The sequence below is a fragment of the Nocardia sp. NPDC058114 genome (assembly GCF_042884695.1).
In the GTDB taxonomy this organism is placed as follows: domain Bacteria; phylum Actinomycetota; class Actinomycetes; order Mycobacteriales; family Mycobacteriaceae; genus Nocardia.
In genome coordinates, this window is sequence record NZ_JBHVTK010000014.1 from 1 (window position 1) to 56,541 (window position 56,541).

The 56,541-nt window shown below is 67.2% G+C and carries 50 protein-coding genes and 2 pseudogenes (1 of these 52 only partly in view); 27 read left to right on the top strand and 25 right to left on the bottom strand.

From position 1 onward, the window contains the following. Window positions 1-435 precede the first annotated feature (435 nt). Both ACFVVI_RS32280 and ACFVVI_RS32285 read left to right on the top strand, forming a co-directional pair. Window positions 436-1,260 carry a DUF1684 domain-containing protein gene (locus tag ACFVVI_RS32280; protein WP_387448216.1) on the top strand — a complete coding sequence of 275 codons (825 nt, stop codon included), beginning with the start codon at window positions 436-438 and terminating at the stop codon, window positions 1,258-1,260. Further along, complete coding sequence (locus ACFVVI_RS32285) at window positions 1,257-2,300, top strand: LLM class flavin-dependent oxidoreductase (protein ID WP_387448218.1); 1,044 nt, start codon at window positions 1,257-1,259, stop codon at window positions 2,298-2,300. Before ACFVVI_RS32280 ends, ACFVVI_RS32285 begins: the two co-directional genes overlap by 4 nt. Before the next feature lie 185 nt (window positions 2,301-2,485). Here ACFVVI_RS32285 and ACFVVI_RS32290 read toward each other — a convergent pair whose 3' ends face one another. The 10 genes and pseudogenes from ACFVVI_RS32290 to ACFVVI_RS32335 form a co-directional block, all read right to left on the bottom strand. After that, window positions 2,486-3,523: an aldo/keto reductase gene (locus ACFVVI_RS32290; protein ID WP_387448220.1), complete on the bottom strand. Its 1,038-nt coding sequence runs from the start codon at window positions 3,521-3,523 to the stop codon at window positions 2,486-2,488. Continuing rightward, a complete protein-coding gene (locus ACFVVI_RS32295) occupies window positions 3,520-4,563 on the bottom strand; it encodes an aldo/keto reductase (RefSeq protein ID WP_387448222.1) in 1,044 nt (347 codons plus the stop codon). The genes ACFVVI_RS32290 and ACFVVI_RS32295 overlap by 4 nt, the downstream gene beginning before the upstream one ends. Window positions 4,564-4,580: 17 nt before the next feature. Continuing rightward, window positions 4,581-5,918: an NtaA/DmoA family FMN-dependent monooxygenase gene (locus tag ACFVVI_RS32300; RefSeq protein ID WP_378990311.1), complete on the bottom strand. Its 1,338-nt coding sequence runs from the start codon at window positions 5,916-5,918 to the stop codon at window positions 4,581-4,583. After that, window positions 5,918-7,257: pseudogene (locus tag ACFVVI_RS32305) on the bottom strand (LLM class flavin-dependent oxidoreductase). Before ACFVVI_RS32305 ends, ACFVVI_RS32300 begins: the two are co-directional and overlap by 1 nt. Next, window positions 7,254-8,444 (bottom strand): acyl-CoA dehydrogenase family protein, encoded by a 1,191-nt coding sequence (locus ACFVVI_RS32310; RefSeq protein WP_387448224.1) that lies wholly within the window; start codon window positions 8,442-8,444, stop codon window positions 7,254-7,256. Before ACFVVI_RS32310 ends, ACFVVI_RS32305 begins: the two are co-directional and overlap by 4 nt. Window positions 8,445-8,737: 293 nt before the next feature. Next, entirely contained in the window at window positions 8,738-9,643 is a 906-nt protein-coding gene (locus tag ACFVVI_RS32315) for a LysR family transcriptional regulator (RefSeq protein ID WP_387448226.1), read from the bottom strand. A gap of 110 nt (window positions 9,644-9,753) precedes the next feature. Then, window positions 9,754-11,532: a dipeptide ABC transporter ATP-binding protein gene (locus ACFVVI_RS32320; RefSeq protein WP_387448228.1), complete on the bottom strand. Its 1,779-nt coding sequence runs from the start codon at window positions 11,530-11,532 to the stop codon at window positions 9,754-9,756. Beyond that, window positions 11,529-12,392 (bottom strand): ABC transporter permease, encoded by an 864-nt coding sequence (locus ACFVVI_RS32325; protein WP_387448230.1) that lies wholly within the window; start codon window positions 12,390-12,392, stop codon window positions 11,529-11,531. Before ACFVVI_RS32325 ends, ACFVVI_RS32320 begins: the two co-directional genes overlap by 4 nt. Next, window positions 12,389-13,342 (bottom strand): annotated as a pseudogene (locus ACFVVI_RS32330) (ABC transporter permease). Before ACFVVI_RS32330 ends, ACFVVI_RS32325 begins: the two are co-directional and overlap by 4 nt. 3 nt (window positions 13,343-13,345) lie before the next feature. Beyond that, window positions 13,346-15,001 (bottom strand): ABC transporter substrate-binding protein, encoded by a 1,656-nt coding sequence (locus tag ACFVVI_RS32335; protein ID WP_387448232.1) that lies wholly within the window; start codon window positions 14,999-15,001, stop codon window positions 13,346-13,348. Window positions 15,002-15,220: 219 nt separating this feature from the next. Between ACFVVI_RS32335 and ACFVVI_RS32340 the strand changes: the two genes are divergently transcribed. The 8 genes from ACFVVI_RS32340 to ACFVVI_RS32375 all read left to right on the top strand — a co-directional run bounded on the left by ACFVVI_RS32340 (window position 15,221) and on the right by ACFVVI_RS32375 (window position 25,590). After that, window positions 15,221-16,855, top strand: a complete 1,635-nt coding sequence (locus ACFVVI_RS32340) for an ABC transporter substrate-binding protein (RefSeq protein WP_387448234.1) — start codon at window positions 15,221-15,223, stop codon at window positions 16,853-16,855. A gap of 9 nt (window positions 16,856-16,864) precedes the next feature. Further along, window positions 16,865-17,908: an ABC transporter permease gene (locus ACFVVI_RS32345; RefSeq protein ID WP_387448235.1), complete on the top strand. Its 1,044-nt coding sequence runs from the start codon at window positions 16,865-16,867 to the stop codon at window positions 17,906-17,908. Beyond that, window positions 17,905-18,789, top strand: coding sequence for an ABC transporter permease (locus tag ACFVVI_RS32350; RefSeq protein WP_387448237.1), 885 nt, complete (start codon window positions 17,905-17,907; stop codon window positions 18,787-18,789). Before ACFVVI_RS32345 ends, ACFVVI_RS32350 begins: the two co-directional genes overlap by 4 nt. Next, window positions 18,786-20,438 carry a dipeptide ABC transporter ATP-binding protein gene (locus ACFVVI_RS32355; RefSeq protein WP_387448239.1) on the top strand — a complete coding sequence of 551 codons (1,653 nt, stop codon included), beginning with the start codon at window positions 18,786-18,788 and terminating at the stop codon, window positions 20,436-20,438. The genes ACFVVI_RS32350 and ACFVVI_RS32355 overlap by 4 nt, the downstream gene beginning before the upstream one ends. Then, a complete protein-coding gene (locus ACFVVI_RS32360) occupies window positions 20,435-21,736 on the top strand; it encodes an acyl-CoA dehydrogenase family protein (protein ID WP_387448241.1) in 1,302 nt (433 codons plus the stop codon). The genes ACFVVI_RS32355 and ACFVVI_RS32360 overlap by 4 nt, the downstream gene beginning before the upstream one ends. Beyond that, window positions 21,733-23,109 carry an acyl-CoA dehydrogenase family protein gene (locus ACFVVI_RS32365; protein WP_387448243.1) on the top strand — a complete coding sequence of 459 codons (1,377 nt, stop codon included), beginning with the start codon at window positions 21,733-21,735 and terminating at the stop codon, window positions 23,107-23,109. The genes ACFVVI_RS32360 and ACFVVI_RS32365 overlap by 4 nt, the downstream gene beginning before the upstream one ends. 22 nt (window positions 23,110-23,131) lie before the next feature. Then, the gene (locus ACFVVI_RS32370; protein WP_387448245.1) at window positions 23,132-24,163 is read left to right on the top strand and encodes an aldo/keto reductase; all 1,032 of its coding nucleotides are present in this window, start codon (window positions 23,132-23,134) and stop codon (window positions 24,161-24,163) included. A 92-nt stretch (window positions 24,164-24,255) separates the two neighbouring features. Beyond that, entirely contained in the window at window positions 24,256-25,590 is a 1,335-nt protein-coding gene (locus ACFVVI_RS32375) for an NtaA/DmoA family FMN-dependent monooxygenase (RefSeq protein WP_387448247.1), read from the top strand. 64 nt (window positions 25,591-25,654) lie between these two features. Here ACFVVI_RS32375 and ACFVVI_RS32380 read toward each other — a convergent pair whose 3' ends face one another. Genes ACFVVI_RS32380 through ACFVVI_RS32390 form a run of 3 tightly spaced genes read right to left on the bottom strand, consistent with a single transcriptional unit; the run spans window position 25,655 to window position 29,065 of the window. Continuing rightward, window positions 25,655-26,911: an MFS transporter gene (locus tag ACFVVI_RS32380; protein ID WP_387448249.1), complete on the bottom strand. Its 1,257-nt coding sequence runs from the start codon at window positions 26,909-26,911 to the stop codon at window positions 25,655-25,657. Continuing rightward, window positions 26,908-27,969: an LLM class flavin-dependent oxidoreductase gene (locus ACFVVI_RS32385; protein ID WP_387448251.1), complete on the bottom strand. Its 1,062-nt coding sequence runs from the start codon at window positions 27,967-27,969 to the stop codon at window positions 26,908-26,910. The genes ACFVVI_RS32380 and ACFVVI_RS32385 overlap by 4 nt, the downstream gene beginning before the upstream one ends. A 25-nt stretch (window positions 27,970-27,994) precedes the next feature. Further along, window positions 27,995-29,065 carry an acyl-CoA dehydrogenase family protein gene (locus ACFVVI_RS32390; protein WP_387448253.1) on the bottom strand — a complete coding sequence of 357 codons (1,071 nt, stop codon included), beginning with the start codon at window positions 29,063-29,065 and terminating at the stop codon, window positions 27,995-27,997. 455 nt (window positions 29,066-29,520) lie between these two features. Here ACFVVI_RS32390 and ACFVVI_RS32395 point away from each other — a divergent pair, with 455 nt between their 5' ends. Both ACFVVI_RS32395 and ACFVVI_RS32400 read left to right on the top strand, forming a co-directional pair. Continuing rightward, window positions 29,521-30,729 carry an LLM class flavin-dependent oxidoreductase gene (locus ACFVVI_RS32395; RefSeq protein ID WP_378990332.1) on the top strand — a complete coding sequence of 403 codons (1,209 nt, stop codon included), beginning with the start codon at window positions 29,521-29,523 and terminating at the stop codon, window positions 30,727-30,729. A 10-nt stretch (window positions 30,730-30,739) separates the two neighbouring features. Then, window positions 30,740-32,104, top strand: a complete 1,365-nt coding sequence (locus tag ACFVVI_RS32400; RefSeq protein WP_378990333.1) for an NtaA/DmoA family FMN-dependent monooxygenase — start codon at window positions 30,740-30,742, stop codon at window positions 32,102-32,104. A gap of 84 nt (window positions 32,105-32,188) precedes the next feature. Here ACFVVI_RS32400 and ACFVVI_RS32405 read toward each other — a convergent pair whose 3' ends face one another. From ACFVVI_RS32405 to ACFVVI_RS32425, 5 genes are all read right to left on the bottom strand, one after another. Beyond that, on the bottom strand, window positions 32,189-33,331 hold the full coding sequence (locus ACFVVI_RS32405) for a serine hydrolase domain-containing protein (RefSeq protein ID WP_387448256.1): 1,143 nt from the start codon (window positions 33,329-33,331) through the stop codon (window positions 32,189-32,191). A gap of 83 nt (window positions 33,332-33,414) precedes the next feature. Continuing rightward, window positions 33,415-34,248 (bottom strand): DUF1707 domain-containing protein, encoded by an 834-nt coding sequence (locus ACFVVI_RS32410; protein WP_387448258.1) that lies wholly within the window; start codon window positions 34,246-34,248, stop codon window positions 33,415-33,417. A 98-nt stretch (window positions 34,249-34,346) separates the two neighbouring features. Beyond that, the gene (locus ACFVVI_RS32415; protein WP_387448260.1) at window positions 34,347-35,021 is read right to left on the bottom strand and encodes an NPCBM/NEW2 domain-containing protein; all 675 of its coding nucleotides are present in this window, start codon (window positions 35,019-35,021) and stop codon (window positions 34,347-34,349) included. A 171-nt stretch (window positions 35,022-35,192) separates the two neighbouring features. Then, entirely contained in the window at window positions 35,193-35,729 is a 537-nt protein-coding gene (locus tag ACFVVI_RS32420) for a hypothetical protein (RefSeq protein WP_378990338.1), read from the bottom strand. Window positions 35,730-35,777: 48 nt separating this feature from the next. Next, entirely contained in the window at window positions 35,778-38,150 is a 2,373-nt protein-coding gene (locus ACFVVI_RS32425; protein ID WP_387448262.1) for an NB-ARC domain-containing protein, read from the bottom strand. 122 nt (window positions 38,151-38,272) lie between these two features. Here ACFVVI_RS32425 and ACFVVI_RS32430 point away from each other — a divergent pair, with 122 nt between their 5' ends. The 8 genes from ACFVVI_RS32430 to ACFVVI_RS32465 all read left to right on the top strand — a co-directional run bounded on the left by ACFVVI_RS32430 (window position 38,273) and on the right by ACFVVI_RS32465 (window position 44,065). Continuing rightward, window positions 38,273-38,542: a hypothetical protein gene (locus ACFVVI_RS32430; RefSeq protein ID WP_378990341.1), complete on the top strand. Its 270-nt coding sequence runs from the start codon at window positions 38,273-38,275 to the stop codon at window positions 38,540-38,542. Beyond that, window positions 38,539-39,369, top strand: coding sequence for a Mov34/MPN/PAD-1 family protein (locus ACFVVI_RS32435; RefSeq protein ID WP_387448264.1), 831 nt, complete (start codon window positions 38,539-38,541; stop codon window positions 39,367-39,369). Before ACFVVI_RS32430 ends, ACFVVI_RS32435 begins: the two co-directional genes overlap by 4 nt. Window positions 39,370-39,576: 207 nt before the next feature. Beyond that, a complete protein-coding gene (locus ACFVVI_RS32440; RefSeq protein ID WP_387448267.1) occupies window positions 39,577-40,632 on the top strand; it encodes an SEFIR domain-containing protein in 1,056 nt (351 codons plus the stop codon). 202 nt (window positions 40,633-40,834) lie between these two features. After that, window positions 40,835-41,062 (top strand): hypothetical protein, encoded by a 228-nt coding sequence (locus ACFVVI_RS32445; RefSeq protein ID WP_378653145.1) that lies wholly within the window; start codon window positions 40,835-40,837, stop codon window positions 41,060-41,062. A gap of 17 nt (window positions 41,063-41,079) precedes the next feature. Next, on the top strand, window positions 41,080-41,403 hold the full coding sequence (locus tag ACFVVI_RS32450; RefSeq protein WP_387448270.1) for a hypothetical protein: 324 nt from the start codon (window positions 41,080-41,082) through the stop codon (window positions 41,401-41,403). 58 nt (window positions 41,404-41,461) lie between these two features. After that, window positions 41,462-42,295 carry a hypothetical protein gene (locus tag ACFVVI_RS32455; RefSeq protein WP_387448273.1) on the top strand — a complete coding sequence of 278 codons (834 nt, stop codon included), beginning with the start codon at window positions 41,462-41,464 and terminating at the stop codon, window positions 42,293-42,295. Between the two features lie 38 nt (window positions 42,296-42,333). Further along, window positions 42,334-43,278: an LD-carboxypeptidase gene (locus ACFVVI_RS32460; protein WP_387448276.1), complete on the top strand. Its 945-nt coding sequence runs from the start codon at window positions 42,334-42,336 to the stop codon at window positions 43,276-43,278. A 217-nt stretch (window positions 43,279-43,495) separates the two neighbouring features. Further along, on the top strand, window positions 43,496-44,065 hold the full coding sequence (locus ACFVVI_RS32465) for a GNAT family N-acetyltransferase (RefSeq protein ID WP_387448279.1): 570 nt from the start codon (window positions 43,496-43,498) through the stop codon (window positions 44,063-44,065). A gap of 46 nt (window positions 44,066-44,111) precedes the next feature. Here ACFVVI_RS32465 and ACFVVI_RS32470 read toward each other — a convergent pair whose 3' ends face one another. The 3 genes from ACFVVI_RS32470 to ACFVVI_RS32480 form a co-directional block, all read right to left on the bottom strand. After that, window positions 44,112-44,486 carry a VOC family protein gene (locus ACFVVI_RS32470; RefSeq protein ID WP_387448282.1) on the bottom strand — a complete coding sequence of 125 codons (375 nt, stop codon included), beginning with the start codon at window positions 44,484-44,486 and terminating at the stop codon, window positions 44,112-44,114. A 137-nt stretch (window positions 44,487-44,623) separates the two neighbouring features. Further along, window positions 44,624-44,989, bottom strand: a complete 366-nt coding sequence (locus ACFVVI_RS32475) for a VOC family protein (protein ID WP_378990351.1) — start codon at window positions 44,987-44,989, stop codon at window positions 44,624-44,626. 249 nt (window positions 44,990-45,238) lie between these two features. Further along, the gene (locus ACFVVI_RS32480) at window positions 45,239-46,036 is read right to left on the bottom strand and encodes a TetR/AcrR family transcriptional regulator (RefSeq protein WP_387448286.1); all 798 of its coding nucleotides are present in this window, start codon (window positions 46,034-46,036) and stop codon (window positions 45,239-45,241) included. 133 nt (window positions 46,037-46,169) lie between these two features. Between ACFVVI_RS32480 and ACFVVI_RS32485 the strand changes: the two genes are divergently transcribed. The 4 genes from ACFVVI_RS32485 to ACFVVI_RS32500 all read left to right on the top strand — a co-directional run bounded on the left by ACFVVI_RS32485 (window position 46,170) and on the right by ACFVVI_RS32500 (window position 49,963). Next, window positions 46,170-47,627, top strand: a complete 1,458-nt coding sequence (locus tag ACFVVI_RS32485) for an MFS transporter (RefSeq protein WP_387448288.1) — start codon at window positions 46,170-46,172, stop codon at window positions 47,625-47,627. Between the two features lie 396 nt (window positions 47,628-48,023). Continuing rightward, complete coding sequence (locus ACFVVI_RS32490) at window positions 48,024-48,452, top strand: acetyltransferase (protein ID WP_378990354.1); 429 nt, start codon at window positions 48,024-48,026, stop codon at window positions 48,450-48,452. 65 nt (window positions 48,453-48,517) lie between these two features. Continuing rightward, on the top strand, window positions 48,518-49,675 hold the full coding sequence (locus tag ACFVVI_RS32495) for a glutamate--cysteine ligase (protein WP_387448291.1): 1,158 nt from the start codon (window positions 48,518-48,520) through the stop codon (window positions 49,673-49,675). A 36-nt stretch (window positions 49,676-49,711) separates the two neighbouring features. Further along, entirely contained in the window at window positions 49,712-49,963 is a 252-nt protein-coding gene (locus tag ACFVVI_RS32500; protein ID WP_387448294.1) for a three-helix bundle dimerization domain-containing protein, read from the top strand. 29 nt (window positions 49,964-49,992) lie between these two features. Here ACFVVI_RS32500 and ACFVVI_RS32505 read toward each other — a convergent pair whose 3' ends face one another. Next, window positions 49,993-50,814, bottom strand: coding sequence for a class II glutamine amidotransferase (locus tag ACFVVI_RS32505; RefSeq protein WP_378990429.1), 822 nt, complete (start codon window positions 50,812-50,814; stop codon window positions 49,993-49,995). Between the two features lie 365 nt (window positions 50,815-51,179). Here ACFVVI_RS32505 and ACFVVI_RS32510 point away from each other — a divergent pair, with 365 nt between their 5' ends. Continuing rightward, window positions 51,180-51,896, top strand: coding sequence for a phosphodiesterase (locus ACFVVI_RS32510; RefSeq protein ID WP_387448297.1), 717 nt, complete (start codon window positions 51,180-51,182; stop codon window positions 51,894-51,896). A gap of 29 nt (window positions 51,897-51,925) precedes the next feature. Here the strand turns inward: ACFVVI_RS32510 and ACFVVI_RS32515 are convergent, their stop codons facing one another. Then, the gene (locus ACFVVI_RS32515; RefSeq protein ID WP_387448300.1) at window positions 51,926-52,222 is read right to left on the bottom strand and encodes a hypothetical protein; all 297 of its coding nucleotides are present in this window, start codon (window positions 52,220-52,222) and stop codon (window positions 51,926-51,928) included. Window positions 52,223-52,713: 491 nt separating this feature from the next. Here ACFVVI_RS32515 and ACFVVI_RS32520 point away from each other — a divergent pair, with 491 nt between their 5' ends. Continuing rightward, window positions 52,714-53,337, top strand: a complete 624-nt coding sequence (locus tag ACFVVI_RS32520) for a carbonic anhydrase (protein WP_378990360.1) — start codon at window positions 52,714-52,716, stop codon at window positions 53,335-53,337. Between the two features lie 110 nt (window positions 53,338-53,447). Here ACFVVI_RS32520 and ACFVVI_RS32525 read toward each other — a convergent pair whose 3' ends face one another. Next, on the bottom strand, window positions 53,448-54,329 hold the full coding sequence (locus ACFVVI_RS32525; protein WP_387448303.1) for a hypothetical protein: 882 nt from the start codon (window positions 54,327-54,329) through the stop codon (window positions 53,448-53,450). Between the two features lie 297 nt (window positions 54,330-54,626). On the opposite strand from ACFVVI_RS32525, the gene ACFVVI_RS32530 reads away from it, so the two are divergent. Next, entirely contained in the window at window positions 54,627-56,276 is a 1,650-nt protein-coding gene (locus ACFVVI_RS32530; protein ID WP_387448306.1) for an FAD-dependent monooxygenase, read from the top strand. 149 nt (window positions 56,277-56,425) lie between these two features. On the opposite strand, the gene ACFVVI_RS32535 is transcribed toward ACFVVI_RS32530, so the two are convergent. After that, window positions 56,426-56,541: the 3' end of a TetR/AcrR family transcriptional regulator gene (locus tag ACFVVI_RS32535; protein WP_378628561.1), read on the bottom strand. 520 nt of this gene lie beyond the right edge of the window; 116 of the gene's 636 nt are visible here — the last part of the coding sequence; its start codon lies beyond the right edge, outside the window; its stop codon occupies window positions 56,426-56,428.

The following is a 56,541-nucleotide window of genomic DNA, read 5'->3' on the forward strand; positions in this document are numbered from 1 at the left end:
GACACACCTGCAGCGAGGTTGATCCGAACTTCCCGAAGAGCCTCCGACACTACCGCCGCAAGCCCTCCCACACTCCGAATTTCCTTACGCTGGGCAATGATTCGCGTGAGTCGTGACCTCTTCGCCTCCCGCGTGCCGACGGGCACCAGGCACGACCACAGACGGATACCGCTGGGCGGCTGATCAGGCACCCACCCACCGCCACGGGCAGCAGCTCCACCCGCCGCCCCCCGTTCCCATCGCAGTTGTGTTTCTACGATTTGCACGCCGGTTTACACGGGTATCTACGGGAAGCGCCCGCTAGCTTCGGGACATACAGCTAGCCATCTACCTGCGCGAACAGAGGGAGAATGGGACGAGTCGAGCAATGGTGACTTCTGTTCGGGTTGAGCGCAATTCTGTTCGTGGGCGGTGATGTCGGGTTGTATCGATGCCATGGCAACACAGGAAACCCCGGTCGCCGAGGTAGACAGTTTCACCGCCGAATGGCAGCAATGGCACCGCCAGCAGGAGGCGCGACTGGCTGACCGGCACGGATTCCTGGCCATCACGAACCTGCACTGGCTCACCGAAACCCCGGAGCGGTTCACCGACGCGCCCGGCACCTGGTCCACCGGTGCCGACGGTGTGGTCGTGGTTCTCGATGAGGGCGAGGAATTGGTCGTCGAGGGGACACCGGTGCACGGCCGTTACGAGTTCGGCGCGATCGCCGAGCGCGACGGGGTGAACGCGGTGTGGGGTGACGCGGTGATCGAGGTCGCGCGCCGTGGTGGCAACGACATCGTCCGCCCTCGGCACCCGAACAACCAGTTGCGCACCGCGTTTCGGGGCACACCCGCGTTCGCGCCGGACCCGAAATGGGTGGTGACGGGTCGCTACGTTCGGTTCGAGCAGCCGCGACCGACCACCGTCGGCGCCTCGGTCGAAGGGCTCGAACATGTCTACGACGCACCGGGACAGGTCGAGTTCGACATCGACGGTCAACCGCTGCGGCTGACCGCGTTCCCCGGCCGGAATCCCGGCGACCTGTCGGTGCTGTTCACCGATACCACTTCTGGAGTCACCACCTACGCCGCGAATCGCATTGTGCAGGTGTCGACTCCGGCGCCCGACGGCACTGTCGTGCTCGATTTCAATCGGGCGGTCAACCTGCCGTGCGCCTACACCGATCTCGCGACCTGCCCGCTGCCGCCCGCCGAGAACAGGCTCCCGATCGCGGTCGAGGCGGGGGAAAAGATCCCCTACGAGCGCCAGGGATGAGCGCACCGCAGATCAGCACGCTGGCGTTCCTGACGCCGGGCAACTACCTCGACGACGATCCGTACACCGGGCTCGAGGACACGCTGCAGCTGTTCGAATACGGCGAGCGCCTCGGCTTCGACGGTGCGTGGATCCGGCAGCGTCATCTCGAGCACGGCGTGGGTTCGGCGGCGGTCTTCCTGGCCGCCGCCGCCCAGCGCACCAGCCGAGTAGAGCTGGGCGCCGCGGTCATTCCGATCGGCTACGAGAGCCCGTTCCGGCTGGCCGAGGACCTGTCGCTGGCCGATGTGCTGTCACAGGGCCGACTACAGCCCGGTTTCAGCGCGGGCACCCCGCCGCACGCCGACCTCATCGGTGATCTGGTCTTCGATGGCGACTGGCGCAGCTTCGACCTGTCCTACGGCCGCGTGGCCCGTCTGCTCGAGAACCTGCGTGGCGACTATCTCGGCGACGCCGACACCGTCATCCACTCGCCGGGCAACACTCAGCGTCCCCGTCTGCAGCCGCACAGCCCCGGCCTCGCCGATCGTGTGTGGTATGGCGGCGGGAGCATCCGATCCGTGCACTGGACCGCGGAGAACGGACTGAACCTGCTCAGCGGCAACATCGTTTTCGGTGACACCAGTGACGATTTCACCACCTCCCAGCTGACCCTGATCGCGGACTACCGCCGCCTGATCGACCCGGCTCGACCCGCCCGCGTGGCGGTCGGACGTGTGATCGTGCCGTTCGACAGCGCCGACCCTGCGACCCGCGAGCGCTACCGTGCCTACGCCGCGAGCCGCCACGACCGCACTCTCGGCCCACAGGGTGAACGCCGAATTCTGTTCGCGCCGGACATCGTCGGCACCGCCGAGCAGATCCTGGAACAGCTGCGAGCCGACCCGGTGCTCGCACAGACCGCTGAGCTGCGCCTGGAATTGCCTTACGAATTCCACCGTGAGGATTACGAGCAGATCCTGCACGACACCGTGCACCTGATCGCTCCCGAACTGGGCTGGAAACCGACGTTCACGAACGCGGCGAGTACGTCGGCGTGACCAGCCGCTCGGTGCATCGCCGAACGTAGGAGCGAGCACAACACCGGCACGGCCTCGATCCGCGCCGACGGATCGCGACGGTGATCCCGTGTGCCGGGCGGCGAACAATCAACCGAAGTCGCTGCCGCCACCCGGAAATCGCTGAGGAAGAGGGATTACGTCTCCCTCAGCGATCACCGGATGGGTTAGGCGGCGCGTCTACGCAGGGCGGGGTCGGCCAGCGCGTCGGGGATCTTGCCGGTGTCACGGTCGGCGAAGATCGTGCCGGGTGGGACTATCTCGTCGATGCGGTCGAGGATCTCCTCGCTCAGGACGACATCGACCGCACCAAGATAGGCATCGAGGTGTTCGCCGGTACGCGGGCCGATGATGGCGGCGGTGACATCGGGGTGGGCGAGCACGAAACCGATCGCGAGCTGGATGAGCGTGAGTCCGGATTCCTCCGCGAGGACGGCGAGCGCGTCGGCGGCGGCGAGTTTGGCCGCGTTGGCCGGTGCGTCGATGTCGAATCGGCCCGGGATCAGTTCGGCCCGATGCGAACTCGGTTGAGGTGCGCCGAGGCGGTACTCACCGGAGAGCCACCCCGCGGCGAGCGGGCCGTAGGTGATGACGCCGAGTCCGTACTTGCGGGCGATCGGCAGGGTCTCGCGTTCGATGCCGCGAATCAGCGGAGAATACGGAACCTGTTCGGCAGCAGAGCGATTGGCCTTGGTCCGGTCGGCGATCCACTGGGCTTCGACCAGTTCGCCGGGCGAGAAGACCGAGGTGCCGTAGTAGCGGATCTTGCCCGCGCGGACGAGGTCGTCGAGAGCGGCGACGGTGTCCTCGAGTGCGGTCACCGATTCGGGGCGGTGCACCTGGTACAGGTCGAGGTGGTCGGTGTCGAGGCGACGCAGCGAGTCCTCGACGGCACGGACGATCCAGCGCCGGGAGTTGCCTCGGTGGGTGGGGTCGTCGTCGACGGCGTTGTGGAACTTGCTGGCCAGGATCACCTCGTCGCGACGGTCGCGCAGCGCCTTTCCGACGATGATCTCGGATTCGCCCCGCGAATAGGTGTCGGCGGTGTCGATGATGTTGATTCCGGCGTCCAGCGCCCGATGGATCAGCGCGATCGATTCTTCGTGGGTGGTGCCGCCACGGGAACCGAAGTTCATGGTGCCGAGCACATACGGGCTCACCCGGACTCCGGTACGGCCGAGCAAGCGCAGGTCGGACAGGCTCATCGGGTGGCTCCGATCGTGGTGCGGCGGCGCACGGCCGCGTCGGTGAGCGAGGGCGGCAGGTAGCCCTCGTCGGCGGGGCTTAGTGTGGTTCCGGGCGCGACGATCTCGTCGATGCGGTCGAGCACCTCGGTGCTCAGCCGCACATCGACGGCGCCGAGATGGGTCTCGAGATGGGCCAGGGTGCGCGGCCCGATGATGACGGTGCTCACCGCCGGATGCTGGAGCACGAACGCCAGCGACAGATGCACCAGCGAAATGCCCGCTTCGTCGGCGAGTTTCGCCAATTCCTCGGCGGCGGCGCGCTTGCGCTGGTTGGCGACCAGTTCGGGGTCGTGCCGGTGCGGCTGCCGGGCGAGCCTGCTCGACTCGGGCGCGGTCTCCCCCGCCCGGTAGCGGCCGGAAAGCCAGCCGCCCGCGAGCGGACTCCAGGTGAGTACGCCGAGGCCGTGCCGTTCGGCGATCGGCAGGGTGGCGCGTTCGGCGCCACGAGCCAGGATCGAGTACGGCGGCTGCTCGGTGACCGGGCGCGCCAGGTTGCGGTCCTGAGCCACCCATTGCGCCTCGACCAGCTGATACGGTTCGAACGTCGTGGTGCCGTAGTAGCGGATCTTGCCCGCGCGCACCAGATCGTCCAGCGCGCGCAGTGTCTCCTCCAGCGGGACGTCCGGGTCGGGGCGGTGCACCTGGTAGAGGTCGAGGTGGTCGGTGCCGAGACGGCGCAGCGAGTCCTCGACGGCGCGGATGATCCAGCGCCGGGAGTTGCCGCGACTGTTCGGGTCGGTGCCGATCTGGCCGTGGAACTTGCTGGCGAGGACCACCTCGTCGCGGCGCCCACGCAGGGCCTTCCCGACGATCTGTTCGTTCTCCCCCTGGGAGTACACGTCGGCGGTGTCGACGACGTTGATGCCCGCGTCCAGGGCGCGGTGGATGATCGTCGCCGCGTCGTCGTGGTCGGGGTTGGCCCAGGCGCCGAAGTTCATGGCGCCCAACGTGAGTGGGCTCACCAGTACGCCGGTGCGGCCGAGGTGTCGCAGTGTCATGGAGTGGGTTGTCACTTTCAGGTTGTGGAAACGGTTTCGCGGGCAAAGGAGTTCGCGGGTTCGGACAGGCCGAGGTGGCCGCGCAGGGTGGTGTGTTCGTATTCGCGACGGAAGAGCCTGCGCTTGCGCAGTTCGGGCACGACCTGGTCGACGAAGTCGGTGAGGTAGCCGGGCAGGACGGCCGGGATGATGGTGAAGCCGTCGATGCCCGCGTTGCGGTGCCACAGCTCGATGTGGTCGGCGACCGTCTGAGGTGTCCCGATCACCACTCGGTGCCCGCCCAGGAACTCGGTGAGCAATTGCCGCACGGTGTGGCCGGTTTCGAGCGCGTAGCCGGTGAGGGAGGCGAAGAAGCCCTGCGGGCCGATCCGGTCGGCGGGCAGCGTGGTGAGCTGGTGCGGCAGCGGGGAGTCGAGGTCGAGTTCGACGTCGGGATAGCCGAGCCAGCGGGCGAACTGACGCACCGGAGCGCTGTCGGGATGCAGCCGCCCCTGCAACTCGTCGAACTGTGCGCGGGCCTCGGCTTCGGTGGACCCGATCACCGGGACCAGGCCGGGAAGGATCCGGATCGCGTCGCCATCGCGGCCGGAAGCCACCGCTGCCGAGCGGATCTCGGCCGAGAAGCTACGCGCGGCAGACAGGCTGAGCTGGGTCGTGTAGATCGCCTCGGCATGGGCGGCCGCGAAGGCCCGGCCCTGCGGGGAGGCTCCGGCCTGCACGAGAACCGGGCGGCCCTGCGGGGAGCGCAGCACATTCAGCGGCCCGGCGACGGAGTAGAACTCGCCCCGGTGATCCACCGCGTGTACCCGATCCGGATCGGCGAAGACACCGGCTTCCTGGTCGCCGATCAGCGCATCGGATTCCCAACTGTCCCACAGCTTCTCGGTCAGCGAAACGTACTCGGCGGCACGCCGGTACCGTTCGTCGCGCTCGGGCAGCTCGGCGATGCCGAAGTTGCGGGCGGCGTTCGGTTCGAACGTGGTGACCACATTCCAGCCCGCTCGGCCTCCGCTCACGTGGTCGAGCGAGAGGATCCGCCGGGCCAGGTTGTAGGGCAGGTTCAGCGAGGTGGTCGCGGTGGGGATCAGCCCGATGCGCTCGGTCGTCACGGCCAGCGCCGAGCTGAGCAGGATCGGGTCGAGCGTGGCGGCGGGCGCTCGGGCGATGCCGGGCTGCTGCACCGGGATATCGGGGAACAGCAGGCCGTCGAGTCCGCCGCGTTCGGCCTCGGCCGCGACCCGCTGGTAGTGCGAGAGCTGGATGAAGGCGTCGGCGGGCAGGGTCGGTTCGAGCCAGGCGGCCGGGTGGTAGCCGGCGCTGCCGACGTTGACGAGGAAGTGCAGTCTGCGTGCCATCAGGCAGCCCCTTCTGCGATGGTGCCCGGGTAGGTGGGGACGGGCAGGCCGAGGTGACCGCGCAGGGTGGTCGCCTCGTAGTCGGTGCGGAACACGCCGCGCTCGCGCAGGATCGGCACGACGCCGTCGACGAAGTCGTCGAAGCCGCCGGGCAGGACATCGGGCATCAGGTTGAAGCCGTCGGCGATGCCCGCCTCGACCCAGTCGATGATCGCGTCGGCGACCTGTTCCGGTGTGCCGGTGACGATGCGGTGGCCCGCGCCGCCGCCGAGGCGTCGCAGCAGCTGGCGCACCGTCAGGTTCTCGCGCCGGGCGAGGCCGAGGGCGATCTTGTAGAAGGTCTGTGACCCGCCCGCCTCGTCGGGGTCGGCCAGCAGGTGCCACGGGAGCGGGCCGTCGAGGGTGAGAGCGTCGCGGTCGACGCCGAGCTGGGTGGCGAGCCGATCGAGCGCGTAGTCCGGTGGCACGAGCTCGGCCAGCAGTTCACGGCGCTGGGCGGCCTCGGCTTCGGTGGAACCGAGCACGGTGGACAGGCCGGGCAGGATCAGGACGTCCTCGGCCCTGCGCCCGTAGCCGACCGCACGCGCCTTCACGTCGCGGTAGTACTCCCCCGCCTCGTCCGCGGTCTGGGCGGCGGTGAAGATCACCTCGCCGACCCGGGCGGCCAGTGCCGGCCGTCTTTCGACGCACCGGCCTGCACGACCACCGGTTCGCCCTGCGGCGAGCGCGGAACATTCAGCGGACCGGCCACGTCGAAGTGCGGGCCGTGGTGATCGACGGCGTGGATGCGGGTGTAGTCGGCGAAGCGGTGGGTGGCCTTGTCGCCGATCAGCGCGTCGGGCTCCCAGCTGTTCCAGAGCGCGCGCACCACCTCGACGAATTCGGCGGCGCGTTCGTAGCGGGCGGCGTGGGCCGGTTCGGCGTCGAAGCCGAAGTTGCGCGCCGCGTCGACACCGGCGGTGGTGACCACGTTCCAGCCGGTGCGACCGCCGCTGAGCAGGTCGAGCGAGGCGAAGCGGCGGGCGACGTCGTAGGGGTCGTTGTAGCTCGACGACAGGGTGGCGATGAGGCCGACGCGCTCGGTGGCCGCGGCGACGGCGGCCAGGATCACGGTCGGTTCGAGGCTGTTGAACGGCCGGTACCGGATGTCCTCGCGGATGGCGGGCCCGTCGGCGAGGAAGATCGCGTCGAACTTGGCTTCCTCGGCGCGCTGGGCGATGCGCACGTAGTGGTCGAGGGTGAAACTCGCGGCGGGGTCGGTGCCGGGGAAGCGCCACGAGCCGCCGAACACGCCGGCGTTGAGAATGTTGACGTTGAGGTGCACCTGTCGTCGGGTCACGGCTGTTCCTCCTTGGCACGGCCCGCCGCCAGCGCGGCGCGACCGAGATCGGCGAGCACGAAATCGCTCTGCGGGAAGTGGATTCGCCCGACCATGGCATCGCGATGGTGGCGTTCGAGCGGATGACGGCGGTCGAGGCCGGGGTTGCCGGTCAGGTCGAGCGCGGATTCGGTAACCCGGATGGCGGTGGAGGTGGCCACGTGTTTGGCCAGTGCGGGCAGACGGCCGTGCTCGTCGTCAGCCAGGCTCGCCACGCCCTGGCGCACCAGTGCGCGGCTGGTCTGGATCCAGGCTTCGATCTCACCCACACGGTCGTGGAAACGCGGCACGGTGGCCAGCGAATCACCCAGTGCGGTGGGCACTCTGGTGTGCAGGTAGCGCACCAGCCAGTCCCGCGCCGCGATCGCGACGCCGTTGTAGTTCGCGGCCAACAGCAGGGGCAGCGATTGGCGCCCGGCTCGGCGAATCTTGGCGGAGCCGCCGTGGGGGTCACGCAGGTCGACGAGCCTGGCTTCTGCGACGACCGTGCCGTCGAAGACCACCGACTGAGTGTCGGAAGCGCGCAGGCCCAGGTGATTCCAGGTCGGTTCGACGTGCCAGTCGGTGGCGGTGCGGTCGAGCAGGAAGGTCGCCACACGCGGGCTCGGTTCGGCGGTGCTGGTGGTGACGGTGAACCAGTTCAGCCCGGAAATGCCGGTGGCGTAGGCCTTCTCACCGTCGATGCGCCAGTCCCCCGAGGGCAGGCGGGTGGCGGTGGTGGCCGGGATGCCGCCGCGGGAGAGGCTGCCCAGTTCGCGTTCGACGGCGAGCCCGTTGATCAGCGCGCCGTCCGTCGCGGCCGAGCGCAGCACCAGTTCCTTCAGTTCGGCGGGCCACGGGCTGTCGTCGCGGAGCAGGCTCAGATGGTTGGTGTAGTTCCACTGCAGGATCAGTCCCACCGACGGGTCGGCGGCGCCGACGCGTTCGATCACCTCGACCGCCTCGGCGAGACCCGCACCGAGACCGCCGTATTCCACCGGAACCGTGAGCGCGGGCGCGCCGATCGCGCGCAGCGCCTCGAAGGCGGCGAACGGAAAGGCCCCCGCCCGGTCGTGTTCGGCGGCGCGATCGGCGATCAGTGCGAGCGCGTCGGCGAACGCGTCCTCGTCGAGACCGTGCACGGTGTGTGCTGGTGCCACAGCGGTCATGCGGGTGTCACTCTCCTGGTCGCGTCACGACCGCTCGGCGGCGGTCGAACGCAGATCTGTGCGGCGCACCGGAATTCACCGGAAAGGGAATCGGGGCGCGATGAAGTGGATCGTCGAAATCAGCGACGACAGGGCGGAGCCGTGGCGGCGGCCTCGATCCGGATATTCGGCAATTCCACGAGACCTCCTTTCCACGTTCGGTCTCCGCAATCCAGTATCGGAACCTCCGATGTCACCGAACAAGACAGCCGGTCTACCGGATTCGTTCAGTTTTTCTCGATCGTCGACCGGGATCAGGACGCCAACTGCTCGGGCGCCGCGATGGCGCGCAGCATGCGTATGGCCGCAGCGACAGCGGGCCTTTCCAGGGAGGCTTGCCGGTAGGTCACGCCGACCTGGCGCGACCCGTTGGCGATGGTGCAGGCGATCAGGTGCCGGTACTCCGGTGGTACCGACATCTCCGGTACCACCGCCACGCCCAGCCCGTGGTCGACGATCTCGGCCATCCCGGCGAAGGTGCCGCTGCGATGCTCGATCCGCGGGGCGAACCCGGCCTCACGGCAGGCGTACATCACCGACACGATCGACGGCGCGCCGTCGCGGGCGGCGATCCAGTCGGCGTCACGCACCGCGGACAAGCCCTGCTGGCGGGCCCGTTCCCGCAGGCCGGGTGGGGCGAGCAGCACGAGCGGATCGTCGAACAGGTACTCCGAGGACAGCCCGAGCGGCAGATCCCGAGCCCGGAACGAGTACGAATAGGTGATCGCGATGTCGACCTCCTGCTGGCGGACCGCGGGCACCGCGTCCACCGGAATCAGGTCGACCACCTGCACCCGCAGGCCGGGGTTCTCGTTCATCAGTCTCGCCGCGGCGGGCAGCGCGAGCCGGGTCTGCGCGGTGCGAAAGGTGGCCAGGGTGAGCACACCGGTGATGGCCTCGGCGGTGGCGGCCACCGCGCTCTCGGCTTCCTCGAGCGCGGTGATGATCCGCGAGGTGTAGTCCACCAGCACCCGGCCCGCGTGGGTCAGGCGCAACACCCGGCCTTCACGGCGGGTGAGCACCGCGCCCACTTCCTCTTCGAGAATGCGCAACTGTTGCGAGACCGCCGAGGTAGTGATCCCGTGCAATTCCGATACGGCGGTCATGGTGGTTCGCTCGGCGAGATCGCGCAACAGGACAAGGCGTCGAATGTCGTACATGAATTCCTCGCTTCGACCGGTTGGCGTCCGGATTCGCCCATCATCCGCAGTAGCGACATTCCAGGAAATCCTTACGATCAGAGCGATTCTGTACAGCTGCGCTTCGCCGATCACGCCACCACGGCGTCGACGGCGACGGGCGTGCCCGCACCGACCGGTACCGCGTCGAGCAGCCGTCGGGTGTAGTCCTGGGTGGGGTTCTCGAAAACATCGGTGACAGCACCGGATTCGACCACCGAACCCGCGCGCATCACCGTCACCTCGTCCGCGACCAGCCGCACCACACCCAGGTCGTGGGTGATGAACAGGTACGTCAGACCCTGCTGGTGCTGGAGATCGACCAGCAAACGCAGGATCTGCGCCTGCACCGAGACATCGAGAGCCGAGACCGCCTCGTCGAGGACGAGAACTCGCGGCCCGGGGGCGAGCGCGCGGGCCACAGCGACGCGTTGACGCTGACCACCCGAGAGTTCGGCAGCCTTGCGCGCCAAGTGTTCTCGCGACAGAGCGACCTCGTCGAGCAGTTCGCGCACCCGATCGCTGCGTCGTGGCCCACGCGGGAGCAGGCCGAGTGCGACGAGCGGTTCGGCGATGATCTGCTCCACGGTGAACTTCGGGTCGAGCGACGAATACGGGTTCTGATATACGAACTGGATCTCGCGACGGATCGGACGAAGTTTCCCGCGTGAGAGCCCGTCGATGCGGGCGCCGTCGAACCACACCTGCCCCGAGTCCGGTGAAGTGAAGCCCGCGGCTATCCGGGCGACGGTCGACTTGCCCGCCCCCGATTCCCCCACCAGCGCGTGCGTTGTTCCCGCGCGGACGGCCAGGGAGACGTTGTCGACCGCGCGCACACCACCGTGCGCGAAGGTCTTGGTCAGTTCCCGGACCTCGAGCAGCGGCCTGGCCGCTTTCGGCACAGGCGTCGCCCGGCCCGTCGACGAACTGATGGACGTCGGCGCCGACCGCGCACGCACGGCCGACGATCCGGTCCCTGTCGACGAAACCGATTCTCCGGGAACCGACGCCGGGCCGCAGGCGGACGGGCCACCTGGTTCGACACGGGGCTCGGTGCTCGTCAGGCGGGTGCTCTGCTGGGTGGGCGCCGCCGCGACCAGTCGGCGCGTGTAGTCGTGTCGGGGATCGGCCAGGATGCGGCCGGCCGGGCCCTCTTCGACGATGCGGCCGTGCTGCATCACGATCAGGCGGTCGGATCGTTCGGCGGCCACGCCCAGGTCGTGGGTGACCAGCAGAACACCGAGGCCGAGGGTGTCGCGCAGGTGGGCGAGGTGGTCGAGGATCACCTTCTGCACGGTGACATCCAGGGCCGAGGTCGGCTCGTCGGCCACCAGCAGCGCGGGGTCGTTGGCCAGCGCGATAGCGATGAGCACCCGCTGTTTCATGCCGCCGGACAGTTCGTGCGGGTACTGCCGGTACACCCGTTCCGGTTCGCGCAATCCCGCCGTGGCCAGTTTCGCCACCGCGAGGTCGCGCCCCGGCCCGGATTCGACGCGCCGGTGCAGTCGCAATGCCTCGAGCACCTGGGTGCCGACCCGTTTGACCGGGTTCAGCGAGGTGCCGGGGTCCTGGGGCACGAAACCGACGAACGGGCCGCGCAATCGGGCGAGTTTACGGTCGTTCCAGGACGCGGTGTCGTGCCCGTTCAACGCCAGTGCCGTGGCCTCGACCCGCGCCGATGGGGGCAACAGATGCAGCGCGGCATGGACGGTGGTGCTCTTGCCGGACCCGGATTCGCCCACGATCGAGACGAATTCGCCCCGGCCCACCGTCAGCGACACACCGTCGACCGCGGCCTGCCCGTCCGCGCCGCGGGCGCGGTAGCGCACGGACAGGTCCTCGATCCGCAGCAGGGTTTCCTTCTCGCTCATCGCTTCTCTCCCAACGCTCGCCCGATTCGATTGGTGGACAGCACGACCACGGCGATCACGATGCCGGGCAGCAGCGAGATCCACGGGTAGGTGGCCAGAAAGTCCCTGCCCTCGGAGACCGCGAGGCCCCATTCCGGGTCCGGCGGCGGTGCGCCGTAGCCGAGGAAGCCCAGCGCCGCCACGGCCAGCACCGCCGTGCCGCATTCGAGCGCGGCCAGTGACAGCACCGCCGAGACCGAGTTTGGCAGCACGTGCCGCACCACGACCCGTCCGAAACCGGCCCCGGAGCCGTAGGCGGCCTCGACGTAGTCGGTGCCCGCGACCTTGAGCACCTCCGAGCGCATCACCCGCGCGAAGGCCGCCACCGCCGAGATGCCGACGGCGACAGCGATATTCACGGTGCCGTAGCCCAGCGCGGTGACCACGGTCATGGCCAGCAGCAGGCTCGGGATGGCCAGCAGGACGTCGACGAAGCGCATGATCACCGCGTCGACCCGGCCCCCGAGAAACCCGCTGAGCAGCCCGATCGCCGACCCGATCACGAACCCCAGGGCCACCGCGAGCAGGGTCGCGGTGAGCGTGGTCGAGGTGCCGTAGATGGTGCGGGCGAGCAGATCGCGGCCGAGGCGATCGGTGCCGAACAGGTGCTCGACACTCGGCGCGCTGAAGCTTGCGTCCGAATCACCTTCCAAGGGTGAGTACTTCGTGAACAGGGACGGGACGAGCGCCCAGGCGAGCACGGTGGCGATCACCAGCCACGCCAGGGCCAGCCCCGGCGCGGCGGTGATCGCCGCGGTCGCGGTACGCACGCGATCGGGAACCGTCGGTGCGGTACGGACGTCGTTGTCGAGGACGGTCATGCGGAGGTCCTTGCTCGCACACGGGACCGCAGCCGCGGATCCGCCAGTGGATAGACGAGATCGACGAGGAAGTTCACCGTGACGAACACCAGCGCGGCGAACACCACCACCGCCTGCACCAGCGGCACGTCCTGGGTGCGCACCGCCGTTTCGGTCAAGCGGCCCAATCCCTAACGGGAGAACACGGTTTCGACGATCACCGCGCCGGCGAGCAGGTTGCCGAAGGTGACACCGGCGATCGTGAGCGCGGGCAGGGCGGCGTTCTTCAATACCTCCCGTACCAACACCCACAGCCGCGTCGCGCCCTTGGCCACCGACACCGTGACATACCCGGCGTGCAGTTCGGCGTCGAAGTTCTTGATCAGCAGCTGCGCGATCGGCGCGGATACCGGTATCGCCAGCGTCACCGCGGGTAACACCAGCGCGCCGAAGCCTTCGTTGCCGATCGGCGGGAACCAGCCCAGCTGGAACGAGAACACTTGCAGCAGTGCGAGTCCCACCAGGAACACCGGCACCGACACCCCCGCCGCGGGCAGGGTCGCGACCAGGTCGGCGACCCATTTGGTGCGGGTGTAGCCCGCGGTGGCGGCGACGGCGAAGGCCAGCGCGACGGCGAGGACCAGCGCGGCGCCCGCCAGCAGGGCAGTGTGCGGCAGTACCGACACGATCAGCGGCCACACCTGCTCACCGGTGCGGGTCGAGACCCCGAAATCACCGGTCAACGCGGCGAACAGCCGGTGTGTGTACTGCCCGACCAGCTGCTGGTCCAGGCCGAAGTACTCCCGTGAGTTCTGTTTGTCCTCCTCGGAGATCAAGTCGCCCTGCGACGGGTCGAACAGGAAGTCGACCGCGTCGTAGGGCAGCACGAACAGCAGTACGAAGGTGAGGGTGTAGGCGCCCCACACCACGAACACCGCCTGCCCCAGCTTGGCGAGCACATAGCGCGACATCGGTTACCTCGGCTCGATCCAGGTGTCGTAGAAGACGTTGCGCGACTGCGCTTCATAGCCCACGTTGTGCACCCGCGGGGATGCCGCGGTCACCTGCGCCGGGTTGTACACCGGCACGGTGAGCACCTGATCCACGAGCAGGAACCGCTGCGCCGCCTCGGCGGCCTCGGCGCGCTTGCCCGGGTCGAGGGTCTTGCTCACCGCGCTGAGCTTGTCGATCGCCTGCTGGTAGAGGGGGTTCTCCGGCGCCAGCTTCGAGGAGTTGGTGTACTGCGGCGAGTACACCTGCTCGAGCACCGCCACATCGGCGCGACTCTGGTTGGCCACCTGGATGTTCCAGCGTTTCTGCTGGGTGGCGGCGGCGGTGTAGTCCGGGATCGGCAGCACGTCGAGTTTCAGGTCGATGCCGATCTTGCGCAGATCCTGCTGGATCAGCTCGTAGGCGGGCTTGTTGTTGACCAGGTTGTTGATGCCGAGCAGGGCGAGTTCGAGTCGGCGGCCCTGCGCGTCCACCCGGATACCGTCGGAGCCCTTCTTCCACCCCGCTGATTCGAGGATCTGTTCGGCCTTGGTCCGGTCCTGCTTCAGTTCCGCGGAGAAGTCGACGTGGCCGGGCACGCGAGAGGAGATCACCGAGCTCGAGACCTTGTAGCTCGAGGTGAGCACCGTCTTGGCGAGCGCGTCGCGGTTCCAGCCCAGCTTGACGGCCTCGCGCACGGCGCGGTCGTCGGTCGGGAACCGGTCGGTCTTGAGGTCGAAGGAGATATCGCGCCCGGGAATCAACTGCGGCACGATCCGATAGCCCTCGGCTTTCAGCGGCGCCTCGTCGGTGTTGTTGACGTCGAGGATCGCGTCGACCTGCCCCGCGCGCAGCGCACCCGTGCGGACCGCGGCCTCGGGAATCACCGAGATCTCCACGGCGTCGAGGTAGGCCTCGCCGTTGTGTTTGCGGCTGGCGGGCGCCCAGTTGTATCCGGGACGCTTCTTCAGCACCGTTTTCTGCTGGTAGACGTGCTCGGCGACGACGAACGGACCGGTGGTCACCAGATTCTGCGCCAGCGCGCGCTGCTCTTTGGTCAGCTGCAGGGTCGAGTGACCGACGATGCCGGAGAAGTACAGCGAAAGTGCCTGGAGGAAACCGGCGTTCGGTCGATTGAAGACGACCTTGACCGTCGCCGGGTCGAGCACCGTGGTGCTGGTGTAGCCGACCCAGTACGCGGTCACCGGCACGATGCCCAGCGCCTTGTCACCGAATCCGAGCAGGTCGAAATTCTCTTTCACCGAATCGGCGGTGAATTTCGAACCGTCGGTGAAGGTGACGTCGTCGCGGAGCCGGAAGGTGAATTCGGTCAGTTCCGGATTGATATCCCAGGACTTGGCCAGCCACGGTTCGATGGCCCCGGTTTCGGGATTCTGGTAGGTCAATTTGTCGGTGATGTTGCTCGTGATGAGCGACTCCGGATACGAACTGCCCGAATGCGGGTCGAGGTTGGCGGGTGCGTCGAGCACGGCGAAACGCAAGGTCCCACCGGCGACCGGCGGGCCCGCGTCGTCGCTGCCCGCGACCCGGTTACCCGAGGCCGCGCAGCCCGTCAGCACGGAGGCGACAAGGGTGACGGCCACCAGCACCGTCGCCGCGGAGAATCTTTTCGATGACATTTCGCGAAGTCTGCACAACGACAAGTCCGCGAACAACCAAGTTGCACTTCGTGATTTGTTCAGTTTTAGTGAATCGAGCACGCCACCCGATCGTGAAGCGAAACTTGAATAATGGTGTAGGCATTCTTGGCGATCCGAAATCGCGGAATGTGACGGTCGCGGACTTAACCTCCGGAGTGTAAGCAACACAGTCCGCTCCGACGAAAGACCCACGACCACATGAGGAATATTCGATTCCGTCACCTTCTGGCCACCGGCACCGCGGCCATCGCCCTCGCCACCGTGCTGGCCGCGTGTGGTGGGCCGTCGTCGCAGAACGAGGCGGCAGGCGACCCGGTTTTCGGTGGCACGCTGAACTTCTACGATCCCATCGAGTACACAGCGTGGACGCCGGTCAACTCGATCTGGTCCAACAGTCAGGTCGCCAACAATCTCGCCGAGCGCCTGACCTGGCAGGATCCCGACACCGGGGAGATCAAGCCCTGGCTGGCCACGTCGTGGGAGGTCAGCCCCGACAAGCTGAAGTACACCTTCCGCTTGCGCGCGGGAGTCACGTTCAGCAACGGCGACCCGCTCGATGCGGCGGTCGTGAAAGCCAACTACGACCAGCACGCGCTCGGCGACAAGGCCCTCGGCATTCCGCCGGACCGGTTCTTCTCCGACTACCGGGCTTCGACCGTGATCGATCCGCTGACCGTCGAGGTGGCCTTCACCAAGCCCAATGCCGGTTTCCTGCAGGTGGCTTCGTTCTACCGGGCCGGGTCCATTCTGGCGAAGCCGTTCCTGGAGCGGGATCTCAACGGGCAGAGTCAGGCCAAGAACTGGATCGGGTCCGGTCCGTTCGTGGTGGAGTCGGTCACCGGCAACACCGGCATCACCCTGAAGCGGCGCGAGGACTACAACTGGGCGCCGACGGGTTCGGGCCACCAGGGCAAGGCCTACCTGGAGCGGGTGGTCTTCAAGACCGTGCCGGAAGCCGGGACCAGGGTCGGTGCGCTGCAGTCGGGTGAGGCGCACATCGCGCGCAACATCAGCCCCTACGACGAGGAGACGGTGACCGCCAACGGTGGCCGGATCGAGGCGTTCGCAGTGCAGGGCCAGACCAACAAGCTGTCGGTGCAACTGGATTCGGCCACGCCGATCGTGGAGAAGGACGTGCGCCTGGCGTTGCAGGCCGCCACCGATCGCAAGGAGATCAACGAGACAGTGCTCTCGCCGAGTTACCCGATCCCGAACAGCATCCTGGTCAAGGACACTCCCAACCGCGGCGACGCGAGCAAGTACCTCGGCTACGACCTGAACAAGGCCAACTCGCTGCTCGAGGGCGCGGGCTGGAAGAAGGGTGGCGACGGCATCCGGGCCAAGGACGGCAAGCGCCTGCAGTTCGAGGTCTGGGTGGCCGCGTTCTACCAGGTGTCGCAGCCGGTGCTGGAACTACTGCAGTCCCAGTGGAAGAAGGCAGGCGTCGATCTGGTGATCCACACCGTGTCGCAGACCGAATACGAGTCGATCCGCAATTCCCGTCCCGACAACTGGGCGCTGGTGCAGGGCCAGACCTCGCGCGCCGAGGCCGACGTACTGCGCACCGCGTTCGACAGCACCGCACAGAACGAGTTCTTCGCGCCCGTGCCGGACGCGAAGCTCGACGAGTTGGTGCGCGCGCAGGCCTTCGAGTTCGACCCGGCCGCGCGGACCAAGGCCATCCAGGCGGTCGAGGACCGGGTCTTCGGCGAGGGCTACGCCATTCCGCTCTACGACGAGACCCAGGTGTTCGGCCTGGCGCCGACCGTGCACGGTTTCACCACCGAGTCCACGGCCCGCACCTGGCTCTACGACACCTGGATCACCGGGTAGGAGCCCGCGATGCGCATCTACGTTCTGCGGCGGCTGGTACAGGCGGTACTGGTCCTCTGGGCCGCCTACACCCTGTCGTTCATCTTGCTCAGCGCGCTGCCCGGGGATTCGGTGAACAACCGCATCCAGAACCCGGAGGCGCAGATCACGCCGGAGGCGGGCCGGTTGATGCTCGAGTTCTACGGGCTCGACCGGCCGGTCTGGGAGCAGTACCTGCACGCGCTGTGGGCCCTGCTGCACGGTGACCTCGGTTTCTCGCTCACCTCGGGAAGGCCGGTGACGCACGCGGTCACCGAGGCGCTGCCCTCGACACTGACCCTGACCGGACTCGGCCTGGTGTTCGGGCTGATCTTCGCCGGTGTCGTCGCGGTGGCAGCCAACTACGCGCCGTGGACGTGGCTGCGCGGCGTCTTCGATTCCGCGCCTGCGCTGTTCGCCTCGGTTCCCACCTTCGTGGTCGGTGTGCTGGTGCTGCAATATCTTTCGTTCCGCTGGCACCTGATCCCCTCGGTCGACGACGGCACGGTGCTCGCGCTCATCGCACCCGCCGCGACATTGGGGCTGATCGTGGCCGCACCACTGGCCCAGGTGTTCGCCACCTCGGTGCGCACCACCCGGCAGCGATCGTTCGTGCACGTGGTGGCGGCCAGGGGCGCGGGTGAGGGCTACATCTTCCGCAAGGATGTGCTGCGCAATTCGTCGCTGCCGGTGCTCACGCTGCTCGGGCTGGCCTTCGGTGAGCTGATCGCCGGTGCGGTGGTGACCGAGTCCGTGTACGCGCGTCAGGGCATCGGCCAGCTCACCGTCGGCGCGGTCGACACCCAGGACCTGCCGGTGGTGCAGGGCGTGGTGTTGCTCTCGACGCTGGCCTATGTGCTGGTGAATCTCGCGGTGGACCTGGCCTATCCGTTCATCGATCCGCGGGTGCTGGTGGACGGGCGCACGCACCGGGTCACCCGGTCGCGGTCGGCCGTACGCAAGCAGGCCACCGTCTCCGTTCCGGTCGTCGCGGCGGTGCCGCGTCGACTGCCTGCCGAAGTGGCGATGCCATGACGACACTCGAAAAGATCGAAGCTGTTCCGGCCCAGCCTGATTCGACGAAACCTACGGTTCGGGCATGGTCCGCGCTGCGATGGACCCGTCGGCACTGGACGGTCGCGCTGGCATTGCTGGTGGTCGTCACCATCCTGGCGTGGGCGATCGTGCCGCAGCTGTTCACCGGCTACGACCCGCTCGCGGTGAATCCGGCCCAGAAGCTGAAGCCGCCCTCGGGCGAACACTGGTTCGGCACCGATCAGCTCGGCCGGGATCTCTACGCGCGCATCGTCTACGGCGCGCGGCCCTCACTCCTTGGTTCGGCGATCGCCGTCGGTGTCGGTGTGCTCGTCGGCTCCCTGCTCGGCGCGGTGGCCGGCTGGTTCGCCGGGTTCCCCGACAGCGCGGTGATGCGGCTCATCGACGTGGTGCTGTCGATTCCTGGCTTCCTGCTGGCCATCACCATCGTGGTGCTGCTCGGTTTCGGCGTGTGGCAGGCGGGGATCGCGGTCGGGCTCACCTCGTCGGCGACCTTCGCGCGACTCATCCGCTCGGAGGTGGTCAAGGCCCGCACGAGCACCTACGTCGAGGCGGCCACCACCAGCGGGGCCTCGACCGGCGCGATTCTCCTGCGACACGTGATCCCCAATTCGATCGCGCCGACCGTCTCGCTGGTCACCGTGCAGTTCGGCATCGCGATCATCTGGATCGCCTCGCTGAGCTTCCTCGGGCTCGGTGCGCAGCCGCCGGACCCGGAATGGGGCCGGCTGGTCTCCGACGGGCGCAACTACATCGCCACGCGCGGCTGGCTGACGCTGTGGCCGGGGCTCACCATCGTGGCGATGGTGCTGGCGACCAATCACCTGTCGCGCCATCTCTCCAGGAGGGGCTCCGCATGAGCGTCGTCCACGAAATATCAACGCCTACACAAGCAGTCGAGGTGCGGCCGGTGCTGCGCGTAGCGAACCTGCGCGTCGGCTACCGGGTGGACGACCGGGTCTCCCCGGTGGTGCGCGACGTCTCCTTCGACGTCCCGCCCGGCACCGTGCTGGCGCTGGTCGGCGAGTCCGGTTCGGGCAAGACCACCACCGCCCACGCCGTGCTCGGGCTGCTCCCCGGCAACGGCGAGGTCACCGGCGGCACCATCACCTTCCGCGACCAAGTCCTCACCGAGCTGAGCGCGAAAGGGTGGCGCTCGATCCGGGGGCGCGCGATCAGCCTGATCCCCCAGGATCCGACGGTCTCGCTCGACCCGGTGCGCCGGGTCGGACACCAGGTCGAGGATGTGCTGCGGCTGCACACCGAGCTCGATGCCGACGCTCGCCGCGAACGCGTGCACGAACTGTTCGAACTGGTCGGCTTCACCGATGTCGAGCGCCGCTATCGCCAGTACCCGCACGAACTCTCGGGCGGGATGCGCCAGCGGGTGCTCATCGCCGCCGCGGTCGCGGCCGAACCGGATCTGATCATCGCCGACGAGCCGACCTCGGCGCTGGACGCGACGGTGCAGCAACAGGTGCTCGACCTGCTCGACGAGGTCCGGCTGCGCACGGGGACCAGCGTGGTGCTGGTGACCCACGATCTCGGCGTGGCCGCCGATCGCTCCGACCTGATCGGCGTGCTGCACCAGGGCGAGCTGGTCGAGTTCGGGCCGACCGCGCAGCTGGTCGCCGACCCGCAGCACGCCTACACCCGGCGACTGCTCGACAGCGTGCCGTCGCGGCGGCGGTGGGTACGGGAGCGCACGCCGGTCGCGGTCGGCACCGAAACGGTCATCGAGGTCGACGAGCTGCGCAAGGACTACGGCGGCGTACCCGCCGTCGACGGCATCTCGTTCCGGGTGCGACGCGGCGAAACCTTTTCCATCGTGGGCGAATCCGGCAGCGGGAAGTCGACGACGGCGCGGGTACTGACCGGGCTCACCGAAGCGGACTCGGGTCGGGTCGCGCTGCTCGGTACCGACATCACCCGGCTGAGCCGCCGGGAGTTCCGTCCGCTGCGCCGCGACGTGCAGATCGTGTACCAGAACCCGTATTCCTCGTTCGATCCGCGCTTCGACGTCTACGACGTGGTGGACGAGCCGCTGCGCTCGTTCGAGCCGCGCCGTGGGCTGCGCCGCGGCAGGCCGAATCGGGATCGGGTGGTGGCCGCGCTCGAGGCCGCCGCCCTGCCCGCCGATTTCGTCGACCGGCATCCGCGCGAATTGTCGGGCGGGCAACGTCAGCGGGTGGCCATCGCTCGCGCGCTGGTGCTCGAGCCGAAGGTGATCGTGCTCGACGAGCCCATCTCGGCGCTGGACGTCTCGGTCGCGGCGCAGATCCTCGACCTGCTGCGCGGCCTGCAGGAAGAACGCGGGCTCACCTACGTCTTCATCTCTCACGACCTGGCCGTGGTGCGTGCGATCTCCGATCGCGTCGCGGTGATGCGCGAAGGCCGCATCGTCGAACAAGGCACCGTGGACCAGGTCTTCTCCTCTCCCGCCGACGATTACACCGTGCGTCTGCTCGACGCGATCGCCGGCCGCGACCTCATCGGAGGACTGTCATGACCACCACCATCGCGCCCGCCACCCTGGCCGAGGCACTCCCCCGCATCCGGTCCATCCTGACCGAGTTCGTCCCCGGCACGGGCGAGCGCGACCTCGCCTTCGAGCACCCCGACGCGCTGATCCAGGCGCTGGCCGACGCGGGCTTCGGCCGATTGCGGGTGCCGGTGGAGTACGGCGGTTTCGACGTCGACCTGCCGACGCTGTTCGGGCTGCTGGCCGAGGCGGGGCAGGCCGATTCCAATATTCCGCAGATCTGGCGCGGGCATTTCACCACCACCGAGATCCTGCGCGCCGAAACCGATCCGGTGGTGCGCGAGCACTGGTTCCGGGCGATCGGTGCGGGCGCGGTGTTCGGCAACGCGCAGTCCGAGCCCTCGGCGCTGGTCGCCGAAGCGGTGGGCGAATCCGCGGGCTGGGGCGTGACCACCACGCGCGCCCGGGTGGGCGAGGACGGCGTGCGCGTGGTCTCGGGCACCAAGTTCTACTCGACAGGCGCGCGATTCGCCGACTACATCCGCGCGGCCGTGGTCGACGATGAGGGCACCCGCGGTTTCGTGGTGATCCCGGCCCGGCACCCCGGCGTCACCCACGCCGACGACTGGGACGGCATCGGTCAGCGTCAAACCGGCAGCGGCACGACCTATTTCGAGGATGTGCCGGTCGAGGAGCACGGCGATATCGGCCGGTACAAGGAGTCCTTGCGCGGTCTGGATTCCTTCGTCCAGATCGTGCACCTGGCGAATCTGACCGGGATCGCGCGCAGCATCGTCGCCGAGACGGCGGAGATCGTGCGCGGTCGCACCCGCACCAGCCTGCACGCGCTCACCCAACACGCCACCGAAGATCCCGACATCCTGTCGGTGATCGGCCTGCTCGAAGCCCGCAGGCTCACCGCCGAAACCCTGCTGCGGCACACCGCCGAGCAGCTCGAGGCCGCGCACGCCGCCGGGAACGAGGCCGCCTACACCCGGGCCTACCTCGATGCCTCCGCCGCGCAGATCGCGGTGATCGAGGCCGTACTCGATGCCGCGACAAGGGCTTTCGACGCGGGCGGGTCCTCCACGATCCGCAACAGCGTGCATCTGGACCGGCATTGGCGCAATGCCCGCACCCTCGCCTCGCACAACCCGGTCATCTACAAGCCGCGCGTGCTCGGCGACTTCCTTGTCAACGGCAACGCGCCGGTGCCGGGCTACTACCGGCAGCGCCCCTCGGTGGTCACACCGGACGCCACCGTCGCCGCGACCAACGGCGAGGCGACCGCGGCAGCCGACGCCGCGCAGAACGGCGCGCGATGACCGCCGTCGACCAATCGGCGCCCCTGTTCGAACCCGGCGCGACCGGTTCAGCACCGGCCGCGTCCTCTCTCCCGGTACTCGACGCCGTGCCGGGTATCAGCAGCGGTAGCCTGCCGATCGGCCCGACCCAGGGCACCGCGCCGGAGACCGAAATCGCAGGGACACCACAGCGTTCCCCGTCGGCAAGGCCCGACCATCCGCTCACGGTGGCGGGCATCCGAGCCGCCGCGGCGCCGATCCTGCGGCAGCTCGCCGAGACGGCGCGGCAACGCGAGATCGACCGCGACTACGCCTTCGCACAGGTGCGCGCGCTCGCCGAGACAGGGATCGCCTTGACCGGCATCGCCACCGCAGAGGGCGGGGCGGGCGGGTCGCTGCGCGAGGTCACCGACCTGGTGATCGAGATCGCGCGGGCCGATTCCAGTGTGGCGCAGGCATTGCGGAGCAGTTTTCTGACCGCGAACCAGGTGGCGGGCAGACCTGACCTGCCGCACCGGGAGCAGACGCTGCAACGGCTACGCGACCGAGACCTGTTCGCGGGCACCAGCAATGAACGCACGGGCGGTGCCAGCGGGCAGGTCAACGCGACCGCCCGCCCTGACGGCGTGGACTGGGTGATCGACGGCGAAAAGTACTACTCGACCGGTGGGCTGTACGCGAACTGGTTCTCCACGCAGGCACAGACCGAGGACGGGACCGTGCTGCGGTTCACCGTGCCTGTGGATCGCGCGGGGGTGCGACGACTCGACGACTTCGACGCGGTCGGCCAGCGCCTCACCGCCAGCGGGACCACCCGGTTCACCGGGGTGCGAGTGAGCGCCGACGAGATCACCCCGGCGCCGGCGACCGAACCCGACAATCCGTGGCAGGGCTCCTACGCCCAGCTGTATCTGGCCGCCGTGCAGGCGGGTATCGCCGCGCGAGCCCGGGACGACGCCGTCGCCTACGTGCGGGAGAAGGCCCGCCCGATCAAACACAGCACCGCTACCAGCAGCCTCGACGATCCCTATGTCCGCCAGACCGTCGGCGAGATCGCCGCCCGCGCCCAGGCGGCGCGCGCGGTAGTCCTGCTGGCCGCCGAAACCCTCGAAGGTGTCCGCGGGCGCACCGGCGACGATGCCAGAGCCGCGGGTGCGGCGGCGGCGGTCGAGGTGGCCCAGGCGGGCGTGATCGCCATCGAATCCGCGCTCGCCGCAGCCGAACTCGTCTTCGACGTGGGTGGCGGGTCGATCACCGACCGCGCCCTCGGCTTCGACCGGCACTGGCGCAATGCCCGCACCGCCGCCAACCACAACCCCCGCCAATGGAAGCAAGCCGTCGCAGGCGCGTTTCACTTGACGGGCGAACAACCCCCGACCACCGGTCTGTTCTGATCCACCGAGAGAAAGATCCCTGATGAGCTACGGCCCCTTCGACCGCACCTACACCGCCGCGGAAGACCGCTACGAGAAGGTCCCGTACCGGCGAACCGGTACCTCCGGCCTCGACCTGCCCGCGTTCTCCTTCGGGCTGTGGCAGAAGTTCGGCACCGATTACGCCTTCGCCACGCAGCGCGAGATCATCCTGCACGCCTTCGATCTGGGCATCACCCACTTCGACAACGCCGACCGCTACGGTCCCCCGCACCGCGCCGCGCAGAAGAACTTCGGCCGGGTGCTCGCCAAGGACCTCGCGCCGTACCGCGACGAGATCGTGCTGTCCACCAAGGCGGGCAACGCGATCGGGCCGAGCCCGTACCTGCGCGGCGGTTCCCGCAAGTCGATCCTGAACTCCCTCGAGCACAGCCTGCGCGATCTCGGCACCGACTACGTCGACATCTTCTACCACCACAGCCCCGACCTCGACACTCCGCTCGAGGAGACCGTGGGCGCGCTGGTCAGCGCGGTGCAGCAGGGCAAGGCGCTCTATGTCGGCATCTCCAACTACCAGCCCGACCGCACCCACGAGATCGCCGAGCAGCTGCGCGCCGCCGGTGTCCCGTTGCTGATCCACCAGGCCCGCTACTCGATCTACGATCGCCGCCCCGAGCAGAACGGTCTGCTCGACACCGCGACCCAGGACGGGTTCGGCGTGATCGTCTACTCGCCGCTGGCCCAGGGCCTGCTCACCGACAAGTACCTCGAGACCATCCCCGAGGGTGCTCGCGCGCAGAACAGCACGTTCCTGTCCCCCGATGTCATCGACGAGACCTACCGGCAGCGCACCGCCGAGCTGAACAAGATCGCCGCCGCGCGCGGGCAGTCGCTGGCCCAGCTGGCGTTGCAGTGGGTGCTGCGCCGTCCCGAAGTCACCTCGGCACTGATCGGGGCGAGTACGGTGGCCCAGCTCGACCACAACACCGCCGCACTGGACTTCCCCGACTTCACCGCCGAGGAGCTCGCCCTCATCGAGGAGCACGGTGTCCACGGCACCGGCCTGAAGCTCTGATTCCTACCCGAACACGACGCCGATGACGTGGCCGAGTCCGCTCACGTCATCGGCGTCTCCTGTCTCACCGACCGCACCAGAAGGCACCGACCATGTCCGGATTCCACTTGAACCTGTCCCTGATGACACCGGGACACTTCCGTCAGGCTTGGCGACTCGATCATGCCGACCCGCTCGCCTACCTCGACATCGACTACTTCCAGCGTCTGGCGAAGATCGCCGAGGCCGCCAAGATCGACGCGGTCTTCCTCGGGGACGGCCCGGCCCTGCGCGGGGAGATCGAGGAGGCGCCCGGCACCGGGATCGATCCGCTCGTGCTGCTCGGCAGTGTCGCGGCGGTGACCGAGCACCTCGGTGTCGTGATCACCTCCTCGACCACCTACAACTCCCCCTACAACCTCGCGCGGCGGTTCCAGGCGCTCGATCACGTGACGAAGGGGCGGGCGGCGGTCAATATCGTGACCACCGGAACACCGGCTGCCGCAGCGAACTTCGGCCTGACCGATCATCCGGAGAAGGAGACCAGGTATCGGCGGGCGTGGGAGTTTCTCGACGTGGTCACCCGGCTGTGGGACAGCTGGGAGCCGGACTGGCTGATCGCGGACAAGTCGACCGGTCGCTACGCCGACACCGGCAAGATCCATCGCATCGATCACGAGGGCGAGTTCTTCTCGGTCGCCGGGCCGCTGCCGGTGGCTCCGGGCCCGCAGGGTCGACCGGTGGTCGTGCAGGCCGGCGGGTCCGAGGGCGGGCTCAAGTTGGCGGGTGACTTCGCCGATGTCGTGTTCACCGTCGCCCAGACCAAGGCAAAGGCGGTCGCGTTCCGCAACGACATCCGGCAGCGCGCGGCCGCGGCCGGTCGTCATCGCGACGATGTGAAGATCTCGCTCGGCGTGGTGGTGCTGGTCGCGGCGACTGAGGACGAGGCGCGTCGGCGCGAGCAGGAGCTCTACGATCTGCTGCCGATCGAACGGCTCACCACCGCACTGCTGGGTAACCTCGGCCTGCCCGCGGACTCTTTCGGCCCCGATGATCCGATCAGCGTCGACGATCTTCCCGATGCCGTTCCGGCCGGTGCGTTCTCGACGGGGTTCAGCATCTCCACCCGCGCGCTCATCGCGGAGGGACCGCGTACTCCGCGCGAGTTGATCCAGCAGGGCGCCGGCGGCTCCGGCCACCGCCTCCTGGTCGGCTCGGCCGAGCAGGTCGCCGACGATCTCGCGTCCTGGTTCGACGCGGGCACCGCCGACGGTTTCACCATCATGCCCGCCGAGACCGCCGTCGACCTGGAGAATTTCGCGACCCTGGTGGTGCCGATCCTTCAGGAGCGCGCTCTGTTCCAAAAGGATTACTCCGCGCCGACATTGCGCGCCCGCTTCGGTCTCCCCTTCCCGGGGGACCGCGCGGCGGAAAGCCTGCCCGCGTAATCACCGCAGTCCAACGGCCGCCCCACTCACCTTCGAGCGGGGCGGCCGTTTCGCTGCCGGTCCGTTACGGGGTCGCGCCGCAGTTGGGCCCGGTGACCGCGTCCTGAGGCGGAACCGGTGGGTGGTCTACCGGCGGTGTGCGCGACAGGGGAATCAGCGCGATCGCGGCGAGAAGGGCGGCGAGCCCGATGACAACCAGGAATCGCCAGTCACCGAGCCAGGTGGCGGCCAAGGGAGCGCCCGCACGCGACAGCGCGATCGGGACCGTCATCACGGCGAGGATCCCGGCGAACTGGGGGACGCCGAAACTGTCGGCGACGATCGACGGGCGCGCGATCACGCTGGTGCCGTAGCCGGTGCTGAAGGCGACGATGCAGGCCAGCGTGAGCGGCAGTGAGGTGCCTGCCAGCGGTAGCGCCAGCAATCCCGCCCCCTGGAGGGCGAAGGAAACCCCTGTCACGCTGGTCATCCCGAAGCGGCGAGCCAACGGGGCCAGGGCCAGGCGGGCGGCGATCTGGGTGACGCCGACGGCGATCGGGAGGGCGGCGGCGGACACGGGCGAATAGCCGATGTCGCGGAAGTAGGTGACCATCATCAGCAGAAAGGCCGACGTGGACCCGCTCTGGGCGACGAAAGAGACCACCAGCAACCAGAATTTGCGGTCGCGGAGCGCGTCACCGAGGCGGACGCCGGTGCGTTGCGCGACCCGGCTGGTGTGCGCTGCCCGGCCCGGCACCGCCCACAGGTGCGCGGGCACCACGATCACCGCGAAACCGATCGCCAGCACCATCAGTGTTGTGCGCCAACCGAGTTGCGTTTCGAGCCAGCCCGCGAAGAAGTAGTACAGGCTGGTGGCCAGTCCGACGACCGTGGTCACCGCGACGATCGCCGAATCCCGGTGTTCCGGCTCGGTGGCCACCACGAGAACGGCGAACGCGGCCTCGTAGGTGGAGGTGGCCAGTGCCAGCCCGATCAGTGTGAACGCCGCGTACAGCTGGGCCAGGCTCTGCGCCTGCGACCACAGCAGAACCGCGCCGACGCCGAGCGCCGAGCCCGCCGTCATCAACGCCCGCCCACCGTAGCGGTCGAGCAGATTGCCCACCGGCACCGCGGCCAACGCCCCGATCAGCGTGGAAATGGTGGCAGCGGCCGCGATTTCGGTGCGTGAGACCGCCAGGGCCTGCGACATCGGGACTAGCAGCACGGTGAAGGCCTGGATCATCGCGCCGTAGCCGACGGTCTGGGTCACCGCGAAGACCGCGATGAGCCGGAACCGTCGACTGCGCACCGGGTCGACGGTCAGGACGGCGGCGGCACTCACTCCCCGAGCAACGGCAGCAGCTGGGAACCCTGACGCTCGATCTCGCGAAGGTACGGGGTGTCGGACAGCACGAAGTGGGTGATGCCGAGATCGCGGTATTTGCGCAGCGACTTGGCGACATCCTCGGCGGAACCGACCAGCCAGGTGGTACCCGCGCCGCCCCCACCGTGTTTGCCCGGCGCGGTGTAGAGATTGTCGTCGAGCACCTCGCCGCGTGCGGCGAGGTCGAGCAGACGCTGTTGACCGACGGCGGTGCGACGGTGCGGATTCGACCCACTCTGGCTGTTCTTCGCCATCTCCGCGACCTTCGCCTCGGCATCGGCCCACGCCTGCTCGGTGGTGTCGCGGACGAAAGTCGTGATGCGCAAGCCGAATTCGAGCGGCGCGTGCTCCCGGCCCAGTTCGGCGCTCAGCGCGCGCAATCGTTCGATGCGCTCACGTACCCCTTCCAGCGGCTCACCCCAGAACAACTGGACATCTGCCTCGGTCGCGGCGACCCGTTCCGCGGCCTCGGAGGCGCCACCGAAGTACAGGGTCGGATGACGGCGGTCGCCTCGCGGTTCGATGCGGGGCACCACCGTGGAGTCGGTGATCTGGAAGTGCTCGCCGCGGTAGGTGACGTTCTCCTCGGTCCACAGCTTGCGGACGAGCTGGAGGAACTCCTTGGTGCGGGCGTAGCGGTCGGCCTGGTCGCCCTCGCTGTCACCGTAGGCGGCCAGATCGTCCTTGCCGGAGACGATGTTCACTCGCACCCGACCACCGGAGAGGTGATCGAGGGTGGCCGCGGCGGAGGCGAAGTTCGCTGGGCGCCAATAGCCGGGCCGGATCGCGATGAGCGGCTCGAAGGACTCGGTCCGCGCCGCCAGCGCCGCGGCGACGGTGAGGGTGTCGGGGCGGCCCCAGCCGGTACCGAGCAGCGCGCCCTTCCAACCGTGTGCCTCCAGCACCTTCGCCTGCGTGGTCAAGGTGTCCAGGCTGTTGTGATCGGCGGCCACGGGCTCGCCGCGGTGACCCGGCGTGACCTGATTGGGGATGTACCAGAGGAATTCGAGACTCATGTTCGGTGGTTCCGTTCGGTGGTGATCAGCGGGCCAGCGCAGCGAGCTGGGCGCGACGGACATCGGTGGTCTGGCCCTGGACCAGGACGAAGAGGACGGAGCGGGCGTGTAGTTGCGCGGTGTCGTCGCCGCTGAGGCCACGGCCGGATCTGGCGATGAGCAGCGCGCGGCTGATCGCCGAGAGTGCCTCTCCGCTGGCGACTTTGGTGGCCAGGCGCTCATCGAGGCGATGCGGTCCGGTGCCCGCGGCCGTGGCTTCGTCAGCGAGCGCGTACGCGGTGGAACGGATTTCGGCGACGCGTGGGCGCCAGGTCGCCGCGACATCGGCGGCCAGCGGCACCGTGCTGCGCTCCAGCTCGGTCAGGATCGTCTCGGCGAGGCCGAAGTGGTGGGCGCGCGCGTCGCTCGCGGTGCCGGTGTCGTCGATGCGCGCTTGGTCGAGACTCTGTGTGGTGAGAACGTTTTCGTCGGGGACGAAGACTTCGTCCAGGTGCACGCGGGCCGTTCGGCTGCCCGCGACCGCACCGAGTTCCAGCGGTCCGGTGCTGCGGGTTCGTGGCCCGACCGGAACGAGCGCGGTGACCACGGTTTCGGTGTCGGGTTCTACGGCGGCCACCGTCAGCGCCGAGTTGAGGCCCCACCCGCTGACCCAGGACAGGGTGCCGTCGAAGGTCCAGCCATCGGCAGCCTTACGTGCCACGACATAGTGATCGGGGAACCGCCGCACATCGCTGACTCCGGCACCGAGCAGCAGCTCACCGCGCAGAATCTGTGCGGCCAGCGCCGATACCGGGGCACCTGCCGCGGCGATGCGCCCGGCCAGCGGCGCGTGCTGTGCCCAGACCAGCCACGTGTTGAAGCAGGCGCCCGCGATGATCTCGTGCACGCGACGGTCGGTGTCGCGGTCGATCGCGAGACCACCGAATTCTGTGGGCGCGAGATGATTGAGCAGACCGAGGCCGCCCAGTTCGTCGATCCGATCCGCGAGCACCCCGGTGCGGTCCGTCGACAGTGCGGCGGGTCGCAACACCTGCTCGGCGTAGTCGCGCACTCGGACGAGGAATTCGTCGTTCGCGTTGTCGTGCGCTGCGTTCACGTCGAAAGTATCGACCCGCACAGCGAGCGAATGCCTGTGTCTACCCCCGCTGTGTACCGAGCCGCACCGGCCTCTACCTGCGCGGACAGGAGGCAAGCGGAGATAAATTCCCGCAGAGCGAGAAGTCTGTGCGACGCGTCAGCAAACAAGGATCTGCCGGTGGACACCGCCGCGGGCAACGATGCGGCATTCCTCCATCCTCGCGCGATCGGTGCGCGGCGATCAGCGATCCGCAGGGCGACAGCCTATTTCCTGTCGATCGGGCTGAATTCAATGGTTGACGTCGCCGCAGCGGACCGGTCGTATCCACCCAGCCGCCCCGCTGACCACCGGTGATCGTTGCCGACATCGCTGCGCCCCGTACTGCGACCGCGCCGCTCGGATCCGCCCGACAACCCGGTGCCCGCCATCGGGTGTTGCACCAGGCACCGTTCACCGAACAGAAATGGCAGACGATGGCACCGAACCCACTGCACCTGGGTGTCGCGCTCGACGGCGCGGGCTGGCACCCGGCCGCCTGGCGAGCACCGAACTCGCGGCCCACCGAATTGTTCAGCGCCCGATACTGGGCCGACCTGGTCGGCACCGCCGAGCGTGGTCTGCTCGACTTCGTCACGATCGAGGACAGCCTGCGTGTGCCCGGTCCGCTGCACACCCGCGACGACGATGCCGTAGACCAGGTCCGCGCCCGGCTCGACGCGCATCTCATCGCCGCGACGCTCGCCCCGATCACCCGCCACCTCGGTCTCATCCCCACGGTGACGACCACCCACACCGAGCCGTTCCACGTCTCCACCGCCATCGCCACCCTCGACTACACCTCCCGCGGCCGCGCGGGCTGGCAGGTCCGAGTCTCGGCAGGCGCCGAGGAAGCCCAGCACTTCGGGCGCCGCGAGGTCACCGACCCCACGCCCGCCGAGTTCGCCGACATCATCGCGACCGGCAAGCTCCCCGAACACGCCGAAGCACTGTTCGAAGAGGCCACCGACGCCGTCGAGGTGGTGCGGCGCCTGTGGGACAGCTGGGAGGACGGCGCCGAGATCCGCGACGTCGCCGCCCGCCGCTTCATCGACCGCGACAAACTGCACTACATCGACTTCGAAGGCCGCTTCTTCAGCGTCCGCGGTCCCGCCATCACCCCGCGCCCACCGCAAGGTCAGCCGGTGGTCACAGCACTCGGCCACGCCACCCGCATCTACGAATTCGCCGCCGCGGCAGCCGATCTCGTCTTCGTCACACCCACACGCGAGCACGGACCGGCCGAGATTCTGCGACAGGTCGCGACCGCCGCCGCGACCAGGGTGGGCGAACCGCTGCGGGTCTACGCCGACCTGGTCGTCTTCCTCGACTCCGACGAGGACACCGGCGCGCAACGCCTGGCCCGGCTCAACGACCAGTCCGGTGCCGAATTCTCCTCCGACGCGGCCATTTTCACCGGCAGCGCCGAGGAGCTCGCCGATCTGCTCGCCGACTGGGACGCCCAGGGTGTCGACGGGTTCCGGCTGCGTCCCGGTGTCGCGGTCGATGACCTGGCCGCGATCGCGGGCCGACTCGTGCCCGCCCTGCAGCATCGCGGATTGTTCCGCACCAGCTATCCCGAGGGTTCCCTGCGCGGACTGCTCGGTCTGTCGACCACCGTGCCCAACCGTTACGCCAGAGTGTGAGGTCCCACCGATGAGTACACCCCGCAAGCAGGTCATCCTCGGCGCCTACCTCGGCGGCGTCAACCATCACACCGCCTGGTGGCACCCGCAGGCAGGCAGCCAGATCGATTTCAGCTCCTTCGAACACACCGCGCGCACCGCCGAACGCGGCAAGTTCGACTTCTTCTTCCTCGCCGAAGGTCTCATCCTGCGTGAACGTGCGGGCCAGATCTTCGACCAGGACATCATCGGCCGTCCCGACACCTTCGGCGTGCTGGCCGCCATCGCCTCGGTCACCGAGCACCTCGGCCTCGCGGGCACCATCAACGCCACGTTCAACGAGCCCTACGAACTCGCTCGGCAGTTTGCCACTCTCGATCACCTCTCCGGCGGACGCGCCGCCTGGAACGTGGTCACGTCCTTCGACGCGTTCACCGGACAGAACTTCCGGCGTGGCGGCTTCCTCGACCCGGCCGACCGGTACGTGCGGGCCGAGGAGACATTGAATGCTGTTCGAGCCCTGTGGGATTCGTGGAACGTCGACGATATCGTCGCCGATAAGGACAGCGGGCGATTCCTGGCCCGGCCCGATGCCGGTGCGTTCGAGTTCCGTGGCCGGCAGTTCGACATCTCCGGCCGGTTCACGGTGCCGCGCAGCCCGCAGGGCAGGCCGGTGATCCTGCAAGCCGGCGTCTCACCACAGGGACGCGATTTCGCCGCGGCCAATGCCGACGCCATCTTCTCCCCCTACGGCAAGCTTCCCGAGGCCGCGGACTTCTATCGCGACATCAAGGCTCGCGCGGTAGCGGCCGGGCGCTCGCCCGACGACATCAAGATCCTGCCGTCGGCGAGTTTCGTCCTCGGCGACACCGAAGCCGAGGCGATCGAGAAGTACCACGCCATCCGCAACGAACAGGTCACCGGACAGACCGCGCTGATCCTGCTCGAACAGATCTGGAACCGGGACCTGTCCGGCTACGACCCGGAGGGCCCGATCCCCGATATCGAGCCCGATCCCGACGCGGCGCCGTTCATCCAGGGCCGCGCCTTCCTGCACCAGGACCGTTTCGCCACGGTCAAACGGTTGCGCGAGGTCTCCGAGGCCAAGAAGCTGACCCTGCGCGAAACGGTGATCGACCAGTTCGAGCGCGGTCCGATCGTCGGAACACCGGCCCGGGTCGCGGAGAAGATCGACGATTTCGTCAGCAGCGACGGCTCCGATGGTTTCATCCTCGGTTCCCACCTCGTCCCGACCGGCCTGGACGAATTCGTCGACCGCGTGGTCCCGCTGCTCCAAGACCGCGGCGCCCTCCGCACCGAGTACACCGGAACCACCCTGCGAGACAACCTCGGCCTGCCCGACCTCCGGTCGGCCACCGTGTCCGTCGATGCCTGAGTGATGGTGCTGCTGTGGGCATCTCGTGCCGGTGCCCACAGCAGACCGTCCCGCACCCGGCCGGAAAGGACTTCGACACAGGCTCTAGGGTGCCGAGCAGGCAGCAGCGTCCAAAGCGCGCGAACCTTCCTGGTAGCGGTCATCCATCAGGTCCTGGTTGAGGGCGATGGTGACGGCACGGCCTGTGGTGAGGACTACGCCGTCATAGGTCACGGTGCCCGACAGACCGCCGGTATGACCCCAGAGCTCGTTGCCGCACGACATCGTGATTCGCGCCAGGCCGAGACCGTAGGCCCATGTGCCGTCCACTCCGGTAGGCCGGACATTCTTCATCTCCGCCAATTGCGCGGACGGGAGCAGCTTTCCGTCCAACAGGGCGAGGAAGAAATGGTTCAGGTCCGCGCCGGAGGCGACCATCGCACCGGCCGCGCCGGCCCACGAGACGTTCTGGCTGGTGTAGTCGACTTGTACGCCACCGATCTCGGTGTACCCCTTCGGATGGGGGCCGCGGATGTCGACTTCATCAGGACTCGGGTAGTAGGTGTTGCGCAAGCCGAGGGGCTCGATGATGCGATGGGTGACCTCAGTGCCTACCGGGTTTCCGGTGATCTGCTCGATCACCATCCCGGCGATGGCATAGTTCGTGTTGGAGTATGCCCATTGCGCACCGGGCTCGAAATCGGCTGGCGCGGTGAGCGCGTTGCGGACCACTTGGGCGATATCCGTTATCCCCCAGCGGACTTGCTCGGTGAGGCCCGCGACCTGGCCAGGCTTGGGCGGCGCCCCGAACTCGGCCGCATACTCGGGCAGTCCGCTGGTGTGCTGCAACAGGTTTCGGATCGTGATCCGATTGCCGTCGATACCCGGCCCGTGCACCACGCCCGGCAGATACCGTTCCACCGGCGCATCCAGCTCGACCTTGCCCTCGGCCACCAACTGCAGCATCACGGTGGCGACGAACGGCTTGGTGTTGCTGGCAATCCGGAGCCGATCATCGTCGGAAAACGACCTGCCGGTGGCCACGTCGGCCACACCTGCGGTGACTGTCCAGGTATGACTTTTGTCGGTGATCACCGCCTGAGCTCCCGGATAGCCTTGGCGCACCGCACTGTTCAGCGCGGCCGTGATCTCCGCCCGGCCCGCTTCCGTGGCACCGGGCGAAGTGTCCACGCCGCACGACGTGGCTATCGAGACCGTCATCCCCAGCATCGCAAGTTTCATCCGCATCCCATGAAACTAGGGAGAACGCCCTGCCACGAGAAGCCTGCCGACTCCCCGATACCCGGTAGTGCTGACACTACCGACGACGACTATCGGGTGGCGCGCAGATCTCCGAAGACCCCGACGCAGTTACCGCCGGTCGTATCGGTCACTTGAAGCCGTAGGCGCAGCGGCTTGTCGAATTCGAGATGGACCGGCACCGTGGCACCCAGTTTCACCACCACATCGGTGAGCAGCGCTCCGTCGGCGTAGATCTGGAACTGAACAGCGATGTCGCTGGGCGTCGAATCGTCCTGAATGCCCAGCACTCCGTCGAGCCTGGTGAACTTGCGTCCCAGGTCGTACTCGACGAACGCCAGCTGCTCGCGGTAGGGCTCGAGCAAGACAGAGCGACTGTAGGAGGTCCCCGACACCTGGCTCGGCCCGACATCGAGATCCGAGTACTTTCCTCCCGACAGTGCTTTGAAATCCATCACGTACTGCACCGCATCGGTGCTCACATCCGACAGGGCGCCCGAAGTGGAACTCGAGGTCGTCGTCGAAGTCGAAGTGGCCGTGGCCGATCGAGACGAGGTCGGAGCGGCGGCAACGGCACTCGCCCGCGACGTGGTGGTGGAAACAGGCGCCGCTACTTCGCTCGTCGTGGCGGACGAGCGCTGCGTGGCCAGTACCACCACCGCGCCGATCAGCAGGACACACGTGATCCCCAACGCGACGGTGGCGACCAGCCACGGGTTGCGTCGGTCGTCCGCGGGCGACGGCAGGTCCGCGAAGATGGCGTCCAGGTCCGCTTGGGTGACCGCGGCGGTGATCTGTTGAGCCCGCAGATCGAATTCCCGGAGATCGATGCGACCGGCCGCCTGATGCTCGTTGAGAAGCGCCAGAGCGCGATCCTTTTCGACTGTTCCGATCCGTGGAGTCATTTTCTCTTCCGATGTACGGAGTGCGGGAAATCCACACTCAGCCGATAGTTTGCTGAAGTAGTAACTTTGACGAAACGAATTACCTCGCCGACGCCTGCTCAGCGCTTGCGACCGGGTGGCTCAGTGCAGTGCACCCGGGGCTTTCCCCACGCATTCTTGGCATCCTGGGATCGCCTCGTGTCGAGCAACGTCAGCCGGACGACACCGGAGATGTCGAGGTCGACCTCGCGGGCGGCGTCCGCCATCGACATCTCGCCCGCGAAGGCCTCTCGATCATCGGCCTGCACAACGAAACGGCCCACACCGTCGGACGACGCGGAATCGGCGTCCTTGCCGATCCAGACCGAGAAGCGATCGCACTTGCCGCCCACCGTCCATATCGCGCGGTTCATCGGGTCCGACGTCGTGGACGGGTAGTACCCGACAATGCTGCTCGGGAAGCTCGCCGAACCGATCCGAACAGGATCGACCGGGTCGAATCCGTTGTTCCAGGTAACGGATCGGTACGAGGTCAGCTCGTACCACCCGGCGGAGGGCGCAACCGTCGGGGACACGAGTTTCGACGTGGGAGTGACGGACGTGGTGAGCGTCGGCGCGGCGGTGGGCAGAGTGCGCTCGTCCGTCGACGTCGGGTCCGGCGATGCCGAGGTCGCCGAGGTGAGTCGCTCCAGAAACGACAACGCGCCTTCGGCATTCGCGAGAGCTGCGACTGCCAAGGCCGACACCGTCGTGGCGGCCAGCCATCGCGATCGCCTCGCTTTGATGAAACTCACGACATGCTCCAGTCCAGATTCATGACAGTGGTGGCACTGTTCGCGGCAGCGTTGCCGACAGCACACTCACCGGGTAGATAAATACGTCACTATTTGTTCTGCCGCAACCTGATCGGCGAAATCGGACCGCCCGAATCGATACCGTTCGGAATTGAATTCCGGTCGGTCGGGTCAATCCACCGCGCGAACCAGCTTCTGTTGTTCGGTTTTGAGTTGCCCGTAGGTGTCGCGCACATAGCGCACGTAGGTCGCACCCGGGTGCGGCACCAGGGACCGAACGTGCACGCCGTCGGATTCGGCGGCCAGTTGCACTTCGACGGACGCGACATGCGAACAGAACGTCAGCAGCGGTTCCGGAACTTGGTAATCCGGTACGAGATCGGCGTGTTCGATGATCAGATCACGCATTGCCCGGTTCACCGGCATCAACGCGTGGTCGCGCCACCGACGCCAGTTGTCGGTGGCGAGGTCGGGACGGCGGTGGGACGCGGCGGGCAACTGCGATTCACGCAGCTTCTCCCAGATGCGCTCGTTGATGTCGACCATGACGTGCAGCGGACCGTACAGCTCACGAATCTGCCTGCTGATCCTGAGCAATCGCGCCTGTCGGCGTTCCTGCGCGAGTTGGCCGCGCTGGTTGAGCAGGTAGGCGAGTCCGGCGACCGCGACGGTCGTCACGGCCGTGATGAGAGTGGCGACCATGTTCACGGATTTCACCGTAGTGACGACGAGGCCGAAGCGGGATAGTGCTGCTGTTCAGGCGATTACAGAGTTTTCCAGCCGACTTTCGACAGGAGTCGCCCCCGCTGAACGAGACTCGAGCTTCTCGGCCCGGGCTGCGATCTCCGCGACCCGAGCAGTGTCACGAACCTGGGTGCACAGATCGATCGCGATGCGCCAGTGTTGTCGCGCGACCGCCGGTTCACCCCGGGCGACCGCGACCTTCCCGAGCCCGTCGTGGCCACGAGCCTGCTCGACGGCACTGCCCGCCATGCGCCCGAGCGCGACAGCGCGGTCGAAGGCCTCCCACGCGTCCGCGAGATCGTCCAGCGCCAGATAGGCGTCGCCGAGCACATTCGAGGTCATGGCCTCGTCGACGAACAGGTTGAACGTCCGGAACATCTCCGACGCGTTCAGCAGCCTCGGCACGGCGTCGAGAAATCGGCCGAGGTTCACCTCTATGAGGGCCGTATCACGCAACAGGATGGCCCTGTTGCGCGGAGTGCCGTGCACGTCGACGAACGCGAGTGCGCGGAGGCTGAGCTCCAGCGCCTCCGCGAAATCCCGCCTGCGCACGTGCACCCAGGCCTGGTGGGCCACAGCGGTGTGTTCGCCGTGCCGATCACCGAGACGCACGAACAGCAGCCGGGCTCGCTCGTACAGCGCCGCAGCGGCCACGTCGTCACCGGCGGTCATCGCGGCGAGACCGAGATTGTTGCAGGTCACAGCTTCCGCGTAGTGATTGCCGGCCCGGACCGCAGCGGCCACGGCCAGCCGATGGGTCTCGGTCCACAGCTCGATGTCCTTGGTGATGAACGCGAACCCACGCACCGCGAAGGCGAGCTGCCAGCACTGCTCGTCGAGCCCGTGCCGGGTCGCGGCACGGGCCACGGCGGCCACGTTGTCGCGTTCGGCGGTCATCGCCTGCATGGCCTCGGGGTAGGTCGACACCGTCGCGTCGACGCAGGGCGAGCTGGGCGCCATCTGCGCGCGGTGCCGAGACGGGGTCAGGATCCGGTCCATGCCATCGGCGAACACGGTGTACCGATCGACGAGGCGAGTGACGGCTGCCCGCGTGGTGACATCGTCGAAGTACGCGGCGGCGCGACGACGCGCGAAGTCGCGCAGCAGATCGTGGAATCGGTATCGCCCGCGCGCGTCGGGTTCGAGCAGACTCACCTCGACCAGCAGGCGCAGGTGCCGCCACATCGCCGAGGGCTCCACGCCCATCAGCGCCGCGCCGCTCCCGAGATCGAAACTCGTTCCCGGGTGCAGGCCGAGCACCGTGAACGCGCGCGCCGAATCCGCTGGCAGGCGAGCCACGGAGTACTCGAACAAAGTCTCGACATCGCGATCGCCGTCGTGCAGCATCTCCAGTTCGACCCGGGGCTCGGCGCCCCCTTCCGCGGATGTCGGCCACATCTCGCTGCGCAAGATCGCCGCGGCGATCCGCACAGCCACCGGCAGGCCGTGGCACTGCCGTGCGATCGCGGCGCTCTGCTGAGGAGTCGGTGTGCGCTCAGCGGGCAGCCCGCCCGTGAGGCGATCGAGCAGCGCTACCGAATCCGCGTCCGCCAGCCGTCCGATCGGCACTCGGTCCACCTCGTCGAGTCCGTTGAGCGTGCCGCGGCTGGTGACCAGGATCGCGGAGGCGCCCGCTCCCGGCAGCAGCGGCGCTACATGGGCCGCGTCCAAGACATTGTCGAGCAGGACGAGATACTTCCCCGCGGCGAGCATCTCCCGCAGCAGCGAGATTCGCGAATCCGGTTGAGCGGGAACCGATTCAGGAGCGAGACCCAGCTGGCGCAGCAACGCTCCCGCGGCCACTTCCGCTGCCACGACCGGCCCTGCGGCGTAACCGTGCAGGTCGAGAAACAGGCAGTTGTCGGGGAATCGGGGCAGCAAACGTCGGGCTGCGCGAACCGCGAGGGCGGTCTTACCCACACCTGCGAGACCCGACAGCACACAGACCGCGCTACCGGCACCCGCTATCGCGATCACCTGGTCGAGTTCGCGTTCGCGACCGTGCAGAACCGCGATGTCGCGCGGCAGGTGGGTGTGCTGGTTCGCTACCCGTGCCGAGGGCTCGGGCTCGGGCTCGTCATCGGCGGTTCTCGTGATACCGCCGGGCTCGCCGCGCCGCTCGATCTCGAGCGTGTCGCGCAGATCGGTCAGCCGCTTGGCATCGGCCCCCGAGATGTGCAGCGCTGCCAGCAGTATGTCGAGACGCCCAGTGCTCGGCAGCGTGTTTCCCTTCAGGTAGGCATACACACTGCTCGTAGAAACGTTGAGCTGCTTGGCTATTCGCGAGCATTCCACTCGACCGTGCGTCTTCTCGGCTCGCAGTGCGGCGGCTTTCAGCTCACCGGCGAATCGTTCCATCTCCGGCGTTCTCTCCCTGCCGCCCATCGTCAGCCTCCTGCTCGGACCGCACAGCACCGCTCAGGGTTTTCGAGAGCTTTCCAGAACCCCAGGCGCCTCGCACCTCGATCGTGCTGGCATGACGGCTCAGTCTACCGAAGGAGACGACCGTGTCCGATGCGATGAGTCGACCGAAATCCCTGGAACACATCCCCTTCGACGACACCACGGCGGGGGCGAGTGCCGCTCCGTCCCATCCGTACGGTCTGGTGCTGGACACCGACGGGCGAATTCTGCTGGTGGACAGAACAGAAGAACTCCTCGACCGCCAGTTCTCGCAGGTCACCACCGAGACGTTCGACGCGGCGACCGCGATGGCGCGACATCGACTACCCGTGGACCGCAACAGGTCCCGGCGCGATGTCCACCGGGGCGCGTGAGCGGGGTGTTTCGCCACGTCTCGCTCGTCGACTCCGTCCTCACCTCGATCGACCGGCACGTCGCCGCCCACCCGCCGGAACGGGGCGGCGGACTGCTCGGCCCGTTGGGGCTGCCCCTGATCACGGCGTTCCTTCCGGACCCGGACGCGATCTCGACCGCGACGACCTTCCGCATCTCGCCCGCGTTCCGGCGGGCACTCAACCGAATAGAAGAAACCGAGCCCGACCTCGAACTCAAGGGAATCGTGCACTCGCACGCCAAGGGCGCGGAGCATCCCTCGGTCGACGACCTGGCGGCCTTCACCGATTGCCTCCGCCTGACCCCCTGGCTCGGAAGGTACGTCACTCCGATTGTCACGCACCAGAATCAGCGCACGAGCGACCACCAGGTGCTGCTGCCCAACGGCCTCCTGTCGGTCTTCGTCTCGGTGCCGACCCCGCTGGGGACGGTCGAAGTCCGTCCCGCCCGAGTTCAGATCCTGCCGGTCGGTCGCGACTGCACCAGTCTCGCGACAGCACTCGGCACCTCGGCCTCCACACCGAGGACTGTCGATGTCGAGGGAGTCGTCCATGTCACGGTGGTGATGCGCACGGCGGGACTGGAGTTGACGCTGCTGTTCCCGCTGCTGTATCCGACACAGGCGCCGATTGTGCTAGCCGAGCGCACCGACGAATTCGACAGCGGTAGATCGACATTGCTGGATAGCTTCGGTATCGACCACCGACACCACCGCATACTCCCGCTGCCCCTCACCTGGGACCTGACCGTTCCGGCGGAATCCCGGTTGGCGCGGGCGCTACACGCCGCGCCGGATCCGGTGTGGTGAATTCCTGTCGCGATGCGGCCGGGAACACGGTCCCGGTCGCCTACCATTCTGGGCCGTCACCGGTTTCGGACGGGTGGAGATCGTGGTGTCTGTGAATCGTATTCCGCTCGGGCAGAACGTATTCGGGACGTCGATCAGAAGGGAAGAAATGAAGAACAGGACAACGATGGCACCGGCACGGGCTGCTGAGCAGCCCACCGCGCTCCAGTGAGTACCGAGCAGGACGCGACCACCCCGGCGGCTTCCGACAACGTGGCTCCCCGGGTGTTCGTCTCCTATTCGCACGACTCACCCCAGCACAAGGAACTGGTGCGCGAGTTCAGCACATTCCTGCGCAGCGAGGCGGGCGTCGACGTCCGGCTCGACGCCTGGGACGACTACGAGCGCCGCGACTGGTCGCTGTGGGCCATCGAGCAACTGACCAACGCGGACTTCGTCCTCGTCATCGCCTCCCCCGCCTACAAACGTCGCGCGGACGGCACTGCCGCCGCGGACGAGGGTCGAGGCGCGCAGTTCGAGGCGGCGATCATCCGCAACGGCCTCACCAGAGATCTGCGCGGGGAAACCCGACGGATCCTGCCGGTCATCCTCCCGGGCCGCTCGGTCGACGAGGTCCCGGTGTTCCTGGCCGCCCATTCCACCACCCACTACGAGATCAGCGAATTCACCACCGAGGGCATCAACGATCTGCTCGCGGCGTTCAGCGGAGTCACCGAACACCCTGCCCCGCGTCGCGGCACATGGGTCGGCCCGCAGTGGGGTAGTCGCCGCACCGAACCGCAGGGTGCCGACGCACCGCGTAAACGCAAGGCACAGCTGCTGACCGACGCTTTCGACCCGATCACGCGAGGCCCGGATCTGCAGATCACCGGAGCCGATCTCAACGGAATCCACTACGGCAACAGCATTGTTCACCGCTGCGCGAACTTCTGTGGCGACCCACGCAGCCCGATCGAGTACAACCTGCGCCGGTCGTTTCGGGAGTTCGAAACCGTGGTCGGCGTCCTCGACGACGCCGTGGACGCGCGGCAGATCGGCTACTTCCAGGTCTTCCTCGACGGCGAGGCGCAGAAACAGGTCGAGGTGGCCCATGGTGAACCGGCGCGGATTCGCTACGACGTGAGCGATGTCCTGCGGCTGCGCCTGGTCGCCTATCGGCCTGACACGGTCGCCAATCCGATGCTGGCAGGCTTGGGTGCCGCTGTCGGGCGCCCCAGCAAACTACCGGCTCTGGCCTGGGGAAACCCCACCCTGTTCGCCTGAGGCCGACCTCTCCTTTTCCAGTGGCGTTCAGCGTTTTTCAGCGTTTCCACGCCACGCGCCGGAACGCCGCCGCGGCCGTGCATCCTCGATTCGGCAACGCCCAAGGCGTCGTCACGAGAAGGCCCGCCGATTCGGGCGCCGGGCGGGGTGCGCTCGAATCGGCGCACCTCCGCCCATCGGAAAACGGATAAGAGGATATCGAATGCGATTTGTCAACGCATTGTTCGTAGCGGTTTTCGGAATCATGCTCTGTGTAGCCGGATTCAATTTCTACGGTTCCGGCGCGATCGTGCTGATCGCCCTGGGTCTGCTATCGGTCGGGTACGGCGGATATATCGCGTTCTCGCGTGGCAGCTACTTCATGACGGATTGGTTCTACGCGCTCCCCATCGTCGGTGGGCTCGTCCTCTTCGCCGGCCTCAATCGTTGACAGGGATCGGACCACACATGACATTCCGACGCATTCTTCCGGTGACCGCAGGCATCCTCTCGGCTCTGACACTCGTCTCGTGCGGGCAGGACCCCAAGGATGTGACCTGTTCGGAGTTCGCCGCGATGAGCTACGAGGACCAGAACGACACCCTCGACGACCTTCTGGCCGACCATGATCTGCAGACTCTGTCCACCGCCAACACCATCGGTGTGCGCAGAGAAGTGGATTCCTACTGCGGCACCTTCGGATTCAGCAAGGACACCGGCGGCAAGGCAGGCCGCAACGGCGCGGAGTCGATCGACGACGCCGTCGACTGGGACTCCGGAACATGGGGCTGAACCCGCCGGCCGCGGACCACCGCGGCCGGATCCGCATTTCGGGAAAGGTGAATACGCAATGACCGTGGAAATTGCCGTCGCCATGTTGATCGCTTGGGCGGTCGGCAAGGCCAACCGGGTCGGGAAACCCATCAATGGACTCACCGACGAAGCGCTGGACCTCGCGGTGAATCGAGTACGCAACGCGGTGGTTGCCAAACTCGGTGGCGACCCGGCCGTCCAGCAGCTGCTGAACGAGGCCCGCGCGACCCGTGGTGCGGTGTCCTCGGCCACGCAGGTCGCCGCCGAACGGTCCCTTTCGGTAGCGGTCGCCGGCGACAGCGGCTTCAGTGCCGAACTCGACCGGCTGACCGCACCGCCGACTCCGCCACCTGCCCCGGCCGGTTCCGGGTCGCGGTACAACAACTCCGGCACTTTCGCCGGTGTGATGGGCGATATCAGCGCCACCGGCCCGGTCACTGTGAAGAGCAAGATCGTGCATCAGGCCAAGCGCCACCCGGTCCTCGCGACGTTCGTCGTCGTCGGTGCGGTTGCGCTGCTCGGCTTCTCCGCCGACCGGTTGATGAGCGATCCGAGCTCCGGTCCACAGCCGGGTGGTGGCGCAGAGGCCATGGCAGGCACGTGGACAGCATCCGACGGTACCGGAACAAAAACCTTCGGTTCCGACGGTGGCCGATGCGACGGATTCTTCTACAACAACGGCGAACCGCTCGACATCGGCGGACCGATGACATGCTCGATCTCCAGCAAACCCGATGCGGACGGCCGGTACACGCTGATAGTGACGCAGAGCCCCAATCGAGCGAAATACCGCGTCGAGTTCACAGATGCCGAGCACGCCTCCGTTTTCGATACGTCCGGGACCGAACTCTACGGCCTCGAGCGTTTCTGACCGGAAGGAACGGACCGCGGCGCTACAGTCGCTGGCCTATGAGCCGATCGCACGAACTCGCCGTACGGTCGTGGCCGCGTCTTCGTTCGGGTGACACCGTTCGCCTGGTCTCACCGGCCAGTTTCCCCGACGAAGCTTCCTCGATCCTGCAACTGACCCAGACCCTGCAGGATCGAGGTCTTCGGGTCGAAGTCGGAGACCACGCGTTGGACCAGCACGGTTATATGGCAGGGCGAGACGCCGACCGACTCGCAGACCTCAACGCCGCCTACACCGATCCCGATGTTCGAGCGATCATCACGACGAGAGGCGGGGCAGGCGCCTACCGTCTCCTCGACGGACTCGACTACGACGCTATCCGCGCCGACCCGAAACCCCTTGTCGGATTCAGCGACATCACCTACCTACATCTGGCGATCTGGCGGAACTGCCGCGTCCCAGGCGTCCATGGCTGCCTCGCAGGCCGCCGGTCGACCGAAACCGTTCACCATCTATTGACCAGCCCGCGACCATACGTGCTCGAGCGCAACTCGAAACTGATGTCGGTCGCGGTCGAATCAGCCGGGCGCGCACAGGGATTCGTGATGGGAGGTTCGCTGGCCGCCATGGCAGGCATGGTCGGTGCAGGCCTGCCCGACCTCACCGACTCCATAGTCCTCATCGAAGCCCAACGCCAAATCGGGCTCGGACAGATCGACCGCCAACTCACCCAGCTGATCCGATCCGGAGCCTTCGACGGTATCCGAGCGTTCGCCCTGGGAAGGTTCCACGGGTTCGAGGATTACACCGACCGCGGCTGGAACCTCATCGACGTCCTGCGCGACCGCCTTGTCCCCCTCGGCAAACCGATCCTCGGAGGCCTGGAATTCGGTCACGGACCAGATCCGCACGCGATACCTCTCGGTACTTTCGCCGAACTCGACACCGACAGTGGAACACTCACGCTCAACCCACCTGGCCGCTCGGAACTTGCCAGCCGCTGACTGCTACACCCGCCGAGCAAACTGATGGTTCGCGGAAGGCGCGACAGAGGACAGGTCGCTGGGCTGTTCCGCCGCACGGCGTCGGCCTCGTGTCATACAGAAGTTCCGAAGTCGGATTCGCGACATCGAGGCCGCCATTGTTACACCGGCAGAACTGATTCGGCCTGGCTGGTTCCAACTGTCCATCTTCGCCGGACTCGACGGGGACAATGCTGGAATGCCCGAGTTGATGTCGGCAGTGGTCGATCCCGCTGCGTTCGCCACCGATCAGCCCACGCTCACCGCGGCCGATGGGCTGACGCTGCGGCCTTGGACCGTCGCCGATGCGCCCACCGTCTACGCGGCATTCCAAGACCCCGCGATCCGGCAGTGGCATGTTCGGACGGCCGAGTCCATCGAGCAGGTTCGCCAATGGATTCACCAATGGCGCTCGGCTTGGTCCAGCGGCAACGGTCAATGGGCCGTCACCAGCAACGGAGAGGTCGCCGGACGCATCGGATTGCGGCAGTCGGACCTCACCGAGAGCGTCACCGAACTCGCCTACTGGACCCTGCCCGCCCGGCGCGGGCACCACATCGCGCCTCGCGCCGCAAACATGCTGACCCGTTGGGCTTTTCACGACGTCGGATTCGACCGGATCGAGCTCACCCACTCGGTCCACAATCTGCCATCGTGCCGGGTCGCAGCCAAATGCGGATTCCCCTTCGAGAGCACGCTGCGTGGCGCCGGCCGCCACAGTGACGGCCGCCACGACATGCACCTGCACGCCCGACTCCGCACCGACTGATACCCGGCCTGATCAGCGAGAACACGGGCGGGACAAGCTGATGTGCCTAGTCAGGATTGGGCGGCATCGTGAGGCAGAACGGATGTCCCGCCGGGTCGAGCAGAACGCGCCAGCGATCCGGTGCGGGCTGGAACTGCGCCTTTACCGCACCGCAGCCGATCGCCGCAGCCTCGGAGACATCGAGATCAGTCACGAACAGATCCAGGTGCATCTGCTTGGGTACCCGATTGCCGGGCCACTCCGGCGGTATGTGGTCCGCCACTCGTTCGATCGTCAGCGTCACCCCCGATCCGCGCAGCACCACCAAATCGTCGGACTCGTAACGGATTTCGAAATCCAGCAACGCCCGGTAGAACTGGGCGAGGTGTCGGGCGTCCCGGCTGTCGAGGGCGATCGCACCGAACCTGGCTATCGCGGTCATGGCTCTCCCTACCTGTGACCCCAGCCTGACGCGGGAGTCGACGTCCTGCCATCGATACCATCGTTTGCCGTTCATAGCTCTACGGTGCGGACATTCGAAGAGAGGCGTCAGTCGCCGGGAGCGGCGGTCTCAGCTACTCAGTCGAGACAGAACTCGTTGCCCTCGACGTCCTGCATCACCAGACACGATTCATTGACGCCATCGGCACGCAGTAGTCGCAGGCGTACCGCGCCGAGCGGGATCAGCCGTGCGCATTCGGCTTCGAGTGCGGCGACGCGCTCCTCACCCACGAGCCCGGTGCCGACCCGCACGTCGATGTGAAGTCTGTTCTTCACGACCTTCCCCTCGGGCACGCGCTGGAAATACAGGCGCGGGCCCACACCTGAGGGATCGACGCACGCCGAGCCCCTGTGCTCGTACCCCAGCACCTCGGACCAGAAACGAGCAACACGCTCAGGCTCCGCGCAGTCGAAGGTGACCTGGATCTGTTTTACCGACACCATCGATCCACCATAGAGAGCAAGTCTCGAGTCGTCTCCACTTCGGATCGCCACGCACACAACACGGTTTGGGCTGACAACGCCGAGAAGTCGGGCCTGGCGGCCGGCGTGCGGCAATGTGCGTGAGACTCGGGTACACCATTCGGAGGGCAACCAGCACAGAGCGCCTCCAGGACAGCCATCATGACAACTCAAGTTGTCAGCCAGGGAGGACTGAACCTACCTCGCCGAAGTCGCGCCGAAGTGACAACTTCAGTTGTCAACAGCCGGGGCGGTCGGCCACCGTTTGCGGGCCGCCTGTCGACTGATCCCGACCAGCCGGCCCACATCACCGTAGGACGCGCCTGCGGCAAGCGCGATCCTGGCGCATTCGTCGACCCGTTCAGCAGCGGCCCGGCGCGCGGCATCCGCTTCGGCCAGCGCCGCCAATGCCGTGCACGGCTCTTTCGGCTCCGGCGGCACACCGTCCATCACCAGTGGGCGCAGGCACGGTCCGACCAACTCGACCAACCGCTCCGCCGGTGCATCGGACACCCCGGGAATGTGCACCATGTAACGCGCGACCAGCACGCCGAGCACCAGCGTGCCGATCAGCGCGGACCGCCGTTCAGCATCTGGGCCAACCAGCACGCGCGTCCACGGACTCGTCTCCGGATTCACGATCGCGCAGCGCACGGCGTGGGCCGCCTCCGGATGGGTGAGCATCGACCTCAGTACCGGCATCGTTCGGTCGTCCTTGCGGTCCACATCCGCCAAGGCGTGCCGAAGCAGGCGTTCACCGAGTTCCTCCGGCGGGCCTTCCAATGCGTCGTCGAGGGTGATCGGAATGCCCGAGACCGCATCGAACAGCGCGTTCTTGGCGCCGAAATGCTGCATCACCAGCGCCGGATCGACGTCGGCGCGCTGCGCGACGGCCCGAATCGTGGTCTCGAGGTAACCACGCTCGGCGAAGAGCTCGCGCGCGGCGTCCAGGATCACCTGCCGGGTCTGACTGCGCCGCTCGGCCCGGCTGACGGGCGCGGACGCCGCGTCGAGTTCCTGCCCTGTCATCGCAACCTCGCTCAACATCTGTAGACGAAATAGGCGGCCGTGCCTATGCTGATCTCAGCCTACAAGCGTAGAGCAGACGCGCAGTGCCGCGCAGCAGCTCGACCTCTCCCCCGAGTTCTTCGAACGGATGTCGATGACCAGCCGAGATACCCAGCCCGCCACCCGAGCTCACGACGAGACCACGCAGACCGCGGGCAGGCGCAACCGCCGCCTGTCGTTCGTGTTGGGCATTATCGTGACCTGCCAGCTCATGGTCGCGGTCGACAGCAATGTCGTCAATATCGCCCTGCCCGAAATCCGGTCCGGACTCGACATGTCCGGACCGGCACTCGCCTGGGTGTTCAGTGCTTACTCACTGGCCTACGGTGGCCTGCTGCTTCTGGGCGGCCGGGCCGGCGACCTTCTCGGCAGGCGCCGGATGTTCATCTGGGGACTCGGCCTTGTCGTCGCCGCCTCGATTCTCGGCGGCGTCGCACCCGACGAGAGCTTGCTGATCGCCGCGCGTGCGCTGCAAGGCGTCGGCTTCGCCTTCGCGAGCCCCGCCGCCCTGTCGATGATCGCCGCCACGTTCGCCGATGGGCCCGAGCGCACGCGTGCGCTCGGGGTGTTCTCCATGGTCACCGGATTCGGTATCACGCTAGGCCTGATCCTCGGCGGCATCCTCACCACCCTGAGTTGGCGTCTGGTGTTCTTCATCAATGTGCCGATCGGCGTGCTCACCATCGTTCTCGCGCTGCGCTACCTGACCGAAACCGAGCGCCACACAGGCACATTCGATCTCCTCGGGGCGATCTTGTCCACGCTCGGCATGGTCGGCGTCGTCTACGGGCTGACTCGCGGGTCCGAGGGCTGGGCCGAGCCCGCCACCGTGATACCGACCGTTGTCGGCATCGTGCTCATCGCGGCGTTCGTCTGCGTCGAACGGCGCGCCGATCACCCGATCATGCCGTTGCGCCTGCTCGGCGATCCGGTTCGGGCCGGCGCCTACCTCACATTCGTCCTGCTGATGGCCGCCATGGCGGGCACCTACATCCTGCTCTCGCTCTACATTCAGGAAGCACTCGGTTTCAGCCCGCTGATCGCCGGAATCGCCTTCCTCCCCCTGGCTTCGGTCCAGTTCGCCATGGCGAAGTCGGCGCCGAGACTGATCGCCCGATTCGGCCGCAAACAGGTATTGCTCACCGGGGTGGTCCTGATGATGCTGGAAGCGATCTGGCTGACCACCACCCATGCGTCGACCAACTACTTCACCGGCGTTCTCGGCCCCTTCATCCTGCTCGGCGCCGGTCTGAGCCTGGCCTTCGTCACGTTGAACATGACCGTGCTCGGCGGACTCGAGCCTCGCGACATGGGCGCCGCGTCCGGACTACTCCAAGCGACCCAGCAGCTCGGACTTTCATTGGGCGTGGCCATTCTGACCACCATCTATCAGTCGTCCCGCGCCGAGCGGGCCCAGGAGAACACCGGAACCAAGGACATCCTCGCGCACGGCATGGCCAGCGCGGTGATCGCAGCCGTGATCTTCACGGCAGCGGCCCTGCTGATCAGCCTGTTCATCGTCAAGGTACCCAAGCCGGCGGGTGCGGTCTGACGTCGGTTCGGCCCCTGCTGGCGTGGTTCGACAGCGACCGGACGAAGTGCTTGCTCCCCGTGCCTGACCCGCGACCGCAATTATTGCGAGTGAATGCCGATTGCCGCATCTCGTCGAGCCGCGTCTTGTTAAGAGGAATCCGCTCCGGTAAACTCTGAGCAACCCACGGAATGCGGATACTGCACTCCCGCAGACAATTTCGCTGGGCATGCGATCCTCGATGATGCACCGCGACACCGAGCAGAACAGTCGCGCACCAATAGCCCCCTCACCGCGATGATAGCCACCACGCGTGGTCCACGGGCAGACGATTCGAAAAGTAGAAGTTTCCGACAGGACCTGCTTCCATTCAACGGCGTCGAGTGGGCGGTCCTCAGTATCACCGAGGAGTCGATCATGACCGGCAACCCGTCACCGGTATACAACGTCCCGGAGGAAGAGCCCTTCCAGCGGGAGGCGGTCGCCGAGGGGATATCCATCGCCGCCGCGTTCATGCTTGTCATTTTGGCGGCGGTCTCCATTCTGCAGGGCATCTCCGCGATCGCGGACGACAAGTTGTATGTCGCCGGAATCGAATACGTCTACGAGTTCGACACCACGACGTGGGGCTGGATTCATGTCGTGCTGGGCGCCCTCGCTTTGATCTGTGGCGTCGGCCTCGCGATCGGATCGACGTGGGGCCGGTACGGCGCGATGGGAATCGCCGCACTGGTCATCGTCGCGAACTTCATGTCCCTGCCGTACTACCCGGCATGGTCCATCGTGATCATCGCGCTGAGCGTCGTGATCATCTGGGCTGTCTCCACCTGGCGACCCGAACGCTGAGTCCTCGTCGGATCTCTCCCCGATAGCTCGTCTACCGGTGGGCGCGACGCCGACCAGGAGGAACGATGGCGTCCCTGTCGATCGACCGACGCGATCGGTCACACCGCAACGATCTGCGTGCGTTCACCGTCGGCGTCGAGGAAGAGTTCGTGCTGATCGACCCCGCCACCGGGCGCCCTTGCCTGACCAACACCACCGTCGCGGCAGCCGGAACCGACAGCGCATTGCAGCTGGAACTCTCGCAGTGCCAGATCGAAACCTGCACCCCCGTCTGCGCGAGCATCGAGGCGGTGCACCGCGAGGTTCGACGAGCCAGAGTCACCATCGTTGACGCCGCGGCTCGCTCGGGCTCGCTTCCGCTGGCGGTGGGGGTACCGATCTGGGGGCCGCCCGCAGGTTCCATCACCGACACGCCGAGATACCAGCGCATAGCCGAACACTTCAAGGCACTGGCCGACCAGGTGACCTGCGGTTGCCATGTCCATGTCTGTGTCCCCGAGCGCGACCTCGCGGTGCAGGTCAGCAATCACCTGCGTCGTTGGCTGCCCGCGCTGTTGGCGTTGACAGCGAATTCCCCGATCGCCGAGGGCATCGATACGGGGCACGCCAGTTGGCGCCACACGGTGTGGGCGCGGTGGCCCAGTTCGGGCCCACCACCGTATTTCCGCTCGGCAGCGCACTACGACGACATCGTCGCGGGACTCGCCGAAGACGGACAGATTCTCGACCCGGCGATGGTCTATTGGGATGTGCGATTGTCGGCTCACCTGCCGACGATCGAGATCCGGATCAGCGACGTGCCCGCGACCGTCGTGGAAACGACACTGTTGGCGAGTCTGGTGCGGGCCCTGGTCATCACCTCGGTCGCCGCCATCGGCCGTGGGCACCTCGCCGATCCGATCACCCGGACGCACCTGCGCTCAGCATGCCGCTACGCCGCCCGCAACGGGCTCTCCAGCACTCGATTCCCCACGACCATCGCGGGTCGGCGGGATAGCCGCCACGCCCTGGCCCAATTGCTCTGCCATGTCCGTTCCGCCCTGGAGGAATCCGGTGACTACGAATTCACCCGCGACGCGCTGGCGGCAGTGCTCACCAGCGGTAACGGTGCCGTCCGGCAACGCAGTGCACTACGGGAAGGCGGCCCGGCGAACGTCTTCGCTGTGCTCGCACGACTGACCGTCGAAGGGTGCGACATCGGCAATTCCCAGCGGAGCAGATGACAACGACCAGCGAGTTATGAGCGAGCAGGCGGGTGGATGATGCGCGACGACAATGAAGCTGTACAGATCGATCAGGTGATCGAACGCTTGATCGCCCGTTTTCCGGCAGAGCCACCGGCGGGGATAGAGCTCCTGGTTCGCCGTATTCACGAGCGCTTCGCCGATGCCCGTGTCCGCGATTTCGTTCCGCTGCTCGTCGAGAAGGCCGCTGCGCAAACTGTCGGCGCCTATCCGATCGAGGTCACCGGCGAGGACCCGCACAGCGCCGAGGCGATGGCTACGATCTAGCGAGGTTTCACGGATCTCGATCCGCCGACTCAGACCGGTGAAACGGGCTCGAACCCCAGGAGTTCATCCGCCCCGGCCCGCACGATTCCGGCACACGATTCGGGAACTTCGCTCCACGCGCCGGGAAGGTCGCGCAACGGTTCGGAAACCACGAAACGGGTGTGGTCGCCGAGGCGGTGCAGCACTTCCACCTCGGGGTACAGCGCGCGCAGCTGAGCGATCCTCGTCGAGAAGAACAGCGATCTCGACTGACGTTCACTGGAGTAGCGGAAAACCCACAGCGACTGTCCATCGGTCGTCGCTACCGTCATCTGGACCGGATTCTCCACCTGGTGCGCGCGGCCTACGTCTTCGACGAATCCGACCGCCCGGGCGACCGCGCCGAGTGGATCTTCGGTGAGACCGAAGGTCAACGCCAGATAGAACAGGGTTTCCGAATCCGTCGATCCTTCGAGGTCGGGAAACAATGCCGGATCGATCGCGGTGACCAGGTCGCGCCGGACCTCGCGAAAGCCACGCAGTGCTCCGTTGTGCATCCACAGCCACCGGCCGTGCCGAAACGGATGGCAGTTACTGCGCTGTACCGGCGTCCCGGTCGACGCGCGGATATGGGCGAACAACAACGGCGTGCGGATCTGACCGGAGACCTCACGCAGATTTCGGTCGTTCCACGCCGGTTCGATGCTCTTGAACACCGCGGGTTCTGCACCCTCCCCATACCAGCCGATGCCGAAACCGTCACCATTGGTCGTCGTGGCTCCGAGTCGGGAATGCAAACTCTGGTCGATCAACGAGTGCCGCGGCGTGAACAACAATTCTTCCGCGAGAATCGGCTCCCCGGCGTACGCCATCCATCTGCACATATATCTATTCAAGCAGACTGAATCGCCGATGTTAAGGAGTCGACAATGCCAACAGTTTCGATTTCACCGCAATAAATTTCGTTTCCGCCGGTGCCCCGATTGTGGCGGCCGGCGATACCTGGGCTATCGCTGACGTTCGAGGCTGGAGCTCGAAACAAGCGCGGCGGTGACGACACTCTTCTCTGCGGATCGGCGACTTCCGATCGCCGAACAGCGATTGGGCGCCGTCGCCGGGGGTAGGCGCACCCTATGGACCACGCCGTCAACGCGGACGGCTGACTGAGCATCATCGCCCGCGGCTGCCTGCCGGCGCCCCGGGCGACGACCACCACCGTGACAGGAGACCAGCGCCGATGATCGATATGCACCGTGTCGCCGAACTGCCGAACACCGTTGTCCGCACCACCTTTCAGACCGGGGCCCGGTTGCGGCATGCACGGGTGTTCCACCCGCGCGGCGTCCGCCTCGCGGGCCGATTCCGTGCCACCAGCGCCTACGAGCCCTGGTTCGGACCCGGCGACCGAGCGGTCATCGCCCGGCAGTCGAAAGGCATCGGCAGCCCCGGCGGCGTGCCCGACGTACTCGGGCTGGCTTTCCGGGTACTCGATCGCGACGAACGTCCCTGGGACTTCGCGCTGGCGACCACCGGGCGCAGTGCGATGGGCCGGTTCGTCATCACCCCCGCTCGTACCTGGGCAACGGCCCGTTTCGGCACGCTGCTGCCCTACCGATTCGCCGACGCCCCACCGGTCTGGCTTTTCGCCGAACCGCTCGACACCGACGACCTGCCGAATACCGCGTCCCTGCGTGCCCTCGACGATCACCTCGACGACCGGGTGATCCGGTTCTCGATCACGGCCGATGGCATCGGCCGCCCACCCGAAACCGTCGGCGAACTCGACCTACGGCGAGCCGAGCCGGGCGAATACCGCACCGACTTCTTCGATCCGATCCTCAACCATCCCGCCGACGTCGCATTGATGCCGCGAGTGGTGAACTGGCTGCGCGAAAACGCCTACACCGGAAGCCGCCGCGGCCGCACCGACGACGGCGCCCAGCCCGCGATCTGATCGGCGAGTTGGTCAGAGCCCCGGTCACGTCAGCTCGGACGTGAATAGAAGTGGATTGTGGCGAACCGAGAGTCCCGAACGATCGTCACCTGGGGGTAGTCGGCTCTGATGTCGCCATAGGGCGAGCTGGCGAACAATTCGATCGCGTTCGCGCAATCGAAGTTCCAGTCTGTGCGTTCGGTCGTCGGCTCGAATCCCAGCCGCTTGGTCAGCTCGGCGCAGGTAATCTTCTGCAGCGGTTGGGTATACGTCGAATCGGTGTACATCGCCCGGTAGTCAGGGAAGTGTTCCGCTGGTGCGACATAGCTGCCTGCGTAGCCGCACATACCCGCCAACGGCGGGCACCCGAATCGCCGCATGCTGACCAATTCGAACGAGTCGGGTATCCAGACGCTCCGCCGTTCCATGACCCGTCGCGCCTCTTCGGCGGACAGATCCTTGTCCAGTTTCGGCATGACAACGGAGGCGGCACACCCCCACAAGAGCGCTCCACACGTCACGAGCGTGAGGACGGGCCAGAACCACCGCACATTCGGGCTTTTCGACACGACCTTCTCGCTTGTCAGTGGGCACGTAGCCGGTTCGAGGCGGAAAGTACTCGAAGGTGCCCTGGGCGCCGATCGCGACCAGCATACGTCGCTGCGGGGTCGGGTCGGCCGCTCGCAATGGCCTTGCCGGGGTGCGGTGGAGCGCGTTCGTCGATCCGTCCTCTACTCGGTCGCACACCGGGGTCCGCCGGGTGAGCGGTCCGCGACCGACAGCCAAGGAGCCGACCACCCCGCGGGTCGCGATCCAAGCGCATGTTAGAACTGGACATATGCCGCATACGAGTCCTGTTGCCGCCTGGAAGACCCTCCGCGAGGGAAACGATCGCTTCGTCGAAGGACGACTGCAGCATCCCAACCAAGGCGCAGCGAACCGAACCGAACTCACCACCGGGCAGCATCCGTCCGCGATCCTGTTCGGGTGCGGCGACTCCCGAGTCGCCGCCGAGATCATCTTCGACCGCGGCCTCGGCGACATGTTCGTCGTGCGCACAGCCGGCCACGTCGTCGACGGCTCCGTGCTCGGATCGATCGAATACGGTGTCGCGGTCCTGGATGTGCCATTGATCGTCGTCCTGGGGCACGACAGCTGTGGTGCGGTCCGCGCCACGATCGACGCCCTCGATTCCGGCGCCGTGCCCGGCGGATTCATTCGAAGCGTCGTCGAACGGGTCACCCCGTCGATCCTGCTGGGCCGCCGCGAAGGACTGAGCTCCGTCGACGAACTCGAAGCACGGCACGTGGAGGAGACCGGCCTGTTGCTGACGCAACGGTCGAGCACTATCGCCGAGAAGATCCAGGCCGGAAAACTCGCCATCGCGTGTGTCACCTACAACCTGTCCGAGGGCAGGGTCCAACTGAACCGGGTGATCGGCAACATCGGCGAACTCGAGTAACCGCAGCGGTCCGCATCGGATCCGGTACGGCGGCAACGTCTCTCAGTCCAGATCAGCCGCCGCTCGCGACCGAGTCAGCCGATTAAGCGGGCCGAAGGCGATGCCCACGATCACGCTCGCGGTCCGAAGAACTCGGCTCGGGCGGCCGCGATACGTGCCTGCGCCTGGGCGGCGCCTTGAAAACTGACCACGGCCGATCCGCCGCCGGCGAGCCCCAAAGCGATGAGGCCACCGATCACCGAGAGAAGATTCGGCTCGGGGAGGATCCCCGTGTCGCTGGTGGGTCGGACCTCGTGGGCGGGCACCGCCGCACCGACGCCGGGTGTGGGCACGGCGGGTGGATCCCCTGCTCCGGCGGGGGCCGGTGACCGAGGTGACTCTCTGGCGCCATTGGGAGCTGATCCGGTCGACGGTGCGGCGCCGCCACCGCCCGGCGAGTCGCTGCCCGGTGCACCACCGGGTTCGGCGGTGTCGGGCTGGGCACTCTCGGACTCGGGGGTTGCACGGGGCGCCGGGGCTTCGGGAGCTGATTTCGGGACAGGCGCCTGCGGTTCGGGTGCATTGCCGGGGTTCGGGTTGCTGCCCTGGTTTCCGCCACCGTTTCCTTGGTTGCCGTTACCGCTGCCGGGATTCTGATTCCCGTTGTTGCCCTGGTTACCGCCACCATTTCCCTGATTGCCGTTACCGCTGCCGGGATTCTGATTCCCGTTGTTGCCCTGGTTACCGCCACCATTTCCCTGGTTACCGTTACCGCCGCCCGGATCCGAATTCCCGTTGTTGCCGCCATTGCCGTGGTCTCCCGGACCCGCGACCAACCGAACAGCGTCGCCGTCGGCGAACCCATCACCGCCGGCAACCTCGGTGGAGCCCAGTCCCTCGGCGACGCCGATTCTGTCCGTGGAGACGACGGTCGGCTGAGCAGCCGCAAGCCCGCCGTAGCCGAGGAGCCCCAGAGCGCCCACGGCCCCTGCCACCACGGCTGTACGCCTCATCCGACCGACTGTCACGCGCCGCCGTCCTGTCCTCGATAGCCCTGCTCCCACCATTGCGGTCGCATCCGGCTCCCCCCGCGTTACGCATCGCCGCGCCCGAGCACCGGCAACCTACGGATCACACAGTTCGAGGTACCCGCGTGAGTCGGGGAGCTTGTGGCCGCGGCGGACGGTTCTGTCGGCCGCGATGGCTCGATTCCCGGCGATCCGTCGATTCGTGGGATTCCGCGGGCCGGTGCCAGGCGTACGATCAGCGAACAACATGAGGCGGGGGCTTCCAGCGTGAGGTGATGTCGCATGTTCGATACCGATGTTCTGATCGTCGGCGCAGGTCCGGTGGGCTCGGCCGCCGCCGTCGAGGTGGTCCGGCGTGGCGTCCGGTGCCGGATCATCGACGCGCAATCCGATCCGCCGCAGTACGCGAAAGCGGTCGGCGTCCAGCCCCGCACGCTGGAACTGTTCGAGTCGATGGGCATCCTGCGCGAGGTCCTCGACGCCGCGGTCCTGTTGCGCGGCCAGATCGTGTACATCAACGGCGCCGAGGCCGACCGCATGGATCTGGCGCTGCCCTCCGAGATTCCGTTCGGGTTCCTCGGACTCCCCCAATACGAGACCGAGCGGATCCTGCGACAGCACCTGGAATCGCTGGGCACGCGAGTTGAGCGCGGAGTCCGGCTCGTCGGGTTCACCCAGGACGAGGACGGCGTCGCCGCCGTGCTCGCCGGACCCGAGGGCGAGCGCACGGTGCGGGCACGGTATCTGGTCGGCTGCGATGGTGCGCACAGCACCGTCCGCAAGACGCTGGGCCTGACGTTCGAGGGCGCGGCCTTCGCCGAGCAGTACATGCTCGGCGATGTCGAGCTGGATTGGTCACAACCGCACGGCTACACCGTGCGGTCGATGCACCAGACCAACGGTGTCACCGACGACGTGCTGGTGTGTGTCCCGCTGCCCGGCCACCACCGATACCGGGTGTCGATGCGGGTTCCCCCGGAACTGGCCTCCGACAACTCCGTCGGCGGCGACAGGGTCGAACACGGACTCGGCACCGGGCCCGGACCTGCGCTGGCCGATATTCAGGCGGTGCTCGACCGGCTCGCGCCCTCACCGACGACTGCCTCGCACTTGCGCTGGTCCTCGATGTTCCGGATCAGCCATCGCATCGTCGACTCCTACAGCCGGGGAAGAGTTTTCGTCGCGGGAGATGCCGCCCACATCCACCCGCCCACGGGCGCCCAGGGCATGAACACCGGCATCCAAGACGCCCATAACCTCGCTTGGAAGCTCGCGCTGGCTGTCGCAGAGCTAGCCGCGCCGACGCTGCTGGCCAGCTACGACGCCGAACGCAGACCGATCGGCGAGGAGGTGGTCGGTCGCACCGTCCGCGACGCCCGCGACGGGATCGGTGCCGGCGAATCGGACCCCGAACGCGTGCTGCTCCGCGAGGCACAACTCCTGATCGACTATCGCGACAGCCCTATCGTCACCGAATCCCCCAGCGGCGCACCGTTTCCCCTCGCGGGCAGCCGCGCTCCGGACGCGATCGGGCTGACCCGAGACGGCGTGACGTCGCCGTTCCGGCTCTTCACCCTGCTCACCGGCCCCGACCACACACTGCTCTGGTACGTCGGCGACACCTCCGACACAGCCACTCTCACCGAAATCGAACGCCACGTCGACCTGCTTCGCAAACTGACCGACGGCCGCCTCGACACCTATCTTGTCGCGAGCCCCCGCGCCGCCGTCGACCCGACGATCCTCCCGGTCATCCGTGACAGCGACGGCGACTTCGCGCGGCAGTATCACTGCACCGCCGGCGCGACCTACATCGTCCGCCCCGACGGCTACCTCGGCTGTGCCGCCACCCCTGCCGCCCCGGACGACCTCATTCGACATTTCGAGTCGACCTTCGCCCCGGCCCCCGAAAGTGTTCTGGGCACCGCCTGATTCACCAGCCCAGCAACAACATTCCCTCCCATCAGCAAGGACACACGACTCTTACAATGGCCCAGACGAGGGCAAACCCATAGTTGCAGTCGAGTACGACGCGAGAAGGTCGGGATCTCGAATGCGCGACCCATCAGCGTCTTCGGGAGCTATGCGGGCGAATCAGCCTGTGCCACTGAGGTTATCCAGAGCCCGATCATGTCGGCGGTCTGATCGATCACCGCATCGCGGTCCATGCCCTCTTCGTCCATCTTGACCGAGCGCA

What these genes read in the sequence shown, in the direction of transcription:
- ACFVVI_RS32490 (WP_378990354.1), top strand. Translation starts at nt 48,024, where the DNA reads ATGACCGGCAACCCGTCACCGGTATACAACGTCCCGGAGGAAGAGCCC.
- ACFVVI_RS32495 (WP_387448291.1), top strand. Translation starts at nt 48,518, where the DNA reads ATGGCGTCCCTGTCGATCGACCGACGCGATCGGTCACACCGCAACGAT.
- ACFVVI_RS32525 (WP_387448303.1), bottom strand. Translation starts at nt 54,329, where the DNA reads ATGAGGCGTACAGCCGTGGTGGCAGGGGCCGTGGGCGCTCTGGGGCTC.
- ACFVVI_RS32460 (WP_387448276.1), top strand. Translation starts at nt 42,334, where the DNA reads ATGAGCCGATCGCACGAACTCGCCGTACGGTCGTGGCCGCGTCTTCGT.
- ACFVVI_RS32315 (WP_387448226.1), bottom strand. Translation starts at nt 9,643, where the DNA reads ATGTACGACATTCGACGCCTTGTCCTGTTGCGCGATCTCGCCGAGCGA.
- ACFVVI_RS32370 (WP_387448245.1), top strand. Translation starts at nt 23,132, where the DNA reads ATGAGCTACGGCCCCTTCGACCGCACCTACACCGCCGCGGAAGACCGC.
- ACFVVI_RS32515 (WP_387448300.1), bottom strand. Translation starts at nt 52,222, where the DNA reads ATGTGCGGCTACGCAGGCAGCTATGTCGCACCAGCGGAACACTTCCCT.
- ACFVVI_RS32485 (WP_387448288.1), top strand. Translation starts at nt 46,170, where the DNA reads ATGACCAGCCGAGATACCCAGCCCGCCACCCGAGCTCACGACGAGACC.
- ACFVVI_RS32355 (WP_387448239.1), top strand. Translation starts at nt 18,786, where the DNA reads ATGAGCGTCGTCCACGAAATATCAACGCCTACACAAGCAGTCGAGGTG.
- ACFVVI_RS32295 (WP_387448222.1), bottom strand. Translation starts at nt 4,563, where the DNA reads ATGACACTGCGACACCTCGGCCGCACCGGCGTACTGGTGAGCCCACTC.
- ACFVVI_RS32410 (WP_387448258.1), bottom strand. Translation starts at nt 34,248, where the DNA reads ATGACTCCACGGATCGGAACAGTCGAAAAGGATCGCGCTCTGGCGCTT.
- ACFVVI_RS32325 (WP_387448230.1), bottom strand. Translation starts at nt 12,392, where the DNA reads ATGACCGTCCTCGACAACGACGTCCGTACCGCACCGACGGTTCCCGAT.
- ACFVVI_RS32505 (WP_378990429.1), bottom strand. Translation starts at nt 50,814, where the DNA reads ATGGCGTACGCCGGGGAGCCGATTCTCGCGGAAGAATTGTTGTTCACG.
- ACFVVI_RS32360 (WP_387448241.1), top strand. Translation starts at nt 20,435, where the DNA reads ATGACCACCACCATCGCGCCCGCCACCCTGGCCGAGGCACTCCCCCGC.
- ACFVVI_RS32335 (WP_387448232.1), bottom strand. Translation starts at nt 15,001, where the DNA reads ATGTCATCGAAAAGATTCTCCGCGGCGACGGTGCTGGTGGCCGTCACC.
- ACFVVI_RS32455 (WP_387448273.1), top strand. Translation starts at nt 41,462, where the DNA reads ATGACCGTGGAAATTGCCGTCGCCATGTTGATCGCTTGGGCGGTCGGC.
- ACFVVI_RS32285 (WP_387448218.1), top strand. Translation starts at nt 1,257, where the DNA reads ATGAGCGCACCGCAGATCAGCACGCTGGCGTTCCTGACGCCGGGCAAC.
- ACFVVI_RS32320 (WP_387448228.1), bottom strand. Translation starts at nt 11,532, where the DNA reads ATGAGCGAGAAGGAAACCCTGCTGCGGATCGAGGACCTGTCCGTGCGC.
- ACFVVI_RS32445 (WP_378653145.1), top strand. Translation starts at nt 40,835, where the DNA reads ATGCGATTTGTCAACGCATTGTTCGTAGCGGTTTTCGGAATCATGCTC.
- ACFVVI_RS32385 (WP_387448251.1), bottom strand. Translation starts at nt 27,969, where the DNA reads ATGAGTCTCGAATTCCTCTGGTACATCCCCAATCAGGTCACGCCGGGT.
- ACFVVI_RS32400 (WP_378990333.1), top strand. Translation starts at nt 30,740, where the DNA reads ATGAGTACACCCCGCAAGCAGGTCATCCTCGGCGCCTACCTCGGCGGC.
- ACFVVI_RS32510 (WP_387448297.1), top strand. Translation starts at nt 51,180, where the DNA reads ATGATCGATATGCACCGTGTCGCCGAACTGCCGAACACCGTTGTCCGC.
- ACFVVI_RS32470 (WP_387448282.1), bottom strand. Translation starts at nt 44,486, where the DNA reads ATGACCGCGATAGCCAGGTTCGGTGCGATCGCCCTCGACAGCCGGGAC.
- ACFVVI_RS32475 (WP_378990351.1), bottom strand. Translation starts at nt 44,989, where the DNA reads ATGGTGTCGGTAAAACAGATCCAGGTCACCTTCGACTGCGCGGAGCCT.
- ACFVVI_RS32450 (WP_387448270.1), top strand. Translation starts at nt 41,080, where the DNA reads ATGACATTCCGACGCATTCTTCCGGTGACCGCAGGCATCCTCTCGGCT.
- ACFVVI_RS32300 (WP_378990311.1), bottom strand. Translation starts at nt 5,918, where the DNA reads ATGGCACGCAGACTGCACTTCCTCGTCAACGTCGGCAGCGCCGGCTAC.
- ACFVVI_RS32520 (WP_378990360.1), top strand. Translation starts at nt 52,714, where the DNA reads ATGCCGCATACGAGTCCTGTTGCCGCCTGGAAGACCCTCCGCGAGGGA.
- ACFVVI_RS32280 (WP_387448216.1), top strand. Translation starts at nt 436, where the DNA reads ATGGCAACACAGGAAACCCCGGTCGCCGAGGTAGACAGTTTCACCGCC.
- ACFVVI_RS32290 (WP_387448220.1), bottom strand. Translation starts at nt 3,523, where the DNA reads ATGAGCCTGTCCGACCTGCGCTTGCTCGGCCGTACCGGAGTCCGGGTG.
- ACFVVI_RS32425 (WP_387448262.1), bottom strand. Translation starts at nt 38,150, where the DNA reads ATGGGCGGCAGGGAGAGAACGCCGGAGATGGAACGATTCGCCGGTGAG.
- ACFVVI_RS32530 (WP_387448306.1), top strand. Translation starts at nt 54,627, where the DNA reads ATGTTCGATACCGATGTTCTGATCGTCGGCGCAGGTCCGGTGGGCTCG.
- ACFVVI_RS32500 (WP_387448294.1), top strand. Translation starts at nt 49,712, where the DNA reads ATGATGCGCGACGACAATGAAGCTGTACAGATCGATCAGGTGATCGAA.
- ACFVVI_RS32340 (WP_387448234.1), top strand. Translation starts at nt 15,221, where the DNA reads ATGAGGAATATTCGATTCCGTCACCTTCTGGCCACCGGCACCGCGGCC.
- ACFVVI_RS32480 (WP_387448286.1), bottom strand. Translation starts at nt 46,036, where the DNA reads ATGACAGGGCAGGAACTCGACGCGGCGTCCGCGCCCGTCAGCCGGGCC.
- ACFVVI_RS32310 (WP_387448224.1), bottom strand. Translation starts at nt 8,444, where the DNA reads ATGACCGCTGTGGCACCAGCACACACCGTGCACGGTCTCGACGAGGAC.
- ACFVVI_RS32395 (WP_378990332.1), top strand. Translation starts at nt 29,521, where the DNA reads ATGGCACCGAACCCACTGCACCTGGGTGTCGCGCTCGACGGCGCGGGC.
- ACFVVI_RS32365 (WP_387448243.1), top strand. Translation starts at nt 21,733, where the DNA reads ATGACCGCCGTCGACCAATCGGCGCCCCTGTTCGAACCCGGCGCGACC.
- ACFVVI_RS32375 (WP_387448247.1), top strand. Translation starts at nt 24,256, where the DNA reads ATGTCCGGATTCCACTTGAACCTGTCCCTGATGACACCGGGACACTTC.
- ACFVVI_RS32405 (WP_387448256.1), bottom strand. Translation starts at nt 33,331, where the DNA reads ATGCGGATGAAACTTGCGATGCTGGGGATGACGGTCTCGATAGCCACG.
- ACFVVI_RS32345 (WP_387448235.1), top strand. Translation starts at nt 16,865, where the DNA reads ATGCGCATCTACGTTCTGCGGCGGCTGGTACAGGCGGTACTGGTCCTC.
- ACFVVI_RS32350 (WP_387448237.1), top strand. Translation starts at nt 17,905, where the DNA reads ATGACGACACTCGAAAAGATCGAAGCTGTTCCGGCCCAGCCTGATTCG.
- ACFVVI_RS32465 (WP_387448279.1), top strand. Translation starts at nt 43,496, where the DNA reads ATGCCCGAGTTGATGTCGGCAGTGGTCGATCCCGCTGCGTTCGCCACC.